Raw genomic sequence first — 57,671 nt, forward strand, 5'->3', positions numbered from 1 at the left:
TCTGTAAAAACAGATACGGATAAAACCGTTATATTTTTAAGTGAAATCTTTTTAAGATTTAATTAGAGTGGTACCGCGGAATCAAGCTTTTCGTCTCTTTTACGAGATGTGAAGGGCTTTTTTTATTTCAAGGTATTTTTTAACAACTGGCATAAGTAATGCTTTTTTACTTAAAATGTTATAGATAAACAACAAAGATTAAAGGAGAGATATTATGGGAAACTACGGCACTAAAACTGATGAGAAGTGGCAAAAAAAGTGGGAAGAATCTGAAATATATAAATTTGATGAAAAAAATCCCGGTAAAAAACTTTATACACTAGAAATGTTCTCTTATCCTTCTGGCAGCAGATTACATGCAGGTCACTGGTTTAACTATGGTCCTGTAGATTCTTGGGCTAGAATGAAAAGAATGCAGGGATACAATGTATTTCAACCAATGGGTTTCGATGCTTTTGGTCTTCCTGCTGAAAACTACGCTATAAAAACAGGAATTCATCCTAAAGACTCTACAATGAAAAACATAGCCACAATGGAAAAGCAATTAAAGGCAATGGGCGCTATGTTTAATTGGGAAAATGAAGTAATAACATGTCTTCCTGAATATTATAAATGGAATCAATGGTTATTCTTACAACTTTACAAACATGGATTGGCTTATAGAAGTAAAGCTCCAGTAAATTGGTGTCCTAGCTGCAATACTGTCCTTGCAAATGAACAGGTTGTTGAAGGTAGATGTGAAAGATGTGATACCGAGGTAGTTAAAAAGGACTTAACTCAATGGTTCTTAAAAATCACAAAGTATGCAGATGAGTTACTTGAAAAATTAGATGATCTTGATTGGCCTCAAAAGACAAAGGCTATGCAAAGACACTGGATTGGTAAATCCAAGGGTGCAGAGGTAACATTTAAAATAGCTAACTCAAATTTAGATTTCAAAGTGTTTACAACTAGAGTAGATACATTGTTTGGAGTTACATATGTTGTTCTAGCTCCTGAAAATAAATTAGTAGATCAAATTACAACTCCTGAATATAAGGAAGCCCTCGAAGAATATAAGAAACAAGCAAATGCCCAATCTGAAATTGAAAGACAGTCTTTAACTAGAGAAAAGACTGGTGTATTTACAGGTTCATATGCTGTAAATCCTATAAACGGAAGAAAGGTGCCTATCTGGGCTGCAGATTATGTATTGAATACATATGGAACTGGTGCTGTAATGGCAGTTCCAGCTCACGATGAAAGAGATTTTGCTTTTGCAACAAAATATAAACTTCCTATAGAAAGAGTTATAGAAGGTGGAGAAAAGCTTCCATATGTTGAACATGGTAAGATGATAAACAGTAATGAATTTAATGGATTATATACTGATGAGGGAAAAGAAGCCGTTGTAGCAAAACTTGAGAAGGATAATTTAGGTTCCTGGAAAATAAATTATAGATTAAGGGACTGGTTAATTTCAAGACAGAGATATTGGGGTACTCCTATTCCTATAATTTATTGTGATGACTGCGGAATTGTACCTGTACCAGAAGATCAGCTTCCTGTAGAGCTGCCATATAATGTTGAATTTTCACCTGATGGAAAATCACCACTTTCAAAATCAGAAGAATTTATGAATACTACTTGTCCTATATGTGGAAAACCAGCTAGAAGAGAAGCAGATACTTTAGATACTTTCGTATGTTCTTCATGGTATTACCTAAGATACGCAGACAATAAGAACAGTGAAAAACCTTTTGATACTGAAAAGATAAATAGAATACTTCCTGTAGATATGTATGTTGGCGGTCCAGAACACGCTTGTATGCATCTTTTATACGCTAGATTTATAACTAAAGCATTAAGAGACATGGGATATGTAAACTTCGATGAACCATTTTTATCCTTAAGGCATCAAGGATTAATACTAGGACCTGACGGACAAAAAATGAGTAAATCTAAGGGAAATACAATTTCACCAGATGATTATATACAAAAATTTGGTGCTGATGTATTTAGAATGTATTTGATGTTTGGTTTTGATTACAGTGAAGGTGGTGCCTGGAGCGATGATGGTGTAAATTCAATGTCCAGGTATATAGATAGGGTAGATAGATTATTAAAATCATGCAAAGATGAAATAAATAATCATGCAAATGATAACAATAATTTTGGTGATGCAGAAAAAGAATTGAATTACGTAAGAAACTTTTCAATTCATTCTATATCCCAAGATGCAGCAAAGTTCCAATTTAACACTTCCATAGCAAGGCTTATGGAATATACAAATGCACTTTCAAAGTATATATCTGAAGAAGTTAAAAATGCTAAATTCTTAAAAGATTGTGTTACAGACTTTTTGAAACTTTTAGCTCCATTTGCACCTCACTTTGCTGAAGAGCAGTGGGAACTTCAAGATATGCCATATTCAATATTCAATCAAAAATGGCCTGATTTTGATCCTAAAGCACTTGTTAAGGATGAAGTTGAAATTGCTATTCAGATTAATGGTAAGATAAAAACTAAAATCAATATATCTACTAAATTATCTGTAGATGAGATAAAGAAAGCTGCTGTAGAAAACGAAACTATTAAAAAAGATATCGAAAACAAAGAAGTTAAAAAGATAATTGTGGTTAAAGGAAGGCTTGTAAATATAGTAGCTAAATAAGAAATAAGGAGTTATAAAACTCCTTATTTCTTATTTATACATTTGTAATGTTTTTTCAGTATCCCTTAAAAGACTTGATAACTCAAACACTTCTCCTTCTTCTATTAATTTATTTATTTGAGTTTGATACCTTGTGGCTTCTGTAAACTTTCCCATGGAAGATAGAGTTAATATATTATTCATTATATTAGAAACCAAACTTGATTTTACTTCGAACAATTTTTGAGCGTCTTTAATCTCATCTTTAATTTCTAACATCTGTTCATCCAATTGAAATGCAGCATCTGCTGCTGTTTTTAATTTTAATTTTATGTCTTGTGGAATCTCGTGCTTATATTTATAATTTAATGAATGTTCTATAGTAGCCCAAAAATTCATAGCAAGAGTTCTTATTTGAAATTCTGCTAAAATATCCTTTTCTCCATCTGACATATTAACAGGGTATTTTATAATAACATGATGACTCCTGTATCCACTTTCTTTTACATTTGATATATAATTCTTTTCATACATTATCTGCATATCTTTTCTTTTTCTCATTATCTCAACGACTTTTTCAATGTCATCAACAAACTGGCACATAACTCTGACCCCAGCTATATCCTCCATCTCATATCCTACCCTATCAAATGGTATATCTAACTTATTAGCCTTATCTATTATGCTGGATATTTCTTTAACTCTTCCTGTAACAAATTCTATAGGTGAATATTCATTTCTCTTCCTATATTCTCTTCTTATACTCCTAAATTTAACTTTTAGTTCATCTACTGCTTGTTCATAAGGTATCAAAAAACCTTTCCATTCCTTTATAGCCATTATGACCTCCTGTTGCTCAATATTCCTATAATAACGTTAACACTTATATTATACTACTACTTTTAATTCATTATAAGCACATACAAAATATATTACTCTCTATTTCACCTATATATAAAAAATTACAACTTTACTATCTTTTTTGATATAATGTAGTTAAGTAAAAAAATAATGTAGGTGATATCGTAATGTCAAAAGATATATTTTCAGGTCTTGAATATCTGGGGTTTAATGACATAGGCAATGTCGACTTGTATAATAAAAAAAGTGAAAATGAAGAGGAATCTCCCAAGCAAGAATCAGAAGCTGATAATGAAAAGCTTCTATTATATGATAAAAAAGTTACCTGCCCTATTTGCGAAAATGTTTTTAAAGCAAAAGCAGTAAAAGCTTCAGCATACAGGATTATAAAAAGGGATTCGGATTTTTTCATAAGGTATTCACTTGTAAATCCATACTTTTATGATGTATGGGTATGCAATAAATGTGGTTATTCATCAATAAAAAGTGACTTTTATAAAATAAGAGGACATCAAATAGATGCTATAAATGAAAAAATCAGACCAAAGTGGCACAGCAGAACTTATCCAGATGTATATGACGTAAATATAGCTATAGAAAGGTACAAGTTATCTTTGTTAAGCTATTATGCAATAAGTGCAAAAGCCAGTCAAAAGGCTATGAATTGTCTGAAAATCGCATGGATGTATAGGCTTTTAAATGATAGTGACAATGAATTAAATTTCATAAAAAATGCTCTTGAAGGTTTTAATCAAGCTTATTCAAATGAAGATTTTCCTATATACGGTATGGATAGATATACATTTGTTTATCTTATAGGAGAACTTAATAGAAGACTTGGGAATACAGATGAAGCATTAAAATGGTTTGGTAATGTTATTACTGGCAGGGGAGTACCTCCTCGAATTAAAGATCTAGCTCGCGATCAAAAAGATCTTATAACAGAAATATTAAATCCCCGCGAAAAAGATGATATAGATAATTTTGAAGAAGAAAATAATTCTAAAAAGAAAGGGTTTCTTTCTAAATTCTTTAAATAATTAAAATCCTGACAATTAACACATCATATTATTCTAATTGTCAGGATTTTAATTTATAAAATTTTTACAGGATCAAATTTTAAAAAATCACTTGAAGTTAGTAAGTATTTTACATTGTTAAATTCACCATTTAATGCCCTGGATGTTGAAGTTCCATGTAAATGACCATATATAACCTTACTTACGTTGTACTCTTCAAAAACTTGCGTAAATCCGGATTCCGCAAGTTTTTCACTTACAGGTGGATAATGAATCATACAAATAAATTTATTGAAACCTTGTTTTGCTGCTGAATCTAATGACAGCCTCAGTCTTATTATTTCTCTATTGTATATCTTTTTATCGTGCTCAGAAAAGTTCTCACTTTCGGGAAGTATCCATCCCCTAGTTCCGCAGATTGCATAATCGTTATAAGTAAAGAAGTTATTTTGAATAAATTTCATATCGTCATATAAATTATTTAACTTAGTAATACTGCTCCACCAGTAATCATGATTTCCTTTAATCATAATCTTATTACCTGGCAAGCTGTGAATCCAATCTAAATCCTGCATTCCATTTTCTATTTTTATAGACCATGATATATCGCCTGCAATCATTACTGTATCTTCATCTTTAATCTTAGCCATCCAATTTTTTTTCAGCTTTTCATCATGTTTATGCCAGTTTTCTCCGAATACATCCATAGGCTTTTCACCATTTAAGTCTAAATGTAAATCTGATATAGCAAATAAAGCCACTAAATCACCTTCTATTTTATCTTTTTATCCATACTCATAATATAAGCTATTACCTTCGCAACTGCATCATATAATTCCATTGGAATAGCATTTCCCACATCAACATTTGTCAAAAGATTTGATAACTCTTCATCATATACTATAGGTACATTACTATTTTTTGCGTTTTCTATTATTTTATCTGCAACATATCCCATACCAGCTGCAGTAACCATTGGTGCTTCATATCCTTCTTCATATCTTAAAGCTGCAGCCTTCTTTCTTTTATCCACAGAAAACACTCCTATCCCATAAGTAATAGTTACCTAGTTAATTTCAATTATTAAATACACGTATCAAAGTGTAACTTAATTATAAATTGTTATTATATTATTGTAAACATTAAGCTCTTACATTTATCATACTTGCATGCTTATCTTCAAAAAAATCTCTACAATTTACTAAATTCATTTCTTCTTTTCTCTTATCTACAGATATATATGTATTGTAACCCATTTCCGTCAATTGATTAGTTATTATATCTTTTCCCTTATCTAAAAATTGAACCCAGTTGGAATCACACTTTATATCTACTTTCATATTTGATTTATTTACAGCTATATAAGCATCTACAACTCCAATATTTTCAGTATTTACCGAAGCTGCTATTTTTAAATCAGTAGAATCTAACTTTTTACCTTTTTTTCTATCATCCTTTACCATAAGCTTAAAGTTATACTCATAGTTATCTATATTTAAAGGTAAGTCCATATAATAGTATTGATTTGAAACAGTGTTGAAAACTTTAAAATCATTTATATTTTTATCTAAAACAGCAGTTAGGTTATTATAATTTTCTAAATTTGTATCATTACTTTTATCCATTACTGATTTTATTATATTTTTTACATGTTCTGTTTTTTCATTTATTTGCTGCTTTATTTCATCAACTAAAACATTCAAGCCCTTATGAATTTTAATATCTTTTTGGTTGCCTAAGGCTTCAGGTTTTTGAACATTTGTGAAATCATCATTTTGCTTTATATTAAAATCACTTTTCTTTTCAACTTTTACATCTGAATTATCTAAGTTCATATTCTTAGTAGAATTCAATGAATCATCTTTTACACTCTTATCACCTTTAGGGTTCAGGTTTTCTAGATTTTGTCCTTTCATATCTTTAGAAATATCAACTTGTTCGCCCTGACTTGAAACACTTTGATCTTGAACATCCTGACCGCCTTTTCCACTTAAAATAACATCTATGTTTTTACCTAAAAACATATTTCTTGAATCCTTAGGATTTACATTATTTGTTGAATTCACAGCATCATTTATACTTTGGGCATCATTGTATATTTTAAGTGAGCCATTAAAAATCTCGTTAAAACTTTTTATATTTACTTTAGATAAATCTATTTTATTTTCTATAAAAGTAAGTAAGCCATCTAAAGATAGACCTTTGAATTCACTAAAAAAACTTTTTAAAACATTCCTTATATCTTGAGCTCTTGCATCTTTATTCGGTATACCTTTACTTTTTATGTAGTTACTTATAAAATTATCTTCCTCACCAGGTTCTTTTAACTTCTCTGTAAAATCTGTAAGCGTCTTAACATACGATATATTATCTTTTGTAAGGGGTATATCATGTTTTACCATTTTATATAATACTGGGTAATCATCTTTAGTAACACTTATATCAGATTTTGATAATATAGAATCAAATGATTCTTTAAGGTTACTTTCGCCTAAGGTATCATTTGTATTACTGACTATCTTAAGTTTGATCTGCCCATCTTCATATCCTTCTACTTGAAACTTCACCAAACCCCCTGGCAATTTATCTAAATCATTTTCAAGTTTTGCAGAAAACTTCCACCCATCAATAAGTTTTAACAGCACTTCACCTTCTAATTTCTTAACATTTATAACCCTAGCCATAAAGTCCTGTCCTACTTCAAATGTCAACTTCTTAAAGAGTTTTCTAGTATTTACATCATAAGCACCACTTACATTCAAAATTCCAGGCATATTTTCACCTCCAATATTATAAGAATTGCATTTATAACTCTATATATTATCGTACATCTTTAAATGTTAAGCATATACTTTTAAAAAAATAGAGGACAAAATCAGAGGACAGAGGACAAAGAACAATTGACAAAGAAGGTAAGTTTTCTTCCTTACGTCAGAAAACTAATTTATTTTTTAAGTTTGTTTTGCTAATGCAAAACATCACTTAAGCAAGCATCTAAAATCTATGATTTTTAAATAATTGCTTACTTAGGAGATTACTTCTGAGAAATAAAAGAACATATCTAGATTTGATTTACACAAATCTAGATATGTTCTCATAGTTACACAATGTTTCGCTTCAGCGAAACGAGCTATCAAAAATTTAATTAAAGATTTTTCGAAGCGCAGCGGAGAAAAATCCTCCTTCTCTGTCCCTATGTCCTCTGTCCTCTGATTTTGTCCTCTGTCCTATGTCCTCTGTTTTTATAACCTAATTGCTTTTGAGCAATTCCTTTTTTCCTTCATCATGCAATATAGGAGATACGCTCTTATAAACTGCCATTGTAAGTACTAATAGTATTACTCCTTTTATCATATTAAATGGAGCTATTGCCCATACTATAACACCGTTCAAGTCCGTTACATTAGGATTTACCTTATTTGCCATTCCAATTACTGCACTCATAGGAAAATTCAACACCTTCTCATATAGAGGTAAAAATAAAATATAATTAAGTACGCTTGCTGCAGCAGTCATAAATAAAGCACCTATTATTAATCCATATACAGCTGTCTTTTTACTTTTTTTCTTCTCATATATATACCCCGCTGTAAATACAAAAACCGATCCGACCAAAAAATTTGCAAGTTCCCCAATAAAAGCTGTTTTGCCATCAAATACACCATGCAGTATATTTTTAACTAATTCTATAGCTATTCCAGCTGTAGGTCCAAGTGCAAACGAACCAATTAAAGCAGGTAAGTCACTTATATCCATCTGTAAGAATGATGGAAAAAGCGGTATAGAAACCTCTATAAACATTAATACAAATCCAATTACACTTAATAAAGATATTTTTACAAGCCTGTTTAAATTATCCTTTCTCATTTTACACCCTCCAATAAATAATTTAATTTTTAAAGTAACTAAAAAGCTAACAATCATTAGAAGGTTATAGTATAAATAAAGCCCTGACTTTAAACTAAGCCAGGGCAAATAAACATATACTCTTACCTTCTTCCATCCAGACTTTACTGTCGGCTTTGGGATTTCACCAAATCATACCTTTGTTAAGGCTCGCGGGCTTTACCGCCGGTGGGGACTTTCACCCCGCCCTGAAGATCAAAAACTATTAACTTTTACAATTTTATTATAGTGCAATCTTATTTAAAATTCAATACACATAATCATCCAAATAATAATAATTTATTGGTTTTTCATACTAAGTGATATTCTATTTCTTTTAGTATCAACTTCCAATATACTTACTTTAACTACGTCGCCAACTTTAACTACATCAAGTGGATGTTTTACAAATTTATCTGACAGCTGACTTATATGAACTAATCCATCTTGATGAACACCTATATCTACAAATGCACCAAAGTCTGCAACATTTCTCACCGTACCCATAAGCGACATACCAGGCTTCAATTGATTTATGTCAATAATTCCATTCTTTAATATTGGCTTTGGCATTTCATCTCTAGGATCTCTTCCAGGTTTTTTTATCTCTTTTATTATGTCCTGAAGAGTAGGTATACCTGTATCGAGCTCTTTTGATAAGTATTCAAATCCTTTATCCTTAACCCTATCATCTATATCTTCCAAGTTGTTATTTTTTAAATCATCTATACTATAATTTAATATATTCAATAACTTATTGGTTACTTTATAGGATTCTGGGTGCACTGCAGTATTATCAAGCGGCTCTTCACTTTCCATAACCCTTAAAAAACCTGCACATTGTTCAAATGCCTTTTGTCCTAATCTCTTTACTTTTAAAAGTTCTTTTCTACTTTTAAATTTTCCATTTTCCTCTCTATAAGCTGCTATATTCTTTGCTATAGATGTATTTATGCCTGAAACATAAGATAATAATGCTGGCGTTGCTATATTTAAGTCAATTCCTACACTATTGACACAATCCTCAACAACACCCTTAAGTGATTCATCTAACTTTTTCTGAGATACATCATGCTGGTATTGTCCAACCCCTATGGATTTAGGATCTATTTTAACAAGCTCAGATAAGGGATCTTGCAGCCTCCTAGCTATTGATATTGCACCCCTTAAAGATACATTTATATCAGGATATTCAGCTGTTGCAAGTTCTGATGCCGAGTATACAGATGCTCCAGCCTCAGATACTATAACATAATATAAATCTTTGCCTTTTTCTTGTTTAACTTGCTCAATGAGTTTCATAATAACTTCTTCTGATTCTCTACTTGCCGTACCATTTCCAAGAGAAATAACGTCCACATCATATTTATATATGAGTTTCTTTAAAGTTTTTATAGAACCTTCAATATCATTTTGTGGTGCAGTTGCATATACGGCAGCAGTATCTAAAAGCTTACCTGTATCATCAAGTACAGCTATCTTACACCCTGTTCTAAATCCAGGATCATATCCAAGTACATTTTTATTTCTAATAGGAGGCTGCATTAAAAGAGCTTTTAAATTTGCATTAAATATATTTATAGCTCCTTCTTCACCTTTACCTGTAAGTTCTGATCTTATTTCCCTTTCTATAGATGGGTATATAAGCCTCTTTAGTGAATCTTTTATACTTTCCTCTATATAATAATCTGTAATACTATTATTCTTCATGCACTTTGATTTTAAATAATCCACTATGCTTTCTAAATTGCATGTTATTTTCACAGATAAAACCTTTTCTTTTTCTCCTCTGTTTATAGCTAAAATTCTGTGCGGCGGAATACTTTTTACTGCTTCCTTATAATCATAATAAATTTCATAAGTTGTAGATTCCTTACTTTCACCTTTAGTTTCAACTACTCCATTTTGATTTACATATCTTCTTATCCACTTTCTGTATTCAGCATTATCAGATATCTTCTCACTTATTATATCCATAGAACCATGAAGAGCATCTTCTACAGAACTTACTCCTTTTTCTTCATTTATAAATTTATAAGCATATTCTTTTATATCCTCTTTAAAATCTCCACTCCATACTGCGTGAGCTAAAGGCTTTAATCCTTTTTCTTCTGCAATAGCTGCTCTTGTTCTCTTTTTAGGTTTATATGGTCTATATATATCTTCAACTTCCGTTAAAGTATCACATTTTATTATATTCTTTTTTAAATCTTCGGTTAACTTTCCCTGTTCATCTATTAACCTTATAATATCTTCTTTTCTACTTTCTAAGTTTCTTAAATAAGTAAGTCTTTCAAATAAGTTTCTTAATACTACATCACTTATTGAACCCGTCATTTCCTTTCTATATCTTGCAATAAACGGAACTGTATTTCCATCATCTAAAAGTTGTACTATATTACTTATGTATTTTTTATTGAGTTTAAATTCTTCTGATAACCTATCAATTATGTTGTTCATTTTTACCTCCTAAAATTTCTTTACAAAGTTATATAAACTTTTCAAATCTAATATATATTAAAGTATAATCCAATAAATTATAAAAAGGAAACTTTAGATATGAAAAAGAATATAACTTTATTTTTTACGATTTTATCCAGCTTATTACTTAATTTAAGTTTTGGGTTTTACTTTTCAATAAGTTCATTTGATCCTAATTTAGTAAAACAAAATATAGACTATCTATCAAGTGACAAATTCAAAGGAAGACTAAGTGGAACTCTTGAAAATGATGAGGCTGCCCTTTATATAAGAAATCATTTTGAAAAGTATAACTTAAGTCCTTATAATGGCAGTTACTTTCAATCATTTAATACTGTATATCCGCACAGATTAGATGAGAAACCTTATTTAAGGATTACAGATAAAAATGGATTTATAGTTAAAGATTATAAATATGCAGTAGATTTCAAGGAAGATCTAGTGAATTTTAAAGAAAACAAAGTATCCTTCAATAAGAAAAGTGCCTACAGTATATTAAATTCTTATTTACATGTATATAAAGACAATAATTACTTTCTATTTTATGTGCCAAATGATAATAAGCTAATATTTAGGAGCTCTTTTATTAACAGTAATCCAATTAGCATGTATGTAATGGTCACACAAAACACATTAAAAGAAATAAGAAGTTATATAGATAATAACTTTAATGTAAACTGCTACATTCCCCTTGAATCAAAGCAAACTTCCTTAAATAATGTAATTGGCATCATAGAGGGTAAAAATAAAGATAAACCACCAATTATATTATCAGCTCATTTTGATCATGTTGGAACTGATTTAGCTGGTAATGTATATAATGGTGCACTTGACAATGCTTCTGGTATTTCATTTATATTGGAAATGAGTAGATATATTAATTCCCTAGGGAAACCTGATAGAGATATAATATTTGTTGGCTTTAATGCGGAAGAGTTTGGGTGCCTTGGCTCAAAGGCATTCGTTGAAAAGTACTTTAACAATATAAAAGGCAGCAAAGTATTCAACTTTGACATGATAGGCGGCTCATATTCCAATCCAATATACATAATGGGTGCTAAAAGTGATTCTGCTAAAACTAGCTTTATACATGAAGTTTCATCTATATGCTCAAATAATAAGATAAATTTTGATTATTTATTTGAAGACGCTAGTGACCATGAGTTCTTTAGAAAAAAGAATATAGATGCTGTAACCTTAAGTGATTGTGATACTTCAAAAATTCATACTATTTACGATAAGTCAAGTTTTATAGATAAAAATTCAATTAATAGATGTTTTAACATAATAAATAATGAAGTAGTACACTATGCATTTTCAGATAATCTTTTCATTTTATATTATAAACAAATATTTTATATTTCTATAGTAAGTACTTTCTTATTTTCCAAAATTCTAATTAAAGTAAATTAAATATAGAGCTTAAATTAAGCTCTATATTTAATAAATACTGTGTATTTTATTTTGCATCTTGTTTTAAATATGCATTTATAAAATCATCAATTTCTCCATCCATAACTGCATTTATATTACTTGTTTCCATACCTGTTCTATGATCTTTTACCAAAGTATATGGATGAAATACATAGGATCTTATCTGACTGCCCCATCCCATGTCTTTGAGTTCTCCAGCTAAGTCTTCTATCTTCTCTTTATGAAGCCTTTCCTTTAATTCTACTAGCTTTGCCTTAAGCATTCTAAGTGCCTGTTCTTTATTATGATGCTGGCTTCTTTCATTTTGACACTGTACTATTATTCCCGTAGGTAAGTGAGTTATTCTAATTGCCGACTCTGTTTTGTTAACATGCTGTCCGCCTGCACCACTTGACCTGTAAGTATCTACTTTTATATCCTCAGGTCTTATAGATATATCCTGATTACTTGTAAGCTCCGGAAGTACTTCTACCGATGCAAAAGAAGTTTGTCTTTTCCCATTTGCATTAAATGGTGATATTCTGACCAATCTGTGTATTCCCTTTTCAGATTTTAAATATCCATATGCAAATTCTCCAATTGCTCTTAAAGTAACACTTTTAATTCCAGCATCTTCTGCCGGTAAACTATCTATAATTTCTATCTTAAATCCCTTTTTCTCCAGCCATCTTGTGTACATTCTAAGCAGCATTTCAGTCCAATCTTGTGCATCCGTTCCACCTACACCAACATGTAAATTCATAATTGCATTATTCTTGTCGTATTTACCCGAAAGAAGAATTTCAACCTGGAATTGTTCAATTTCAGACTTTATATCATTAACTTCTTTTAATATTTCCTTTTCAGCTGATATATCTTCTTCTTCCAAAGCCATTTCTGTTAAAATTTTTGCATCTTGTATCCTATCGTTTAAGGATTTATATCTTTCAATTCTTCCTTCCAAAGACTTTTCTTCAGAAGACACTTTTTGAGCTTTATTTGCATCTTGCCAAAAGTTTGGTTCCTGCATTCTTTCTTGAAGCTCTTCTATCCTAACTTTAAGTGATTCTATGTCAAAGTGAATCCCTTATTTCATTCATATTTTGGTTCATACCTGTTAGTGTGTTTAAAATTTCTTCTAATTGTATTACCATATATAACACACTCCTTACTCAAACCTTCCACAGCAATTTTTATATTTCTTTCCACTTCCACATGGACAAGGATCATTTCTACCTACTGTCTTCTTCTTCCTTATGGGCTGTTTTTTTACAGCAGCATCTCCATTTTGGTTAGTGTAAGTTTCCTTAACTACTCTTTCTCTTTCAGGTACTTTTTGCATTTGAACATGTAATAGATACTTTATAGTATCAAGCTTTATATTGTATATCATTTCATCAAACATTTGGCTGCCTTCAAACTGATAAGCTTGTGTTGGATCCTGCTGTTTATATGCTGTAAGACCTATTGATCTCTTTAGATGTTCCATATCATCTATGTGATCCATCCATCTTGTATCAACAACTCTTAAAAGGATAACCCTCTCTATTTCCCTCATTTGTTCAGGTGTAAACTCTTCTTCTTTTTGTTCATATATCTTTTGACCAATTTCTATATACTTTTCTTTTATTTCTTCATTTGATAAATTCATAATCTCTTCTGCTGAAACACTGTCTTTTTCAACAAATACTTCTTCCATATACTTTACTAAATCTTTTATTTCATCTTCAAATTCATCTTCTACTTCAGATATATGTGAATCAACTATATCAGAAACCAAATCTTTAAGCATTTCTTTCATTTGATCTTTTAATTCTATACCCTCTAAAACTTCTGATCTCTGTTTATATATTATTTCTCTTTGCTTATTTATTACATCATCATATTGTACTACTGTTTTTCTTATATCAAAGTTATTTCCTTCAACCTTCTTTTGTGCATTTTCTATTGCACCGCTTACCATTTTACTTTCTATAGCTTCATCATCACCAAGACCTAATTTTTCAACTATGTCTTTAAGCTTATCAGAACCAAATATTCTCATAAGATCATCTTCAAGTGAAACGTAAAATCTTGATGTACCAGGATCACCTTGACGACCTGAACGTCCTCTTAACTGATTATCAATTCTTCTTGATTCATGTCTTTCAGTACCTATAATTTTTAGGCCTCCAACAGCCACAACATCTTCACCAAGTTTAATATCAGTACCACGTCCTGCCATATTTGTGGCAATAGTAACCATACCAAATTCACCAGCATGGGATATTATCTCTGCTTCTTTTTCATGGAATTTAGCATTTAATACCTGATGGTTAATTCCCTTTCCCTTTAGCATATCAGAAAGCAGCTCAGATTTTTCTATACTTACAGTACCAACTAGTATTGGCTGACCTTTCTTATGAGTTTCAACTATATCCTGAACTATAGCATTAAACTTACCTTTTGCTGTTTTATATACTACATCTGGAAGATCTTTTCTTATTACAGGTTCATGAGTAGGAATTACAATTACATCTAATCCGTATATTTCTCTAAACTCATTTTCTTCTGTTAAGGCAGTACCTGTCATACCTGAAAGTTTATTAAACATTCTAAAGTAATTTTGATACGTAATAGTTGCAAGAGTCTTGGATTCTTTTTCTACTTTAACCCCCTCTTTTGCTTCTATAGCTTGATGAAGACCATCACTATATCTTCTACCTTCCATCATTCTTCCAGTGAATTCGTCTACTATTAGAACTTCACCGTTTTTTACCATGTAGTCTTTATCTCTCTTCATTATATAATTAGCTTTTAATGCCTGAACTACATGGTGCTGCAATTCCATATTTTGAGCATCAGCATAGTTATCAAGTTTAAAAAATTTCTCTGCCTTTTCAACACCAACATCTGTAAGCATTACAGCATTAGCTTTTTCATCTACTGTAAAATCATCCTCTTTAGTCAGTGTTTTTGTAAAATAATCTGCCACTTTATAAAATTCTGTAGACTTTTCGCCTTCACCAGAAATTATAAGAGGTGTTCTAGCTTCATCTATAAGTATTGAGTCAACCTCATCCACGATAGCAAAATTAAGTCCTCTTTGAACTCTCTCCTCTTTATATATAACCATGTTATCTCTAAGGTAATCAAATCCAAATTCACTATTAGTTCCATAAGTTATATCGCAATTATATGCTGCTTGCCTTTGACTTTGATCTAAATCATGAAGTATAACCCCTACTTTTAATCCCAATGCTTCATATATAGGTGCCATTGTATCTCTATCTCTTTTAGCAAGATAGTCATTTACTGTAACTATGTGAACTCCTTTTCCTGTAAGAGCATTTAAATATGCTGGAAGTGTTGCAACTAATGTTTTTCCTTCACCAGTTTTCATTTCTGATATTCTTCCTTGATGAAGTACTATTCCACCCATAAGCTGCTCTTTAAATGGTTTTAACTTAACAGTTCTCGAAGCTACCTCTCTAACTACTGCAAAAGCTTCACTTAAGATTGAATTTAATGTTTCACCTTTTGATAATCTTTCTTTAAACTCATCTGTTTTAGATCTAAGTTGTTCATCAGTTAAAGCTTGCATTTTAGAATCTAAAGAATCTATTTTATTTACAATAGGTACTATCCTCTTTACTTCTTTTTCACTATATGTACCAAATATCTTTTGAAAAATGTTCATCCTTTTCATCCTCACCAAATTAAATTTTTAATAAGTATATACTTTATAGATTATATCATCTAATTATTGTGTATTCAACTTGAGCTAACATAACCTAAATTATGCATCAGAATAAAAAGAGAGGAGCTTTAGCTTCTCTCTTTACTTTAAAATTCAGGTTCAATTAAGCCGTAGTTTCCATCTTTTCTTTTATAAACTACATTAACCTCTTCATCTTCTGCACTTTCAAATACGAAAAAGTTGTGACCTAAAAGTTCCATTTGCAATACAGCTTCCTCTGCTGACATTGGCTTTATTGCAAATTTTTTAGTTCTGACTATCTTTGGTTCTTCATTTGCATCTTTATCTACATCAGGTATGGATTGAAATCTTAAAGAATTTCCATGATTTCTTCTCTGAAGTTTAGTTTTTTGTTTTCTTATCTGCCCTTCTAACTTATCCACAACTAAGTCTATAGATGCATACATATCACTATTTTTTTCTTCTCCCCTTAATATTACACCATTAAAAGGAATTGTGACTTCTACTATCTGCGAATTTTTCTGTACACTTAATGTAACATTAGCTTTTACTTCAGGGTTGAAATATTTATCTAACTTCGATAATTTCTTTTCCACTACATTCCTCAATGCATTAGTTACCTCAATATTTTTACCAGTTACAAATATTCTCATATTTCCAGCCCCTTTCAAAATTTTATATGTCAGTATTTTTTAATTATTTAGTTTTTTTATTTTTATTAATTATATTTTAATACTGTTAACTGCAAATTACAAGGAAATTTATATTAATTAACAGATATTCTACAAATTATATTTAAATAGAGCCTTTTATGTAACATAGCTCAATTATTGTTGAGTTGGCTTCATCGTAGGGAACAATATAACGTCTCTTATTGAAGATGCATTAGTTAAAAACATAACTAATCTATCTATTCCCATACCAAGTCCGCCTGTTGGAGGCATACCAATTTCAAGCGCATTTAGGAAATCTTCATCCATCATATACGCCTCATCATCACCTAATTCTCTCTCTTTTAACTGCTGTTCAAATCTTTCTCTTTGTACTATAGGATCATTTAGTTCGGAGTATGCATTACATATTTCCCTACCAAATACAAATCCTTCAAACCTCTCAGTATACTTATCATTTCCCCTTTTCTTTTTAGTTAAAGGTGAAATTTCAACAGGATAATCCATTACAAATGTAGGTTGAATAAATTTATCTTCACAGAATTCTTCAAACATAGCATTTAATATATCGCCTTTTGAACAATCTTTTAACTCTTTTTTTAACTCAAGATGCTTTTCCTTTGCAATTTGTCTAGCTTCTTCATCATCTTTAACCTGATCAAAATCGACATTTCCAAATTCCTTAACCGAATCAACCATTGTAATTCTCTTCCATGGCGGTTTAAAATCTATTTCTGTATCTTCATAAACAACTTTAGTTGTTCCAAGAACCTTTTCACAGACATATGCAACCATATTTTCCGTAATCTCCATCATATCATTGTAATCTGCAAAAGCTTCATAAAGTTCAATAGATGTATACTCTGGATTATGTCTTATATCCATTCCTTCATTTCTAAAACATTTTCCAATTTCATATACCCTTTCAAAACCACCTACTATAAGTCTTTTTAAATATAATTCAGTAGCTATTCTAAGATACATATCCATATCAAGTGAATTATGGTGAGTAATAAAAGGTTTTGCTGCAGCTCCACCAGCTATAGGTGAAAGTATCGGAGTTTCTACTTCTATATAATCTTTTTGATCTAGGAATTCCCTTATTGATTTTATAATTGCTGTTCTCTTCATAAATGTATCTCTAACATCTTGATTTGTTATTAAATCAACATATCTTTGTCTATATCTTAAATCTGGATCCTTAAGTCCGTGCCACTTTTCTGGCAGTGGTTTAAGAGACTTAGCTATGAGTTCAAAATCCGTTATATGAATTGAAATTTCTCCTGTTTTGGTCTTAAATACTCTTCCTGTTACTGATAAAATATCACCTATATCAAAGCTCTTATACTCTTTTAGCCTTGCTTCTCCTACATCATCTATTCTTATGTAAAGTTGAACTTTACCATATCTATCGTGTAAATCTGAAAATCCAGCTTTACCATGAACTCTCTTAGACATAAGTCTGCCTGCAGCTGTTACAGTTTTTCCCTCTAAGTTGTCATAATTATCTTTAATTTGTTTAGATGTATGTGTTCTCTCAACTTTATATACATTAAATGGATCTTTTCCTTCCTTTTGAAGATTGAAAAACTTCTCTCTTCTCTCGTTTATCAATGCATTAAAATTTTTCTCTAACTTATTTAAGTTCTTTTCTTCTTTTGACATGCTTTAAAACCTCCATTTATCTTCTTATGTCAAGTATTTTATACTTACTAACTCCATCTGGAACTTGTACTTCAACTATATCTCCCACTTTTTTGCCCATAAGACCTTTGCCAACTGGTGATTCATTTGATATTTTATTATTCATAGGATCAGCTTCAGCAGAACCAACCATTGTGTATTCAACTTCCTCATCAAATTCGTAATCCTTAATCTTAACTTTTGAACCTAATGTTACAACATCTAGTGGGACTTCACTTTCATCTATTACATTAGCATGTTTTAACATCTTTTCAAGCTGAATTATTTTTCCTTCTACAAATGCTTGTTCATTTTTGGCTTCATCATATTCAGAGTTTTCACTTAAATCCCCAAAAGAAAGGGCAGATTTAATCTTTTCAGTTATTTCTTTCCTCTTAGTTGTCTTTAAATATTCTAATTCCCCTTCAAGTTTTTTTACACCTTCATAAGTCATCATATATTCCTTTGCCTGATTCATATCCATTCTCCCCTTTAAATAATTAATATAAGTACTAACTTATAAATAGCTTATTAAATATACTTAATTAAACATACCTAAACGATTATATTTAAGTAATTATAAAACAGCTCTATTCTAATGTCAATCTTTGAAATTTTACTAAATAATTTTACAAAAGTCACTTAATTGTAAAATTGTGACTTTAAGGTCTAATCTTATTATTAATCTATTCTCTTGTAATATCAAAAATTACATTAATTTTGTTTATCAGCTTGGAGTGAATTTTTATATTCCATTAATATCTTAATTACAGTTGAACTACTTTTTTCTGAGTTAATTTTATCCTTAATTTTCTTGCTATCTTTAAAACCTTTTAAATACCACGCAATATGTTTTCTCATTTCCCTTACAGCTTTAGCTTCACCATTATATTTTATAGCATTTTCATAGTGTTTTATACAAACATCTATTTTTTCATTAAAGTCTGGATAAACAATTTCCCTATTATTTAATCCATCTCTTATTTCCCTAAATATCCATGGATTTCCCATAGCGCCCCGTCCTATCATTATAGCATCGCAATTAGTTGCTTCAAACAAATGTTTTGCACTTTTAGCATCTATTACATCCCCATTACCTATAACAGGTACTGATACTGCTTTTTTAACCTTACTTATTATATCTAAGTCAGCTTTTCCATCATACATTTGTTCCCTAGTCCTGCCGTGAACTGCTATAGCATCTACACCTGCCTGTTCGAGCATTTTTGCAAATTCAACAGCATTAATATTATTTGAATCAAATCCTTTCCTGATCTTTGCAGTTACAGGTTTACTTGATGCTTTCTTCATTTCCTTAACTATTTTAACTGCTAGTTCAGGATTTTTCATAAGTGCAGATCCTTCTCCATTTTTAACAATTTTAGGTGCAGGACATCCCATGTTTATATCCAAAATACATACATCTGGATTATCATTAAATAACTCACAGCATTTAGCCATTACAAATGGATCACTTCCAAATAACTGTACAGCAATTGGAGATTCTTGTGGTGAAACTTTCAACATGTCATATGTATTTTTATTTTTTTCAGTTAGCGCTTTTGCACTTATCATTTCGGAATAAACTAATCCTGCACCCATTTTCTTACACAGCTCTCTAAAAGGTATATCCGTAACTCCTGCCATAGGTGCTAAAAAAATATTGTTTTTAAATTCTAAGTTTTTTATTTTCATCACATTCCCTGTTCTCTATTTTTTTCATATATTATTCTTAGTCCTTTAAGAGTTAAAATTGGATCTATTAAATCAATACTTCTAGATTCCTCATTGATTAGTTTAGCGAGGCCGCCTGTTGCAACTACAAGTGGATGCTTTTCTCCTAATTCCATCATCTCTTTTTTCATTCTACAAACTATGTAATCTACTTGACCAATATATCCGTATACAATCCCAGCTTGCATACTTGATATAGTATTTTTACATATAACTTTATCAGGTTTTACTAATTCTATTCTGGGCAATTTAGCAGCTCTTTCAAACAATGCATCTGAAGCTATCTGTATTCCAGGACAAATAGTTCCTCCAAGATAATTTCCTTTTTCAGTAAGAGAGCAAAAAGTAGTAGCCGTTCCAAAATCTATTATTATAGAAGGTTTTTTATAAATCTCATGAACTGCAACAGCATTAACTATTCTATCAGCTCCAACTTCCTTTGGATTATCATATTTTATATTTATTCCAGTTTTAACTCCAGGGCCTACTACTATAGGCTTAACCTCAAAGTATTTTATTATCATATGTTCAAGTGAATACATAATATTGGGAACAACCGATGATATTATGACTCCTTCTACATCAGAAATATGAAGTTTGTTATGTGAAAATAATTGTATAACTTGAATGCCATATTCATCTGCAGTCCTTTTTGAATCAGTAGATAATCTCCAATCAGCAATAAGTTTTTTATCCTTGTAAACTCCCAAAACAATATTCGTATTACCTACATCTAAAACTAAAATCACCAAATACACCACCTTTTATACATAAAACATAAAATTTTTATTATATACATAATTAAAGAGCAGCCCTTAAAGCTGCCCCACAGTTGCTCAATACATTATTGTAGTTTATCAGTTTAATTTTATCAGCTGATTTTTATTTGTCAAGTTAGCTTATAAATTCTTTTTATTATTAGTTTTTTCCATAAACCTGTCGCTATTAACTATGTATCTTGAATGTTTTCCTTCTCCTACCTTATCTTTTTCATCCCAAACTTCAACTTTAAAGGTCAATTCCTTATTATCTACTTTAGTTAAAATAGCTTCACATCTTACTTTCATTCCAATTGGGGTAGACTTTAAATGTTTTACATTAAGTTCTATACCAACTGTAGTGTAACCACATGGAAGATGTAGATCAACACAACTTCTCGAAGTTTCCTCCATAAGAGCTATCATAGCCGGTGTCGCAAATACATCTAAAACACCTGAGCCCATTTTGCTAGCAAGATCATTTTCTGTAACTTTCATCTCTTTAGCAGATGTCATTCCTTCTTTTAAATTAAATTCCATTGTATCATCTCACTTCATTTAAATTTTTTTACAATTGTAAAAATATATAATAATTATATCATTAATATGTAACTTTTAATATGTTTTTATAATATAAACCTTTAACCATTTAAGCTGCCTACTTAGCCAAAAACTTGACTTTGACAAAGATATTGCAAATGAAAATTAGCCTGAGAAAACCCAGGCTAATTAAGCTCATCATATGTAAACTTTTAATTATTTATGCATTGGCATCAGCATTAACAAATACTTCTTCAAATTCATTAGCTTCAAGCTTTTCCTTTTCAAGAAGAGCTTTTGCAACAGCATGAAGCTTAGATACATTTTCAGTAAGAAGTTTTTCTGCTTTCTTATATCCATCGTCTATAAGTTTCTTTATTTCTCTATCTATTTCAAATGCAACTTCCTCACTGAAATTTCTTCCTTTTCCTAAATCTCTACCTAAAAATACTTCATCATGTCCAGATCCAAAGGCTATAGGTCCAAGATCACTCATACCATAATCCATAACCATTTTTTTAGCTATAGTAGTTGCTCTTTCAATATCGTTCTTTGCTCCCGTACTTATATCTCCTATAATAACTTTTTCTGCAACTCTTCCTCCAAGCAGTCCTACTATTTCATCTTCTAATTTAGTCTTTGACATATATGAACTATCTTTTTCAGGAAGATGCATAGTATATCCTCCTGCCATTCCTCTTGGAATTATACTTATCTGATGAACAGGATCTGCAGTAGGAAGAAGCCTCATAACTACAGCATGCCCTGCTTCATGATATGCTGTAATCCTTCTATCCTCTTCATCTATAACCCTACTCTTCTTTTCTGGTCCTGCTATAACCCTAGTTACAGCTTCTTCAAGTTCATCCATACCTATTTTCTGTTTCTCTTTTCTAACAGCTAGCAGTGCTGATTCATTCATTAAATTCTCGAGGTCAGCTCCTGTAAACCCTGGTGTTCTCTTAGCTAATACATCTAATTTTACTTCTTCAGCCAGCGGCTTGTTTTTTGAATGTACTTTTAAAATCTCTTCTCTACCTCTAACATCTGGAGCTCCTACTAGTATCTGCCTATCGAATCTTCCAGGTCTTAATAATGCTGGATCCAATATATCTGGTCTATTTGTTGCAGCTATCATTATAATACCTTCATTTGCACCAAATCCATCCATCTCTACTAAGAGTTGATTTAACGTTTGCTCTCTTTCATCATGTCCGCCGCCAAGTCCAGCACCTCTTTGTCTTCCAACTGCATCTATTTCATCTATAAATACTATACATGGTGAATTTTTCTTTGCTTGATCAAATAAATCTCTTACCCTGGATGCACCTACACCTACAAACATTTCAACAAAATCTGAACCTGATATACTGAAGAATGGTACACCAGCCTCACCTGCTATAGCCTTTGCTAACAAAGTTTTACCTGTTCCTGGTGGGCCAACAAGTAAAACTCCTTTAGGAATTCTAGCACCCATTTCAATATACTTCTTTGGCTGTTTCAAGAAATCAACTATTTCTGCGAGTTCAGCTTTTTCTTCGTCGGCTCCAGCAACATCAGCAAATGTCACCTTTTTCTTGTTCTCTGGTGCTGCCATCTTAGCCCGACTCTTTCCGAAATTCATTACACTCCTGTTTCCACCACCGCCTTGTGATTGCTGCATGAACATAAACCAAAAGGCTACAAGTATAAGTATTAAAAGCACCGTTGGTAAGTACTGCACCCACATAGGTATAGTTGCAGGCTTATCATATACTTCCTTAACATCTCCATTCTTAGGATGTTCCCCTATAAATTGGAACAATCTTTCTGAAGGAACTACTGTCTCGTATTGTGTACCATCTTTTAATGTACCTACTACAGTCATTTTATCTTCTTTCACCTGAAAACTTTTTACATTATTTCCTAACCAATCTTTTTGAAATTGATCGAAATTTATGGTTGTTGCATTTTCATTAGTTCTTACAAGCATCGTAGCTGCAAGAATTACTAATACAAATACTATAACCCAGGCCGTTGCGCTTGAAATTTTTTTCATTACAGGCCCCCCTCTCTTTCTAGTTTTATACTGTAAAAATTGTATCATAATGAATATTTCTTTACAATGAATTAATAATAATTATTTGTAAACTTCCTCTTTTAGCACTCCTATATAAGGTAAGTTCCTATACTTTTCTGAGTAATCCAGCCCATATCCAACTAAGAAATAATCTGGTACTCTAAATCCAATATACTTTACATCAAGTATTTTTTTTCTCCTATCAGGTTTGTTCAAAAGGCAAGCTATTTGTATGCTTGCTGGTTTTCTACCTTTTAGGTAATCAATTAAATATGATAAAGTAACTCCTGAATCTATTATATCTTCTACAATCAAAACATCCTTTCCTTCTATTTCAAAATCTAAATCCTTCAAAATTCTAACTACTCCTGAAGTTTTACTAGCGCTGCCATAACTAGAAACTGCCATAAAATCCATAGTACATGGAATATCAATTTCTTTTAACAAATCTGCCATAAATGGAACAGATCCTTTTAATATTCCAACGAGAATTAAATCTTTTCCCCTATAATCCTCACTTATTTTTTTACCTAATTCTCTTTCTTTTTCTCTTAATTGTTTTTCTGTAAATAATACTTCTTTTATATCATCCTTCATTTGATACATTCTTTTGTTCTCTCCCTTTAATCTTTATTTGTAAAATATTTTTTGTATTTTCAGTTACTTTAAATACCTCGCTTATTCTATAACCAACAATCCATGAAATCTCATTGTTAAAGCATATTATAGGAATTTTTTCTCTTTGATCTTTTATTACCTTTTCATCAATGAAAAAATCCTTTAATTTTTTACTTCCATTCATACCTAGAGGAATAAATCTATCTCCATTTTTTTTATGTCTTAATACAATTTCACCTCTTATTTTATCATAATTAAAGTATTTAATTAGTTCGCTGCTATTTAGATTTTCAATATCTTCATTTTTTACTAAGTTTAATTCTACAATTAGATTTTCTTCTTTTAACTCATTAACTCCCATGCTAAGTTTATATTCTCTATTGACCTTTTTATCAGTATCATTTCTTACTTTATATATGTAAATATCACCATAGTTGTTTATAATTTTTATATTGCCTGGTAAATTTAAAGTTTTTCCCGTAGAAGTACTTTGAATACTTAGTATCTGATAGATATGTGATTTATCAAGGTTATATAAATTACCACACAAATTATAAATTGCAAGGCGTATGATCCTAGTTACAATAGCCTTGTGTTCAACAAATGCCCCTTTAGATATTATAACCTTTTCTTCATTTATATCACAATATTTTTTAAATTTTTCTTTAGAAGTAAGATCTAAATAATCGTTATCTACCTTTATGGTATCAGATAATCTATTTAAGGTTTTTATTATATCCTCATTAAAATTCTTTTGTATATATGGTATTAATTCTAACCTTATCTTATTTCTAGAATAAATGGTTTCTAAATTTGTCTTGTCTATTCTAGGATTTAAATCATTCAAAATACAATAGTTCTCTATTTGGCTTCTAGTTATATTTATAAGTGGTCTTACAAATATCTTATCTCTAACAGGCCTTATTCCAACTAATCCATCAAGACCTGTTCCTCTCATTATTCTCATAAGTATAGTTTCAGCTTGATCATTTGCATTATGTGCAATTGCTATCTTCTGAGCATTTAGCTCTTTTTTTAATTCATAGAAAAAGTCATATCTAGCCTTCCTTCCTGCACTTTCACATGATATATTTTTATCTTTAGATAACTTATTTACATCAACTTTTCTGGATCTAAATTCTATATTTAATTTATTACAAAATCCTTTTACATATTCCTCATCCATGTCAGCTTCTCTTCCACGCAGACAGTGATTCAAATGTGCTGCATAGATAGTTATACCTAACTTTTCTCTTAATTTATACAAACAATGTAAAAGACATATAGAATCTGGTCCGCCAGAAACAGCAGCTATTACCTTATCCCCTTTATCAAACATTGAGTACTTAACTATATTATCAAAAACTTTATCTATCAATTTTAACACTCCTGATTGTTTTTATAGTCTGTAGTATATTATATCATAAATATATTTATGATAACCTATACTTTTACTGCAATTTGCAAGTTAAAAAAATGCGATGCAATATTTTTGAGAGAACAGAAAAAACAGAGGACAGAGGACAGAGGACAGAGGACAATTGACAGAGAAGGTTGATTTTTTGCTAACGCAAAAGAATCTTTAAATTTATATAAGTTAGTAATGTTTTGCAATTAGCAAAACAAACCTAAAAAACAAATTAGTTTTTCTCTGATTCATTTGTGATAATGTCTTAGTATACCATTTGAGATTATGTCCCAAATAAATTAAAAATGTATTAAAATACACCTCATAACAATAAGCAAGCGCACAGGGCAAGTACGAACGTATAACATTAATCTAAAAAATAAACTATAAAACCTAATACATGTATTTTCTAAAAAACACATGTATTAGGCTTATTAAGTTAACCCCAAATGTTTTAAAAACATTTGAGGTTATAATCAATCTAGATACTAATTATTATTGACATTAATATCTTTAATATCGAGGGACATTTTCAAAAATAGTTAACACAATGTTTCACTTTAGTGAAACGAGTTATCAAAAATTTGATTAAAGATTTTTCTTAAGCGAAGCGGAGAAAAATCCTCCTTCACTGTCCTCTGTCCTCTAGGTTCCTGTACTCTGGTTCCCGTACTCTCAGAAAAATATTCAAATCAATATAAATTGTACACTTTTTCTACAATAACTGTCATATCATCTTTTACCTTTCCATTACTTAGTTCTTTAGCTTTATCCATGATCTCCTCACTTAATTCTTTTGGTTCAGTACATTTATTGTCTTTTAAAAAATCTACAAACCAATCTACATTTCCGACTGACTCATTTTCGTGATCTAAAATTCCATCACTCACCATTATAATAAAATCTCCATTTTTAATCTTCTCTTTACTCATATCAATATCAGGCTTGTCCAGAACTCCTATAGGTAAAGTTTTTGAATCAACTACAGTAATATCTTGACCTTTCTTTATAAAGCTTGCAGCTGCTCCTATCTTCATAAAGTCTACCTTTCCTCTATATAAATCTATACTGCTTAAATCTATAGTTGAAAATTTCTCATCTTCGGAAAACTTAATACTCATTATAGAATTTACGGTATTTATAGCTGTAATCTTATCAAATCCTTGTTTTAAAAACTTTTGTATTATATTTACTACAGCTCCACTTTCCTGGCCAGCTTCAGGCCCTGAACCCATTCCATCACTTATCATGCTCACATACGTACCATCTGCTGAATTCCCAAATGTATAGCTGTCCCCACTAAGTTCTTCTCCATCTTTACACATCCTGCGTACATAAGTTGATACATAAAACTTAGGCATTTCTTCAAAAGTAACGTCACAAGTTTTTAAGGATTTATTTATATTACATCCATCTCCATTTATGAACATAATTTTATCTGTTGCTTGATTTACTAAAGGTAATACTTTCTTTGCACATAATTGCTTTCCTCCACAAGCATCCATAGATATTTTGATTACCAGTCTATCATTCTTATCATTATAACAAAATATGTCTACATACTTTATCTTGTTCTTGTTTAATATCCTCCTTAAGTCATTTTCAACTTCTGGATTGAACCTTATATTCATTTCAAACTCTTTTACTATTTCAGATACTGAGCCTGCCATATTATCTATTTGCCCGCCGAGTAATTCCCTACACTCACTTAATCTGCTTCTCCACATCTCACTTATTATATAATTATTAGCTATATTTTCAGTTTCTTTTAAAAGGATAGATCTCCTGGTACATTTTCTCTCCAATTCATATGGCATATCTTTCTTATTATCTTGAAAATTTTGTATTAGTTCACCCAAAGCATTGTAGGTATAAAAATTTTCTCTGCTCCAGCACATCGATTTCATACTGCAATCACTGCAAACCCTACTTGCAAGGTTTTCAATCATAGCACTGCTTTTATCCTTCATAATGAGTTTGTCGTTATCCACAAGTTTTTCAAGCACTTCTGCTACATTATGCAGTATATCTGAAAAACTTTCTAACTTAACCATTAAAATACCCTTAATTCTTTCAGCATAACTCTCTTTAAAATACTCCTGTTTTTTCTCCCATTCTAACTCCACTTCTATCTTCTTCAAAACACTCATAGGTATAGCTAAAAAGATACAGCAGCTTATGACAACTTCAATTATTTTAAATTCAACTGCTATATTTGAATACATCTTAAGTACGGAGAATGCGACCAAATATGAAATACCGCTCATCCATTTTCCAGTTTCTCTAAAAACACCTGAAATAAGCCCACCTAATCCATACACTCCAACGTAAATTATCATGTTACTTGACGTTACGCCTATTATGGTACCCATTGCAACACCTACTGCTGATCCAGCTGAACTTCCTTTTACATATCCGAGTATAAGTACAAAAGTTAATGCTACAACATTTCTTACAGCAATACCTTTTATAACAACTCCCCATGTACCTGCAACAATTAAAGACATAACTACGGACATGCTTATTATCTCTTCACTTGTATATAAATGTCTTGTCCTAAGTTGTTTAAAACACCCTATAGAATAATTGATAATAAAACATATTGGAAATACACAACAAATTTCAAAAAATGAAGTTAAAAGTGACATACTTAATATTATTCTATCTACAAACACTTTATAGAGTACGAACTCTACAAATATACTGGAAAATAATATTAATAATTTAGTCCTTTGATGCATATTATTTAATATATATTTAAAGCTCATAAGTATAAGTACAGATATTAAATACATAGGTAAATCCTTTACATTATTAATTGTAGATATGTATCCTAATAATGTACCAATTCCAGCTGATAATGATACTTTTTTATCTTCTGATATTATAATTGCTATTAAAAAAGCTAACCCAAACGGTGCCATGAGGTTTACCATAACTACTCTGCTTGCTAAAAGTGCTGATAGAAATACTATTGACGTTTTTACAAGTGGAAACTTAATAAGCTTTTGTTTTTGTTTTTCTTTTGCTTTCTTTTTTCTTTGGTATGGAAAAATCTCTACTCCATATTGCATGGCTAAACACCTACCTATAAAATTATTACCTCTATTATAGCAAAGCTTTCTGGAAATAAATGTCATAACATGAAATTCACCCTATTTTTTTTAGGACATATAATTCTATGTTTTTTATAATTGTCTAGTTTAGATACATACAAGCAGAAATTTGTTTTTTATGAGATTAATTACACAAGGAATATCATATTTGTGTTTTTTATAATACTAAAAAGGTCTATAGTGATTAACTATAGACCTTACTTAACAGCGTAAATAGAATTTTAACCTGCAGCACTTCGGGTATGAACCGAATGTTCCAGCCAACTAAACTATTTAGCCGCATAATATTCTTTTTTTGGTTGCGGGAGCAGGACTTGAACCTGCGACCTTCGGGTTATGAGCCCGACGAGCTACCAACTGCTCCATCCCGCGATATTAATATTGGTGCTGAGGACCGGAATCGAACCGGTACGGGTTTTAAAGCCCGCAGGATTTTAAGTCCTGTGCGTCTGCCAGTTCCGCCACTCCAGCACAATATTGGTAGCGGAAATAGGACTTGAACCTACGACACTTCGGGTATGAACCGAATGCTCTAGCCAGCTGAGCTATTCCGCCGCATAATATTCTTTTTTGGTTGCGGGAGCAGGACTTGAACCTGCGACCTTCGGGTTATGAGCCCGACGAGCTACCAACTGCTCCATCCCGCGATATTAATATTGGTGCTGAAGACCGGAATCGAACCGGTACGGGTTTTAAAGCCCGCAGGATTTTAAGTCCTGTGCGTCTGCCAGTTCCGCCACTCCAGCAACTCATGTGTTATCAACTGACGACATATATTATTATAATTCATGAAAATACTATTGTCAACTACTTTTTTTATAAATATTTTTAACAATATTATAGAGGGTTAAAGTTTAACCCTCCGAATTAACTGAATTAGTAATTAGAAGTTTTTTTATATCCTCTTGCCCTTGAATCCTGATGTTTTTTAAGGTCTTGAAATCTCTCTTCGCTATCCTTTAGAAATTTAGACATTCTATCTTCAAAATCTCCTTGATAGCTTTTAGTCTTTTCTTTTTGCCAATCAATTTCAATTGGCCTTAAACTTTTCTTTTCTGACAAAGCCTGCTTTATTGATAAACTTATCTTACCCTTTTCATCAATTGAAATTACCTTAACCCTTACTTTGTCTTTTTCTTTCAAATAATCTCTTATGTCTTTTACATAAGCATCTGAAACCTCGGATATATGGACTAAACCAGTTTTCCCTTCAATTTCAACAAAAGCTCCAAAATTTGTGATATTAACCACTACGCCTTCTAGTATGGATCCTGCCTTTAAGGTCATATTAAAAAGATTCCTCCTTAAAATAAAATAATATTATATATAGAAATTAAATTTGTAACCTTATGTTAGTTTTTTGCATTTATTACAGGGGTCTCTCCTTGTTTAATAAGACCTAATCTCTCTCTAGCTAATTTTTCAACGTAATCATCTGTCTTAGACATTTTAACCTCATCCTGTAATTTTTCATTTTCATCTTTTATTTTTTGTTCTTGTAATTGTTTATCTGCAATTTGCTTTTTTATTTTGTACATAGTAACTTGCTGACTTGCAAATATATAGCATATGTAAGCAAATATAAAAGCATACAAGAGTTTTTTGGGTTTAAATTTTTTTTTCATATCACTCACCATTAATTTTCAGATAGCCAACCAAAACATCATACTTATATTCTAATTTGCTTTTATGTTTTGTTCAAGTCATTTTTTATAATTTTTCTTAATTTTTATCTTAATATTATAAGTTAGTAGTGAAAAAGGGTAAATTATGATATTCATTAATACTCTAAAACCCTTAGCTGTAAATTTTATTAATTTTGTCCCAACCTTTATAAAAGCTGCGCTAAACAGTTTAATATATATACATATACCAATAGCTATCAGCATATATACATAAGCACCTATGTATATGTAATCAGTAACAATTAAAAATATAAAAACTATTATGGCCGCTAATATCCAAAAAAGTAAGTCCTCCAAAAATGATATAAATTTGTTTATAATACCATAGCCCCTTATTATCTTATATATATCAAACAGTACCCCTGTCATAATTCCTGCAGTAATGCTAAAAACAAAGCATTCAAACTGTTTAGTTATAGAAATTATCATCTATATCCCTTACTTGAATAGCTTCGATATTATGCTTTCTTTGCTCTTTTTAGCTTCTTTACTCATATATATACAGGAATTTATCATGCCTATTATTATAACATCACCATTTTGAACATCTAACTTATTCATTTTAAGGTTACTTCCTTTAATGCTTAGCGTACCCAAATTAGTATTTAAAATTATTTGCTCTTCATTAAAACTAACAACTTCTAAAACACCACTTAATGTCAGTTTTTTTCTATTTTCAATATTCATAATGCTCTTTTTTTCGTCTGCTATTTTAGTCTCCTTTTTCTCCATAATATCCCTCCACTCATAACCAATATATGCACCTGCTGTAAGGAATATTACTAATTGAAACAGCTTAAAATAAAATTAAAGAAACAAATTATGCTTAGCTTATAATTTCATACATACTCGAAACATTTTCTTTTGTTACATGCTCTGCTACTTTTAATATTCTAGCCTTCAATGATTTGCTGGCATATTGTATTTCTATAATATCACCTTCAGATATCTCAGTACTTGGTTTAGCAACTTTACCATTGATGCTGACTCTTCCACATTCACACACTTCTTTTGCTATAGTCCTTCTTTTTATTATTCTAGATACCTTAAGATACTTGTCCAGTCTCATTAACTTACCTCCTCATTTAAAACAAAAAACCCAGATTTACACCTAGGTTTTCTAAAATAACAATTTGAATATTATTTGTTTACTTTATCTTTGAACTCTTTACCAGCCTTAAATACAGGAACTGTAGATTCTGGTATCTGTATTTCTTCCTTAGTCCTTGGATTTCTACCTACTCTTGCAGCCCTTTTTCTTGTTTCAAATGTTCCAAATCCAACTAACTGAACCTTTTCACCTTTTTCAAGTGTTTCTTCAACACTTTCTATTAAAGCCTTTAAAACTACTTCTGCATCCTTTTTTGTCACCTTTGATTTTTCTGATATACTTGCAATTAATTCTGATTTATTCACCTTTTTTACCTCCTTAATATTGAATATACTATGTTTGACATACTAGCATATTCTTCACCGATTTAAAAAATCCTTCTTTTTCAAAGTATTTTTGCATAAAAAGCTAAAATATTATTTATTCTTAGACTTTTCCCAAAGCTGATCCATTTGCTCTAGTGTCATATTTTTCATGTCAATGTTTCTAGATCTAGCACTTGTTTCTATATATGCAAATCGATTAATAAATTTCTCTATAGTATAATTTAATGCAAATTCAGGGTCTATGTCAAGGAATCTGGCAACATTTACCGAAGCAAATATTAAATCACCTATTTCTTCTAATATTTTTGCCCTTTTTTCCCCCTTATATGCATCCTTTACCTCATAATATTCCTCTATTACTTTATCAAGTGCATCTTCAACTTTATCCCAATCAAAGCCAACCTTAGCTGCCTTTTTCTGAACCTTTTCTGCTCTCATTAAAGCTGGAAGATTTTTAGGTACATGCTTCAATTCATCTGTATAACTTTTAAGTCCTTGTTCCTTTCTTTTAATTTTATCCCAATTATCAACAACTTGATCAGATGTATTGACACTAATACTTCCAAAAACATGAGGATGTCTATTTATCATTTTCATACATACAACTTTTAATACATCATTAATATTAAAAAATCCTTCTTCACTTCCAATTTGAGCATGAAAAATTATCTGAAACAAGACGTCTCCAAGTTCTTCAACAAGCTCATCATAATCTTTATCGTCTATAGCTTCTAAAACTTCATAACTTTCTTCTATCAAATATCTCTTTAGACTTTCATGGGTTTGTTCTCTATCCCATGGGCATCCATTTTCTGACCTCAATACTTTTGTTATATTCAGCAAATCATAAAAATCTTTGACTTCGCTGACTCTTTTAGGAATGTATAGAGAAGTTAAGTAATCTATATCCTCCTGTCTATCCAATTCATAAAGTGGAATTTTTCTTATGCTTTCCTCACCTTTTACTCCTGCTGCTCTTATAAAATATATTTCTGTATCATCACCATAATACTCCATTAACGCAAGCTTAACTTCTGATGCTATAAGATTATCATATACTTGTGTTATTATAGTACCAACTCTTTTATCCAATACCTGTTTTCTTATATCAAATGCATCCATGACTTTGAGTCCTTCTATAGGGTCTATCTTTAAACTTTCAACTACTGCATCTATAAAGCTTACTGCTGGGAGTATATCTATATCAATAGACTTTTTATTACATAAATCAATTAACATATTGACAGATTTTTCAGCTATTAATGGATGTCCCGGCACTGCATAAACTACATCCTTAAAATTATCTTCTTTCTCTATTAGATCTTCTGCTATAGACTTATACACATCTTCAAATTTTTCCTCTTTTTCATATATATTGTCGTAAGTTTCAAATTTTATACCATATTCTTTTAAATACTTTACAGTAGGATGCTTACTTGTTCTTAGGTATACTCTTTTTGAGTTCTTTAAAGTATCTAACATACCTATTGTAATTGCTTCTTTTGATCCCGGTCCTAGTCCAACCACCCTTATCATATATATTCCTCTCCTTTTAATAAATCAAGTAAAATCTATACATATGCTTTAAGCCTTGTATTTATTATGTCTTACGATTTTATTTTTTATATAATCATATTTAAATATTCCCATTGCAATTATGAGTACTAAATATATAAATATACCCGATAGTATAGCCAAAAGGCATGCTAATCTGCTGCTCATGGTATAATTATAGACATTCATATAAATAATTACAACAGCTATTATCATTAAAATTGAAGCAAATAGGGGCTTTATAAAATGATCATTCCACTTTATAGAAATATTTAAGCTAGTCTTTAAAAGCCTCATATTAAGCATAGAAGCTATTATATAACCTCCTATACTTCCAAGTACAGCTCCATATATATTTATTTCAGGTACTGCAACCAAAAACATAGTAATTACACTTTTAACTACACAACCAACAGCTAAGTTTAAAACAGGGGCAGCATACCTTCCAGTTCCCTGAAGTACAGCAGTTGATGTTTGAGCTAATACTATAAATGGAATTGAAATAGATGAGTATTGCAAAATTTTAAAGCCGTCAGATTGCCCGGGAAAAATTAAATTTAAAATAGGGTAGGCTAGATTATATAATCCTAAAAACGACGGTATTGCTATAACCATTGAAAGTTTAATTGCTATATCAACTTTATTTACAACTTCAGATCTCCTGTTTAGTATGTAAGCTTCCGCTATTATAGGGATTAACGACGAACACAGTGCTGCTGAGAGAGTTAAAGGTACATTTATCAAAATAAAAGCTTTACCAGTAAGCTGTCCATATAATATGGTAGCTTGTTTGTATGTAAATCCTGCTTGCAAAAGCTTTTGAGGCACAAGTACTGAGTCTATAACGCTCATTATACTGCTTACAGCTGCTCCAAGTGATACAGGTATAGCTATATATAATAACTTGCTTAAAACCTCAACATCATCTTTAATTTTCCCAACATGGAACTCCCTTCTCACATGTGCATACTTTATTATAAGGTATGTACCGCCAAATATTCCCCCAGCTGCTGCTCCTAAAGCTGCACCTCCAGCTGAATATTCTATTCCCTTTGGAAGAAGTAAGTAGGCAAGTCCAACACCTACAACTACCCTTCCAATTTGCTCTATTACTTGTGATACAGCAGTACAGGTCATGTTTTGCAGCCCCTGAAAGAATCCCCTAAAAGCACTCATTATAGAAATAAATATAGGTGCAACTGCTATTGATACCAATGAGTAATAAGACTTATTGTCCCACTTTAAAAAACTTATAATTGTTTTAGAAAAAGCAAGTAATAATCCAGTAAACCCAGCCCCCAATATAAACATCAGTATAATAGCTTTTCTAAGGACTATGATGGCACCTTCATCATCACCTACTGCCTTCCTTTCAGAAACCATCTTAGAGACTGAAACTGGTATTCCTGAAGCTGCTGCAATAAAAAACATATAAAGTGGAAATGACATTTGATAGTATCCAACACCTTCATCTCCTATTAACATTTGCAGCGGCCATCTAAATAATAAACCAAGTAGCTTGGCTATAATTCCTGCTAACCCTAAAATAAAAGTGCCTTCTATAAGGGACTGTTTTTTCATAAAATTACCTCCAATTATTTAGCTTCAACCATATTTACAGTACAAAAACTTTAAATATTAAAAGATACTTAAACTTATCTATTTTAATAATTATTTTAACTTTGGAGGTATTATTACTATATGTACTTGAATATTTTTCTTAACTATGGCAAAACTCATTAATAACATTTAAAGTCCTGTACTTTAAAGTACAGGACTCCTTACTACTCCATCTGTTTTCCTAAGAATGATGCAGCAGTTTCAGCTAACTTGATTTGTACATCACCAAACTTTGCATCTTCTTCCTTACTTGCTATTATCACAGCTCCAATAACATCACCTTCTGTTATTATAGGTGCAATAACCTGAGCTGTATATTTTCCCTCTGCTTCTTCATCATCATACAGGGCTATTGTCTTTTCTTGATCTAAATTTACACTTTTTCTTTCTTCTATTGTTTTTTCAATATCACTGCTTATTTTCTTTTCTAAATATTCTTTTTTAGTACCCCCACTTAGTGATATAATACTATCTTTATCACATATCATAACTATATCTCCTATAACTTGCTGCAGTGATTCTGTATATCCTTTTGAAAAATCACTTAATTCACCAATTGGGGAATACTTCTTTAAAATAACTCCTCCTTCTCTATCTGTAAAAATTTCAAGTGGATCCCCTTCTCTTATTCTAAGAGTTCTCCTTATTTCTTTTGGTATTACAACCCTTCCTAAATCGTCTATACGTCTAACAATGCCTGTTGCTTTCATTACTCGTATACCTCCTTTAAGTAAACATAATTATAATAAACTCTTAATGTTAATATTATTTTTCTAAATATGAAATTTTATACACAATTGCTATTTAAATTAATAAAATAATCCACAATGTGTTTACCATTGTGGATTATTTATATTATGCTAAATTCTTTTCGTATTTAGTTATCTTTGCTGCCTTCTGCCATTCGCCTAATTTTTGTTTAAATGTATTTTGCTTTTGCTCGTCTTCAAGTTCTTTTCTTATTTGTTCTTTTACAGTACTAAGTGACTTAGCAGGATATTCTTGTTTTTCTACACACTTTATTATGTGATATCCATATTGTGTTTTAACAGGATCTGATACTTGACCACTCTTTAACTTTATTGCAGCAGCCATAAAATCAGGATCCATTCCTGAATCAACGTAATTTACAAATCCTAAGTCTCCACCCTTATCTTTAGATCCTGGATCCTGCGACACTTCTTTTGCAACTTTCGCAAAATCTTCACCTTTATCAAGTCTAGCTTTTACTTTTTTAGCGTCATCTTCTGTTTTAACTAAAATATGTTCAAGATGTGTTTTATCAGGTTTTTCAGTATACTTATATTGGTTAGCTTTATAATAATCTTCTACTTTTTTATCATCAATTTTAATATTCTTAGTTACACTATTGCTTAAATTTTTATATATTTCTTGAGTCCTTATTTGATCATAAAATAAGTTACTTAAAGTCTGTTCTGACATATTTTGCTGCTTTAAAACTTCCTGAAACTTAGCTTCATCTCCACCAAATTGCTGCTTTTTCAAAGTGTCCATTTGTGTTTTAACTTCCGATTTTAACTTTGAATCACTTGGCATAAGATTCATTTCCTTTGCCTTCTGTTCCATAACTTTTTTAGTTATCATTAAATCAAGTGCTTGTGCTCTTTGAGTTTTAAGAGCACTTTGAGCTTCATCATTTTTAGCATAATTCTCTCCATACTGCTGCTTTACTTGCTCTATAACCTGAAGCATAGCCGGACTTTTATCTAAATCACCTCTGGTAATCTTTTCATCATTTACTTTTGCAACAACACTTTTATTTATAGCCTCAGGAGTCTTTGCTATCATACTGCATCCAACGGTTGAAAATGAAAATATGGATATAGCGGCTATACTTATTAACTTCTTTATATTCATAACAGTTTATTCCTCCACTCTAATTTAATCTTTTAAAAACATAAACTAATTTTAACATAAAACTTATTTTACTACAAAATTATTTTTGCTCATGAATATTGAGCATGTATTCAACAATCTCTCTAACTTTTAAAATTAAATCTGACCTTTTTATATTCTTAATCTTGTAACCAATTCCAGGGTTACCAAGCATTTTTATGCTTATGCTTTTGGAATAAGTTTTTAGCAGTCCATTTATCACATTATTATCTATTCTACTTTGACTTTCAAATAAGAATAGTACTTCACCACCTTTTTCTTTGATTTCCTTTATGCCCAAATTTTTACCCATACTTCTTATGTAAGATATGTTTATAAGGTTATTTATCGAAGCAGGAATTCTCGAAAATCTATCTTCCAATTCCTGCTCAATATCTTTCATATCATCATAGGAATTAATCGCCGCAATTTTCTTATAAACTTCTATCTTCTGCATTTCATCTTTTATATAATCAGATGGTATATATGCATCAACCTTTAATTCAACAGTAGTTTCCACAGGTTCCTTATCTATTTCACCTTTTACGACTTTTATAGTATCTTCAAGCATTCTACAGTACAAGTCGTACCCAATAGCAGCCATATGACCATGCTGTGAAGCACCCATCATATTACCTGCCCCCCTTATTTCAAGATCTTTTAGTGCAATTTTAAAACCTGAACCAAGTTCTGTAAAATCTTTTATAGCTTTAAGTCTCTTTTCAGCTATCTCTGTAAGCACCTTATCTTTTCTGTAAGTGAGGTAGCAATAAGCCATTCTATTTGTTCTGCCAACTCTACCTCTAAGTTGATATAACTGCGATAGTCCCATCTTATCAGCATCATATATTATCATCGTATTTACATTTTGAATATCCATTCCGGTTTCTATTATAGTTGTAGTTACAAGTATGTTATACTCATTTTTCATAAATTGAGATATAATATTTTCTAATTCTCTTTCTTGCATCTGCCCGTGTGCTATTGCTATCTTAGCTTCCGGAACTAATTTGGCTACATACGAAGCAACTTTCTTTATATTTTCAACCCTATTATAAACAAAATATACCTGTCCGTCTCTTCCCAGTTCTCTCAAAATTGCATCTCTTATCAATTGATCATTGTATTCAACAACATACGTTTGAATAGGATATCGTTCCTCTGGAGGAGTCTCTATAATACTTATATCCCTAACACCAACTAATGACATGTGTAAAGTTCTTGGTATAGGTGTTGCACTTAAAGTTAAAACGTCAACATTTTTTCTTAACTTCTTTATCTTTTCCTTATGTGTTACACCAAATCGCTGTTCTTCATCAACTATCAAAAGTCCTAAATCCTTAAATTCAACGTCTTTTTGAAGTATTCTGTGAGTTCCTATTATTATATCTACTCCACCTTCTTTTAATGTCTTGATGCTATTTCTTTGCTGAGATGGAGTTTTAAATCTGCTTATCATATCTATCCTTATAGGAAAATCAGAAAATCTTTTAATAAAATTATTATAATGCTGCTGTGCAAGTATAGTAGTTGGGACTAAAAATGCTACTTGCTTTCCCTCCATAACCGCCTTAAAAGCTGCCCTCACAGCAACTTCGGTTTTACCGTATCCTACATCACCACATAAGAGCCTATCCATTGGTTTATCAGATTCCATATCTCCCTTTATTTCACTAATTGCTGTAAGTTGATCTGGTGTTTCATCATATGGAAACTCATCTTCAAATTGTTTTTGCCATACAGTATCCTTTGAGAATTTATATCCCTTTACAGTTGATCTAACAGCATAGAGTTTAACTAAGTCTTCCGCTATTTCTTCTATAGATTTCTTAACCTTTCTCTTTGCCTTAGCCCATTCAGATCCTCCAAGTTTATTTATCTTAGGAGCTTTTCCTTCTGATCCTATATACTTTTGTACTAAATCCAATTGTTCTACAGGTACATATAACTTATCTTCTGAATCATACATAAGCTCTAGATAATCTTTCTTATGCCCCTGCAGCTCTAATTGCTGTATTCCCTTATATACTCCTATACCATGGTTTACATGAACTACGTAATCACCAGGTTTAAGTTCTGTAAAACTCTTTATTTTACTTACACCTTTTTTAATAGGTTTGCTGCGAGTTTTTCTCTTAGCTTCCCCAAATACTTCTTTATCTGATATAACTGACAATTTCAACTCAGGATACTCAAATCCATTTAACTGACTTCCAAAAGTTATTACAACTTCACCCGGCTCAATATCATGTATTACATCTTTATATGTACTATTTATATCATTTTCTCTTAAACTATCAACAAGTCTTTCTCCCCTTGGTCTTGTACCTGCAAATATAACAATTTTATAATTTTTATCCTTTTTTTCTTTTATGTCCTTTATCAGTAAACTCATTTTGCCGTGATAATTATTTAATGTTATTTGAGATATATTTAGTATTGTTTCAGGCTTTAACACTTTTCTAGACTTGGATATTGAATCCAAAGTTATAATCTGTTTTTTTTCTAATACCTCAAGTATATAATTTTTATCTAACAAAAGCTTACTTTGTTTTGACAAAACATTACCTTGCTCTAAAAAGTGCTTATAATTTTCTTCAAATTCATAATATACACTTTCTAACTTTCCTACACACCTTTGTACATCATCTATTATAATAAAATAATTTTTAATGTAATCAAAAAATGACGAAGTACTATCATAGAAATATGGAAGGAAACTATCAATATTTTCAAAACTCCAATTTTCCTTTAGCAATTCCAAATTTCTATTCATGACATTACTTATATTTTCTAAAGCTGATTTTTTGTTATTAGACTTTAGCTTTTTAACTGCAAACTTCAAGTCGCTTTCTATTCCAGTATATCCTTTCTTTATGAGATCTTCATTTAATATCATTTCCTTTGCTGGAAATACCTCTATGTTGTAAACTTTCTCAATACTTCTTTGAGATTCCAAGTTTATATTCCTTATAGAATCTACTTCATCTCCAAATAACTCCATCCTATAAGCTTCAGCAGAAGTAGGACAATAAATATCCATTATTCCGCCTCTTATAGAAAATTGCCCTTTACCATCAACTAGTTCAACTCTTTCATATCCACATTGTATAAGTTTTTGGCTGAGTTTTTCAAGGTCAATTGTATCCCCAACTTTAATATTGAATGTGTAATTCTTATAGAGTTCAACTGGAATATATGCTGAAGCTAAAGCTTCTATACAAGTTACTATTATTTTCTTATCATCTTCAAGTATATGTTTAATTATCTTTAGTCTTTCCCATCTCAAGTCTCCAGATATAGCATCTATATTATAAAATACTACTTCTTTTGTAGGTAAGTAACATACATTAGGCACATAAGTTGACAAATCTTCATATAATTTTCTAGCTTCAACATTACTATGTGTAAGTATTAAAATAGGCTTGTCTATCTCATCATACACTCCATCTATTATATAACTTCTACCAGATTCTGAAGTACCATATATACTTATTGGGAAATTACCTTTTTCTAAACTATCTATTAAAATTTTAAAATTTCTACTATTAATTAAAGGCTTTAAAAGTCCTTGTAGTCTCATTGTAACCAACCACCCTATAAAATTATCAAAACTTAAACAAATTTACATTGTAATTCCATTAAACTTGTTCATAGCTTCGTCTGCGCCTGATTTAATTAAGCATTCTACTGCATCTACTGCTAGATCAAATACCTTTTCTAATCTTTCTCTATCATCTTTTGAAAACCTTCCCAAGACATGAGAAACCAAGTCTTGTTTAGGCTGTCCTATTCCTATTCTAATTCTAGGAAATACTTCAGTATTTAAATTGTATATTATATTTTTTATTCCATTATGTCCACCTGCACTCCCATGATTTCTTATTCTCATTCTTCCTATATCTAAATCTATATCGTCATATACTATAATTATATTTTGGCTGCTAATTTTGTAAAAGTTAACTGCTTCTATAACACTTTCACCACTTAAATTCATATAGGTACTTGGCTTTAACAAAATAACCTTTTCGTTACCAACCCTACCTTCACCATACATCCCTTTAAATTTTTCCCTATTAATTGATATATTATACCTCTTACTTATTAAATCTATAACATCAAATCCAACATTATGCCTCGTATGTGAATATTGACTGCCTATGTTACCTAATCCAACTATTAAAAACATTTTTTCACTCCTCAATCTATGACACTATAAAATTTATAAATCAAACTTAATTTATGCAGCATAATGTGTTGGTAGCTACTTAAAAATAATTATACTTTAAGAACTATCAACACATATATAAAAATTGATTTTATTATTTATCTTTATTATTTACCTCTAAGAGGACAATATTTATTTGCACTGCTTTTTTATTTCTCAATATTTTGCAGCTAATTGAATCTCCTACTTTATGTTTATCTAATATATCAGCTATATCTTCAAATCTAGAAACTTTCTTATTATCAAGTTCCATTATTATGTCTGTAGGTTTAATTCCAGCAGCCATGGCTCCACTTCCTGGAATTACTTCTTTTACATAGACACCCTTAATACTATTTTTCTCTGATACCACACTTTGACCATATATTCCAAGAGAAGGCCTTGGTATTTTTCCATAATCCATTAAAGATTTGATTATATCCTTAACTTCATTTATAGATATAGCAAATCCCATACCTTCAACATTTTGATCCGATCCCATTTTTAAACTATTTATTCCTATTACTTCTCCCTTTTCATTACAAAGTGGTCCGCCGCTGTTTCCAGGATTTATTGCTGCATCCGTTTGGATAACTTTATATATTGATCCTCCATATTGTATCTTTCTATTCAATGCGCTTACTATACCCGCAGTCACAGAACCTGCAAATTCCTGCCCCAGCGGATTTCCAATTGCAATAGCTAAATCTCCAACCTTAATTTTAGAAGAGTCTCCAAATTTAGCAGTTGGTAAACTTTTAGCGTCTATTTTTACAACAGCCAAATCAGATCTAGGATCCGTTCCAATTATACTTGCATTTAAAACTTTTCCACTTGGCAATTTAACTGTAACTTTAGGTTTTCCTTCAATAACATGATAATTAGTAACTATATAACCATTAGAATCAAATATTATTCCAGAGCCGCTGCTGCAAATGTCGCCGCTCTTGGGTTCTGAAAATCCATTTTCACTGCTATTTATGCCCACAACAGTAGGACCAACTATTTCTGAAACCTTAGTTATAGGATTTTCAAGTTTACTTGATGTATATTTAGCCTGACTGTCTTCACCCTTAGATCCAGTTAAAGATTGATTCATAGGGACATACATTTTACTGTAATACTTCTTAACTATATATGCTCCTGAAATTCCTCCTGAAACTGCAGCAATTAATACAGCAACTATACTATAAAGAACAATCTTCATTCTGAACTTTCTTCTATTATTAGTAAACTTTATACTGCCATTATTAGCATCTGCACTTTCCAATTTTGTATCCTTAACCTTTTTTAATTTATTACCATTCATCAGACTGTACCTCATAAAATATTATATTTACATTCATTATAATATATAATGATAATAAAATACTTTTAAATACATATGAACAAAGTGTAATTATTCTTTAAATCCTTCTTAAAGTAAATGTAAACATCACTCCTTGAGGCTCCTTATTGTCAACCCATATATCTTCTCCAAGTTGAGTCAATATACATCTCACTATTGGGAGTCCTAATCCTGTACTTATTTTTGATGTTCTTGACTTATCAACCTTGTAAAATCTATCCCATATATGCTTCAAATCATCTTCTGATATATTAGGTCCATCATCATATACAGATATAAACGCTTTTTCTCCTTTTGTTTTGCTAATAATTTTTATATTAGAACCATTTCCTATGTATTTTATAGCATTATCTATAAGATTTGTTACCACTTGATTTATTCTATCACGATCTGCTGCAACAAATAGACTTTCATCTTCCATAAGAACATCTACATTTAACTTTTTTTCTTTGATTTTAGGTTCAAACTTTATTACACATAACCTAATTACTTCATTTATATCAATTTCTTCTATCCTAAGTCTAAATTGGCCTGATTCTATAGCTGATAAGTCAAGCAAATCATTTACTAATCTAGTCAATCTTTGAATTTCTTCATATGTAATGGATAAATAATAGTTTTGCTTATTAGTTGGTATGACTCCATCTAACATGCCCCCTATAAATCCCTTTATTGATGTTATAGGTGACCTTATCTCGTGTGACACATTTGATATGAATTCTCTTCGATTTTTTTCAACTTCTTCTAGTGAGTCTGCCATTGAATTAAATGATTTTGCAAGTTCTCCTATTTCATCTTTAGACTTTACATTTACCCTCTTATCAACATCACCCTTTGCTATTTTATATGCTACATGATTAATTTGTTCCAATGGTCTTATTATTATTCTCTGGGAAAAGTAATAAATTACAATACATGAAATTACAATAGCAAATATAACAGAAATCCAAATTATATGATACACCTTTTTAAGTGGGTCTTTTAGTTCATTTATTGAAGTGTGCATCATTATTGCACCCTTGAAAACTCCTTCATCTGAAAAGACAGGTATTTCATATGTATGAACTGGAACCTTAAATATACTTACATATACTCCTTTTTTTTCAATTGGCTGACCTTCTCTTAAACTTTCTAAGTCACCTGTAAGCATTTGAGTTCCTATAAGATCTTTATGTGCATTATTTGAAACTGCATATACATAGCCATAACTATCAACTAGCCATATATCTGCTGATAGATAGCTGCCTATGTTCTTTAAGGTTTCATTCATTTTATCTGTTAAAATATTTCCCTGCAAATACTGAATTGCTGCTTCACTTATAAATTGGGATTCTGTCGAAAGTTGACCTTTCCTCTGATCAAAATAATATTCTTCAAACCAGTACGACAAAAAAGAAGCTGTCATTATAAAAGTTATTGATATTATTACTGTAAATGTTGCAAGAAGCTTAGAAAATAAGCCCTTTCTCATTTTACTTCACCTCAAATTTATAACCAACTCCCCAAACTGTTTCTATTTGCCAATTAGATCCTCCTTGAAGCTTTTCTCTAAGCCTTTTTACATGAACATCAACGGTTCTTGAATCTCCTGGATAATCATATCCCCAAACTTCACATAAAAGCTGTTCTCTAGTAAACACCCTGTTTTTATTATTAGCTAAGTAATACAATAATTCGAATTCCTTTGGCGGCATTTTAATTTCTTTCCCATCATATATAACTGTATATGAATTTATATCTATCATTAATTTTTCAAAATTCAATACTTCTCTATTTTCATTATCCATATTGTATCTTCTTAAAACTGCCTTTATTCTTGCAAGCATTTCCTTTGGTTCAAAAGGTTTAACCATATAATCATCTGCTCCAAGTTCTAATCCCAGTACTTTATCAAAAGTTTCACCTTTAGCAGTAAGCATGATTACAGGTGTTTCATAATCTTTTCTAATCCACTTAAGAACATCTATACCATCAACATGTGGAAGCATTATGTCCAAAAGTACTAAATCCGGCTTATATTCTAAAAATACACTTTGTGCTTCTTTGCCATCATGTGAAACTTTAGTATCATAACCTGCACTCTCAACATACATTTTTATAACTTCACATATATTTTCGTCATCGTCAACTATGAGTATCTTCCCTATAGATCCTTCCATTTAAATTTACTCCCCTCCATTTAAATCATTAGAATATATTAACATATACATCTATAACTTATCACATATTATATATATTCTAAATAGTGAAATAAAAATTTGCATTTATTCCACTAAAATTCATTGTATATCCTAAATATAAAATATGAGCATGCAGATGACTTTCTGCATGCTTTTAGTCTTATTCTTCAAATAATTTACTTACTGAAACATCTTCGTATATTCTCTTTATAGCTTCTGCAAATATAGGAGCTACTGATAATATTTTAAACTTATCAAGCTTCTTTTCTTCCGGTAAACTTATTGTGTTGAGCATAACTAATTCTTTTAGTTTGGATTCCCTTATTCTCTCAATAGCTGGGCCGGACAAAACAGCATGTGTACAGCATGCATATACTTCTTTTGCACCCATATTAATTAATGCATTAGCACCGTTTGTTATAGTGCCTGCAGTATCTATCATATCATCTACTAGTATAACAGTTTTATTCTTTACATCTCCAATAATATTCATTACCTCAGATACATTGGCCTTAGGTCTTCTTTTATCTATTATAGCAATTGGTGCCTGCAGCTTATCTGCAAACTTTCTAGCTCTTGTTACACTCCCTAGATCAGGTGAAACAACAACTACATCATCCCTATCTGCAAATCCATTTTGTTTAAAGTATTTTGCTAAAATAGGTGCTCCAAGTAAATGATCCAATGGTATATTAAAGTATCCTTGAATTTGGGATGCATGTAGATCCATTGTAAGTACCCTATCAGCCCCAGCTGTAGTTAAAATATCTGCAACTAATTTTGCTGTAATTGGATCCCTTGCCTTAGCCTTCCTGTCTTGTCTTGCATAACCGTAATATGGAATTACAGCTGTTATTCTTCCTGCTGATGCCCTTTTGAAAGCATCTATCATAATTAAAAGTTCCATTAGGTTGTCATTTACAGGATAATCTGTTGATTGAATCACAAATACATCTGTACCTCTTACTGTCTCTCCGATATCAACTGATATCTCTCCATCACTGAAAGTTGAAACCTTTGCTTCTCCAACTTGTAGTCCTAGTGTGTCAGCTATTTCCCTAGCTAAATCAAGATTAGAGTTACCTGCAAAAATTTTAATGTTTTTACCATGGGTTATCATTGTTAATCCTCCTAAAACTTATTTCTTTAGTCCTTTTTTTTCTACCCAACCTTCTATGTTCCTTTGTTTGGCTCTTGCAATTGCTAAAGCTCCTTCTGGAACTTCTTTTGTTATTGTTGAACCTGCAGCTATATATGTATTTGATTTAACAGTAACTGGAGAAACTAAGTTAGTATTACAACCTATAAAAGCATGATCTCCAATTATAGTTTTATATTTTGCTTTTCCATCATAATTTACAACAACAGTTCCGCATCCAAAGTTACATCCACTGCCAACTTCTGCATCTCCAATATAAGTTAAGTGAGATACTTTTGTATTGTCACCTATTGTTGATTTTTTAATTTCAACAAAGTCACCAATTCTAGCTGACTTTCCTATAACAGTTTGCGGTCTTATATAAGCATACGGTCCGACTGTTGTATTATTTCCTACTTCACTATCTAAAATAACAGAACTTTGTATTGTTACATTTTCATTTATGACACTATTGTCAATTCTTGAATTAGGATATAGTATACATCCTTCTTTTATTATAGTTGCTCCCTGAAGTACATTACCTGGATATATTATAGTATCATTTCCTATTTGAACATCCATATCTATATATGTATTAGCAGGATCAATTAATGTAACGCCATTTTCCATATGTTTTTCATTTATCCTATTTCTCATAACCTTTTCAGCTTGTGAAAGTTGAACCCTAGAGTTGACTCCCATCGTCTCTTCAAATGGTATTGAGAAACCGCCTATTCTTTCACCGCTTGATTTTAAAATTTCAATTACATCTGTTAGATAATATTCTCCTTGAGCATTACTATTATTTAATTTATCAATACTTAAAAGCAAACTTTCTATATCAAAGCAATACATTCCAGAATTTATCTCTTTAACTTTAAGTTCTTCTTCATTACAATCTTTGTGTTCTACAATTTTGCTTACTTGTTCACTTTCTTCTCTTATTATTCTGCCATAGCCATCTGGATTATCTACAATAGATGTAACTACAGTTGCCTTATAATTACCTTTTTCGTGAAAATTAAAAAGCTTACTTATAGTTTCACATGTAATTAGTGGTGCATCTCCAGTAAATATTGCAACTGTTCCCTTTTTACCACTTAAAAATTCCTTAGCGCACATAACTGCATGGCCTGTACCTAGCTGCTTTTGTTGAAATGAATAACTTACATCTTTTTTTGAGGTAGCTTCTTTTACTTTTTCTGCTCCCTTACCAATTACAACATCTATATTTTCAACTTCAGACTTTTTAATAGCATCTATGACTACATTTACCATTTCTTTCCCACATACTTTATGTAATACCTTTGGGATGGAAGATTTCATCCTTTTTCCCTCTCCTGCTGCCAATATTATAGCACATTTATACATTATAACACCTCTTTGTATACTTTTTATAAATAGTATAAAAAAACATCCCTTAATATTATATTTTATATATAACATATTTTCAACCTTATGATGTAACTTTATATCAACTTAGAGGGATAATAAAAAGGAGTGATATCACTCCTTTTTATTATCCCTCTGACTTTTCGTCAGAAACATTTTCTTCACTTTTTACTTTTTCATATTCTTCTAAAATTGACTTCTGAATTTTTTCTCTTGTTTGAGTATTAATTGGGTGTGCAATGTCCTTAAATTCTCCATCAGGAGTCTTTCTACTTGGCATTGCTATAAAAAGCCCATTTTGACCCTCTATAACCTTTATATCGTGAACTACAAATTCGTTATCAAAGGTTACCGAAACTATAGCCTTCATTTTACCTTCGGCTGCTATTTTTCTAACTCTAACATCTGTAATTTGCATATAAACCACCTCCAAGATGCTTATGTATATATTATTCTCTATAACATATGATTATCCTCCTTATTTTTAAAAAAATCAATAAGTTTTTTGAAAATTTATTATTTAAAGAATCTAGAAGGATATAACAGAGATTCACCCTTTTCATTGACACCTTTAAAATCAACTATAGATACATAATCATGTATTAGTTTCCTAGGTGTCTCCATGTTATCTATTAAAACACCTATTCCCAAAAGTTTGCTTTCAAATTCCTTTAGTAGATCAATTATGCCCATCGCAGTTCCTCCAGCTTTCATAAAATCATCTATAAATATACAGTTGCTATTCTTATTTAATGATTTCTTGGATAAGGACATATTCTGTATTCTACCACTAGAACCAGATACATAATTTATGCTCAATGTAGATCCTTCTGTAATTTTCGTTTCACGTCTAGCAAGTACTAATTGAACGCCCAGCATTTTAGCTACTTCATATGCAAGTGGTATACCTTTAGTTTCAACAGTTATCACATAATCTACATCTTTAGTTATAAAGGCTGAAGCAAGTATCTTACCTGCTGTGTGAATTATCTGCGGATCAAATACTATGTCAGTTACATATAAAAAGTTCCCTGGTATTATTCTATCCCTACTTTTCAAAATAATACATAATTCTTCAGCAAATTTCCTACTTTCTTCCTTGGACATACCACAGACATATTTAATGCCTCCTGCTGCACCGGATATAGTGTTAATTTTGCCCATATCAAGTTTATTTAAAGTATCTTTAATAACTACTAAGTCTTCACTTATTGTTGACTTAGCTGCATTAAACATATTAGTAAACTTGTTTAAGTTTATAATTTTGTTAGGATTTTCCATTAAAGTTTTAGTTATTGCAGCTACCCTCTGGTTTCTAGTAAATTTCTCCATTATACCACCTATCTATATAAAAATTTTTTTTACGAATAATATCAAATAAATTTAATCTATTATTCATATTTTATTCTAAAACATAAATAATATCAATACACTTAAAAAGAAACAGAGGACAATTGACAGAGAAGGAGGATTTTTCTTAGCTTCGCTTACGAAAAATCTTTAATAAAAAAAAGCGGCTACAGCCGCGTTATTTCGCTTCGCTCAACTTTTTTTGGGCGCAGCCCTTAACTATGCTGCTTTATTACTACTTTTCTTATTATTACATTTTTATATAACTATACTTTTTATGCGGCAGCATATTAATGTTTTTCACTTTAAAACTCATATGTTATTTCATAAACACCATCATATTTTTTTGACCTCATTATAACCCCGCATTTTTCACAACTAAACGTAGATGGTTCAATTATATTCTCATCATCTATTTCATCAAATATTTCAGCCACATCTTTTGGTATATATTCTTCTACTTCACAATTCTCATATTTAAGTTCCTAAAAATAAATAAAATAGTAAAAAGAAAAAGCAAGACAGGCTATATAAGTGAAAAAATAATTTATACTTCTGAGGATTGCAGTAACTGTGATCATAAGATCAAATGCATAAAAGGAGATAACTGCAAAACACCATTAGAAGAAAGAGTTAAAAATCTTGAGACTTCAAAGCTATTCAACATGCTTAGCAAAGAGAATCTTGAAAGAATTGTAAGCAAATCAGGCTGCGAGTTGAGAATGAATCGAAGTATTCAAGCCGAAGGCTCTTTTGCAGAGATAAAACAGGATATGAGATTTCACAGATATCTAAGTAAAGGTAAAAAGAATGTTTTGGCAGAAAGTGTTCTGTTAGCAATGGCACATAATATAAATAAGCTGCATAATAAAATTCAGTCAGATAGAACTGAAACACATCTTTCTCCATTTAAAAAAAGTGCATAATTTTAAAATTTTAAAAACTCTGCAAATCAAAAAAACCTAATATCAAGAGTTTTGAGGTGCACCATTTTTTAAATATTGAACTCATTTGTCCTTAAAGTATCATAAAAGTTTCCGTAAAATACCTAAAAACGCTGCCACGTTAGCAAATTTTTTTATGCTAATGCGACAGCCCCTTTTTTTTATAGACAATAAAATTCCAGTAAAAATTCTATTTTTACTGGAATTTAAGTGCTAAACCTCTGAGTTAGCAATGTTTCGCTTAAGCGAAACGAGCTATCAAAAATTTAATTAAAGATTTTTCGTAAGCTAATCTTACGAAAAATCCTCCTTAATTGTCCTCTGTCCTCTGTTTTTAGTATTGTACTATTTCATTCACTCATTGTATTATTTGATATATATAAATAAAAATTTATTAATAATGTTTTTTTGAGTAGTTTTTGTATATAATTAATAAATAGAGTATTTAAAAGGAGCTGATTTAGGTGTCGTTTGATTTTATTAAAGACAAAGACAAGACAATACATTTTATAGGAATTGGTGGTATAAGTATGAGCGGTTTAGCTCAAATTCTGTTAACAAGGGGTTTCAATGTCTCCGGATCAGATATGAAAGCCTCACCTGTAACAGATAAATTAGCCTCAATTGGTGCAAAAATATATATCGGTCAATCGGAGAATAATATAACAAATGATATTGATTTAGTAATATACACAGCAGCTATATCTAAAGATAATCCCGAGTACGTTAAGGCTTTATCTTTAAATATCCCAATTATGAGCAGAGCTGAACTCCTAGGTCGTATAATGAAAGGTCATAAATACAATGTTGCAGTATCTGGAACTCATGGTAAAACTACTACAACCTCTATTATATCTCATATATGCTTAGCTGCTAACCTAGACCCTACTATATTAGTAGGGGGACAATTAGATGCTATAAATGGTAATGTACGTTCAAGTAACAGTCAATATTTTATAACTGAGGCATGTGAATACAAAGGTTCTTTTTTAAAGTTTTTCCCATACATTGGTGTAATATTGAATATCGATGCAGACCATCTTGATTATTATAAAGATATAGATGATATACAAAATGCTTTTATAAAGTTTGCTAAGCTTATTCCTAAGGATGGCTATTTGGTATGCTATGCTGAAGATAAACGAATGGATAAAGTTATCTCAGAATCCAATTGTAATGTAATAACTTACGGCATAGATAAAGGAAATGTTACATGTAAGAATGTACATTTTAATGAAAAAGCTTGTGCTTCATTTGACGTATGCAAAGATGGAAATGAGCTAATGCACGTTCAGTTAAATATTCCGGGCAAACACAATATATTAAATGCACTAGCAAGTATTTGTGCTTCGCTTTGCCTTAATGTATCCAGCGAGAATATAGTCAAAGGTATTGCAAACTTTAAAGGTATACACAGAAGATTTGAACTCAAAGGTGTTAAATCCGGTGTTACTGTAATAGATGATTATGCACATCATCCAACAGAAATAAAAGCTACATTAAGTGCAGCAAATAATTATCCACACAAAAGAATTTTTTGTGTTTTTCAACCTCATACCTACTCTAGAACACTAAATTTATTTGATGAATTTACTAAAGCCTTTGATAATATTGACGAACTTATACTTGCAGATATATATGCTGCAAGAGAAAAAGATACTGGAGTCGTTAGTTCAAATTCCCTAGGAGATAAAATAAGAGAACGAAACGTTAAGTGCTCTAACTTTCACAGCTTTGAAGACATTGTTTCATATTTAAATGAAAACTTAGAAAACGGCGATTTACTTCTTACAATAGGTGCTGGAGATGTATTTAAAGTAGGAGAAATGTATTTAAAGTAAACTTAATTTAAAAATATTTATACGTGTAAAATCCTCCAGTATGGTAATAATATTAGTAGTTACCTTATTGGAGGTGTTTTTATGAGAAACTTTTTAATATCTGCTGGTGTAGATATCATATTCATCTTTGCATCTTACTTTTTATTTCGAGCAGTAATTAGAGGTCCTCTGCGCCATAAAATGTATGAAAGATTTTTTAGCTCTTTTGCTAAATTCGTAATTTATATTTTTTTATTATCTGCAATCATAACTTCTATCGCAGCGTATATCCTCTACAGAACTCGATATATTACTTATGTAAATATAATAGCACCTGCACTTGTATCAATACTAGTAGGTTTCTTTATGTCCTTGGTTCCAACTAAAGGCATAAGTGATGAAAAAGATAAAGCTTAGTTTAAATAAATTATTAAAAGAAACTGTCTTAAATGATAATCTGCATTTTAAGACAGTTTTTAATCCAATTGATACCACTTTTTTAATTTTTGTATTGATTTTTTCGTAAATATAATATATAATATTCATGTACTCATCGGGGTGTGGCGCAGATGGGAGCGCGCGTGGTTTGGGACCATGAGGTCGCAGGTTCAAGCCCTGTCACCCCGACCAATAAGTTACGTATAAAAGGAGTAAACAAAAGTTTACTCCTTTTATATTCAATTATGCTTGACATATATAGGTATAATTGCTAAATTATAATTATACTAAATTTATATCATAGTTTAAACGGGGTGTGGCGCAGATGGGAGCGCGCTTGCTTCGGGAGCAAGAGGCCGCAGGTTCAAGCCCTGTCACCCCGACCATAGTGGTAAATGAATATACCACTTTTTTTATACTTTAAATTCAACTGCTAACGTTCTTTAAATTATGTTAACTTTTTATAATAACTGCAGAATTATATAACTTCAGGATAAAAAATTACTAATTATCCATAATAAACTCATGAACAGTATAAAACTTTTCTAAAATGGTTCTACTTTTAAAAATTTATAAGGATGTGTTTTATCATGAAAGAAAATTATGAAGACTTGTTTAAAAGTTTAGCTGAATCTTATGTTAATGGTAACTTTGAAGATTGTGTAAAACAAATTTTAAGTAAGCCAAACATTAACAAAGAATATCTTAGTAATGTTATATCTTCCTTATGCGGCATTAAAGTTGATTTTACCAAAGACTTTATACATGATTTAAAAAACGCCATATCTAATTATAATCCAAACCATAAAGTAGTTGAAAAAATACGATACTGCAGTGCAGACTGCAAAGGTACCAATAATGGTAGTACACTTTGTCAAAGTTCGTGTCCATTTGATGCAATATTCATAGACAAAGATAATAATAATGCCTATATTGATGGATATAGATGTACAGATTGTGGTTTCTGTGTCGAAGCATGTCCTAGCGGAAGTATTCTTGACAAAGTTGAGTTCATTCCTCTTATTGATATTTTAAAAAGTAATAGTCCGGTCATTGCTGCAGTAGCTCCTGCAATTTCAGGTCAATTTGCCAATGCAAATATTAATCAATTGAGATCCGCTTTCAAAAAGTTAGGATTTACTGATATGATAGAAGTTGCTTTCTTTGCTGATATGCTAACTTTAAAAGAGGCTGCTGAATTTGACATTCATGTAAATAATGAAAAGGACTTAATGATAACTTCATGCTGCTGTCCTATGTGGGTTGGAATGGTAAAAAGAGTTTATAAAGACTTAATTAAATATGTATCTCCATCAATTTCACCTATGATTGCAGCTGGAAGAGTTTTAAAAAAACTAAATCCTGATTGTAAAGTTGTTTTCGTAGGACCATGTGTTGCAAAAAAAGCAGAAGCAAAAGATAAAGATCTAGCAGATGCCATAGACTTTGTACTTACATTTTCTGAATTAGAAGACATATTTAATGTATTTAACATAAAACCTCAAGATTTAAAAGAGGATATATCTTCAGAATATGCATCAAAAGGCGGAAGATTATATGCCCGTACTGGAGGAGTATCAATAGCAATAGGTGAAGCTATAGAACGATTATTTCCTGAAAAATACAAACTGCTTAAAACAACACATGCTAATGGAATAAAGAAATGTAAAGAAATGTTATCAAAAGTTCAAAAAGGAGATATACATGCTAACTTCATGGAAGGAATGGGATGCATCGGCGGCTGCGTTGGCGGACCAAAGGCAATAATTCCGCGGGAAATTGGGAAAGAAAAAGTAGATGAGTTTGCAGAAAAATCATCTATAAAGGTACCCATTGACAGTAACTGCATGATAGAAATATTAAATAAAATAGGTATAAAATCTGTAGATGATTTTAAAGAAGACAATGCTCAAACAGAAATTTTTGAAAGGGAATTTTAAATAAATTTAAACTTAAAACCTTTAGTTTAATTGGATGGAGGGAATAATTTTATGTTTGAAAATATAAAAGCTGCCATTTTTGATATGGATGGAACTTTAATAGACTCTATGTGGGTCTGGGATAAAATCGATGAAGATTTTTTAAAGAAAAGAAGTATACACATACCCCAAGGTTTTAAAAAAGGACTTGATAAACTAGATGCTGGGCAAGCTGCAAAATACTTTAAAGATACTTTTAATTTAAAAGAAGGTATAAGGGAAATTGAAAAAGAATGGTTTGATACTGCCCTTTATGAATATTCTAATAATGTCAAATTAAAACCTGGAGTAAGGGAATTTTTATTGTTATTAAAATCTAAAGGTATTAAAATAGCTTTAGCTACAAGTAATTATCCTATACTAGTTGAAACCTCATTAAAAAAAAATAACATATACGACTTTTTTAATGTCATAGTGACTGCAAATGATGTTAAGAAAAATAAAAGTTTTCCTGATATATATCTACTTGCAGCAAAAAGATTAAATATAGCTCCAAATCACTGTATAGTATTCGAAGACATATTACCTGCAATCCAAGGTGCAAAAGCTGGCGGCATGACTGTTATTGGTATTCACGATAACTATTCTGAATACGAAAGAGAATCTATCATAGAAAAATCAGACAAGTACGTATACAATTACGATGAGTTAACCAGTTCTTTTGCTTAATATTTATTTTGTCAATGTAACTTTTCACAACTTCTGCATATATATAATATATGTATAAATTGTGGGAGGGATTTTGTGATATTCGCAATTTTATTTTTAATCGTTATATCAATTAGTTTTTACTTTTATACTACTTTAAATAATAAACTATACGATCAAAGGAAGCAAATACTCGTACTGAAACACGAAAATAGTAATTTAAAGCATAAGCTTAAGAAATCTCCCTCTCAAAATATAAAATCTATATCTATAGAATATGTAACACCTAAATACAATAGGGGGATTATAATAAATTATTGTAGTGTATACTTGTCTCCAGTAGATGATTCAATGAATATAATAACTTCACTTAGACAAGATACACACGTGTTAATTCAAGACAGTGCTATTATAAGAAATACCAGGTGGCTTAGAGTATACTTTGATAATAAAACAGGAATAAATAATAAGGGTTGGATAATTGAAAACAATGTAAAAGCAGATTATATATAAAAAATGTTATTTATAAGCGGCTAATTATCTAATAAACAAGGGGGACATTTTGATGACATGCAAGTTTTATCTGCGCAGAGGCATGGGTAGAAAATCTGAAAATGGTTATCCATGGATTTACTTAAACGAAATTGAAAGTTATGATGGAGAATATAAAAACGGCGACATAGTTGAGGTCTACAACTTTAAGGATAAGTTTATAGGTAAAGGCTGTGTAAATAATCTTTCAAAAATTTTTATAAGAATACTGACTCATGATATAAATCAGCACATAGATGAAGGCTTTTTTAGGAAAAGGCTGCATGATGCCTGGGAATATAGAAAAAAGGTACTCATAGATACTTCATGCTGCAGACTTCTATTTGGAGAATCTGACTTTATTCCAGGACTTATAATAGATAAGTATGGAAACTATTATGTTATTCAGTTTTTATCCCTAGGGATTGATAAATATAAAGACACTATAGTAAAAATACTAGTTAATGACTTTAATGCAAGTGGAATCTATGAAAGAGATGACATAAAGGTTAGAGAACTTGAGGGTCTTGATCTAACTAAAGGATTTTTAACTCAACCTTTTGATACCAATATACAGATTAGTGAAAATGGTGTCAAATACATAATAGATATTGAGAATGATCAAAAAACCGGATTTTTTTTGGATCAAAAAGAAAATAGACAGGCAATACACAAAGTATGTAAAAACGCAGAAGTACTAGATTGTTTTACTCACACTGGATCTTTTGCTCTAAATGCAGGTATTGCAGGAGCTAAAAGTGTACTTGGAGTTGACATATCCCGCCAATCAATAGAATGTGCTAAAAGAAATGCAGAACTCAATGGTCTATCAGACATCGTTAAATTTGAATGTCATAATGCTTTTGACATACTGCATACTTGGGCAAAACAAGGTAAAAAATATGATGTTGTAATTCTTGATCCCCCAGCTTTTACAAAATCTAAATCCACAATTTCAAATGCAATAAGAGGATATAAAGAAATTAATTTAAGGGGAATGGAAATGATTAGACCTGGAGGATTTTTAGTCACATGCTCATGTTCACATTCTATGAGTGCAGATTTACTTAAAAACGTAATATTAGCTGCCGCAAAAGACAATAAAAGATTCTTAAGACAAGTAGAATTTAGAACTCAATCTGCTGATCATCCTATTTTATGTTACTTTAATGAATCATATTATTTAAAGTTCTACATTTTTCAGATTATGTAACCTTTAACAAAGACAGAGGGAAAAAAACAGAGGACATAGGACATAGGACAATTGACAGAGAAGGTTGATTTTTCTCCGCTGCACTGCAAAAAATCTTTAATAAAAAGCGGCCACAGCCGCGTTATTTCGCTTCGCTCAATTTCTTTTGGGCGCAGCCCTTAACTAGGCTGCTTTATTATTACTTTTTTTATCATTAAATTTTTATATAACTATAACCTTTTATGCGATAGCATATTAATATCGTATACTTTAAAATTCATATATTATCCCATGAATACCTTCATATCTTTTTGGTCTCATTATAGCTCCTCATTTTTCACAACTAAACGTAGGTGGTTCAATTATATTTTCACCATCTATTTCATCAAACATTTCAATCACATCTCTTGGTATATATTCTTCTACTCCACAATTCTCACATTTAAATTTCTAAGAAAAAATAAAAGAACATATCTAGATTTGATTTACACAAATCTAGGTACATTCTCATGGTTACACAATGTTTCGCTTTAGCGAAACGAGTTATCAAAAATTTAATTAAAGATTTTTCGAAGCACAGCGGAGAAAAATCAACCTTCACTGTCCTATGTCCTATGTCCTCTAAAAAATGCTTTGCATTTTTAACATATCTTCTTATATTCTTCATCCTTAAACACACCTATAATACCATTTTTATATTCAGGAACTAAATCTATTATATCCTTTTTACAACAATAATTTAAATCATCTTCTAAGTGAAGCTGTTTTAACTTTTTATAGTGATTTGCATGTTTTATAAAATCTTTAATTTTGTCATTTTGTTTGTATATATATAAGGCTGTTTTAGCTATATCCGCAAGTTCAACATCTTCTTTTAATTTCAATATACAATTCAATATATACCCACTGCATGCAAAATCATCTATAGAAAACTGTCCATAAGTACCTGAGTTTACTATAACCACGTCATTATTCAATTCTATAACCTTTTTTGATACTGCGCTGGCATTTATCATTGCACCTATTAAAATATTTTTAGCTAAAACACTTCTCTTAATTGCTCTAGTTCCATTTGTTGTTGTCATCACAAGTTTTTTACCTTTTATAAGCTTGTCCTTATATTCTAATGGAGAATTTGAAAAATCAAAGCCACCTATTTTAACAGCATTTCTTTCTCCGCCAAGTACACAGCTGCTTCTATCTTTATTAGCTATTTTAAGTGCTTCTTCTACTGTCAAAGTTGGTATAACTTGAGTACATCCATTGTTGATTGCTGTAATTATTACAGACGTAGCCCTAAGTATATCAATGACTACTACTGTTTTATCCTTAACTTTTTCATTTTTTATATCATCAGCAGATATTATTATATCTAGTTTCATAAGGTCTTCACATCCCTTCATTCTTAGAAAATATGCCTTGATAAATATTTCTCTTTTCTAATTCCCTATCAATTGAATTTAAAACTTCCCACTTTTTAAGGCTCCACTTTGGACCTATAAGTAAGTTTCTCGGTGCATCTCCGGTAAGTCTATGAATAACTACATTAGAAGGAGTTATTGATATTGCCGAGCAAATTATATCCACGTACTCCTCTTGAGACAAAAACTTTAGTTCATTACTTTCATATAATTTCTCCATAGGAGTATTTTTTATTAAATGAAGAAGATGAAATTTAACTCCTTGTATATCCTTACTTGTGACGTATCTCACTGTATTCATCATATCTTCTTT

Annotated in this window: 50 protein-coding genes, 7 tRNA genes, 1 riboswitch and 1 other annotated feature (2 of these 59 running past the window's edge); of the genes, 12 read left to right on the forward strand and 45 right to left on the reverse strand. The window is 30.8% G+C overall.

Going from position 1 to position 57,671, the window contains the following annotated elements; genetic code table 11:
• Positions 1–101: a binding site (T-box leader), on the forward strand; it begins 102 nt to the left of the window's first position.
• Between the two features lie 113 nt (positions 102–214).
• The gene (gene leuS / locus EBB51_RS12750) at positions 215–2,653 is read left to right on the forward strand and encodes a leucine--tRNA ligase (RefSeq protein WP_123054797.1); all 2,439 of its coding nucleotides are present in this window, start codon (positions 215–217) and stop codon (positions 2,651–2,653) included.
• A gap of 30 nt (positions 2,654–2,683) precedes the next feature.
• On the opposite strand, the gene EBB51_RS12755 is transcribed toward leuS, so the two are convergent.
• On the reverse strand, positions 2,684–3,472 hold the full coding sequence (locus EBB51_RS12755) for a GTP pyrophosphokinase family protein (protein ID WP_123054798.1): 789 nt from the start codon (positions 3,470–3,472) through the stop codon (positions 2,684–2,686).
• A 188-nt stretch (positions 3,473–3,660) separates the two neighbouring features.
• On the opposite strand from EBB51_RS12755, the gene EBB51_RS12760 reads away from it, so the two are divergent.
• Complete coding sequence (locus EBB51_RS12760; protein WP_123054799.1) at positions 3,661–4,533, forward strand: DUF2225 domain-containing protein; 873 nt, start codon at positions 3,661–3,663, stop codon at positions 4,531–4,533.
• Positions 4,534–4,586: 53 nt separating this feature from the next.
• Here the strand turns inward: EBB51_RS12760 and EBB51_RS12765 are convergent, their stop codons facing one another.
• The 5 genes from EBB51_RS12765 to EBB51_RS12785 all read right to left on the reverse strand — a co-directional run bounded on the left by EBB51_RS12765 (position 4,587) and on the right by EBB51_RS12785 (position 10,857).
• The gene (locus EBB51_RS12765; protein WP_123054800.1) at positions 4,587–5,273 is read right to left on the reverse strand and encodes a metallophosphoesterase; all 687 of its coding nucleotides are present in this window, start codon (positions 5,271–5,273) and stop codon (positions 4,587–4,589) included.
• A gap of 11 nt (positions 5,274–5,284) precedes the next feature.
• On the reverse strand, positions 5,285–5,545 hold the full coding sequence (locus EBB51_RS12770) for an EscU/YscU/HrcU family type III secretion system export apparatus switch protein (protein ID WP_123054801.1): 261 nt from the start codon (positions 5,543–5,545) through the stop codon (positions 5,285–5,287).
• 109 nt (positions 5,546–5,654) lie between these two features.
• Positions 5,655–7,286 (reverse strand): hypothetical protein, encoded by a 1,632-nt coding sequence (locus EBB51_RS12775; RefSeq protein WP_123054802.1) that lies wholly within the window; start codon positions 7,284–7,286, stop codon positions 5,655–5,657.
• A 475-nt stretch (positions 7,287–7,761) separates the two neighbouring features.
• Entirely contained in the window at positions 7,762–8,379 is a 618-nt protein-coding gene (locus EBB51_RS12780) for an ECF transporter S component (protein ID WP_123054803.1), read from the reverse strand.
• 120 nt (positions 8,380–8,499) lie between these two features.
• A riboswitch (FMN riboswitch) is annotated at positions 8,500–8,618 on the reverse strand.
• A gap of 79 nt (positions 8,619–8,697) precedes the next feature.
• Positions 8,698–10,857 carry a Tex family protein gene (locus EBB51_RS12785; RefSeq protein WP_123054804.1) on the reverse strand — a complete coding sequence of 720 codons (2,160 nt, stop codon included), beginning with the start codon at positions 10,855–10,857 and terminating at the stop codon, positions 8,698–8,700.
• Positions 10,858–10,956: 99 nt separating this feature from the next.
• Between EBB51_RS12785 and EBB51_RS12790 the strand changes: the two genes are divergently transcribed.
• A complete protein-coding gene (locus EBB51_RS12790) occupies positions 10,957–12,291 on the forward strand; it encodes a M28 family metallopeptidase (protein WP_123054805.1) in 1,335 nt (444 codons plus the stop codon).
• 46 nt (positions 12,292–12,337) lie between these two features.
• Here EBB51_RS12790 and prfB read toward each other — a convergent pair.
• From prfB to EBB51_RS14000, 37 genes are all read right to left on the reverse strand, one after another.
• Positions 12,338–13,445 (reverse strand): peptide chain release factor 2 gene (gene prfB / locus EBB51_RS12795; RefSeq protein ID WP_123054806.1). Its coding sequence is split into 2 segments (ribosomal slippage): positions 12,338–13,378 and positions 13,380–13,445, totalling 1,107 coding nucleotides; the frame shifts between segments, so codons are not numbered across the junction.
• 14 nt (positions 13,446–13,459) lie between these two features.
• The gene (gene secA / locus EBB51_RS12800; protein WP_123054807.1) at positions 13,460–15,970 is read right to left on the reverse strand and encodes a preprotein translocase subunit SecA; all 2,511 of its coding nucleotides are present in this window, start codon (positions 15,968–15,970) and stop codon (positions 13,460–13,462) included.
• Positions 15,971–16,116: 146 nt separating this feature from the next.
• Positions 16,117–16,644: a ribosome-associated translation inhibitor RaiA gene (gene raiA / locus EBB51_RS12805; protein ID WP_123054808.1), complete on the reverse strand. Its 528-nt coding sequence runs from the start codon at positions 16,642–16,644 to the stop codon at positions 16,117–16,119.
• Positions 16,645–16,818: 174 nt separating this feature from the next.
• Positions 16,819–18,327, reverse strand: a complete 1,509-nt coding sequence (lysS, locus tag EBB51_RS12810) for a lysine--tRNA ligase (protein ID WP_123054809.1) — start codon at positions 18,325–18,327, stop codon at positions 16,819–16,821.
• 16 nt (positions 18,328–18,343) lie between these two features.
• The gene (gene greA / locus EBB51_RS12815) at positions 18,344–18,823 is read right to left on the reverse strand and encodes a transcription elongation factor GreA (RefSeq protein ID WP_123054810.1); all 480 of its coding nucleotides are present in this window, start codon (positions 18,821–18,823) and stop codon (positions 18,344–18,346) included.
• Positions 18,824–19,059: 236 nt separating this feature from the next.
• Positions 19,060–20,040 (reverse strand): tRNA dihydrouridine synthase DusB, encoded by a 981-nt coding sequence (dusB, locus tag EBB51_RS12820; RefSeq protein WP_123054811.1) that lies wholly within the window; start codon positions 20,038–20,040, stop codon positions 19,060–19,062.
• The gene (locus tag EBB51_RS12825) at positions 20,040–20,828 is read right to left on the reverse strand and encodes a type III pantothenate kinase (protein WP_123054812.1); all 789 of its coding nucleotides are present in this window, start codon (positions 20,826–20,828) and stop codon (positions 20,040–20,042) included. The genes dusB and EBB51_RS12825 overlap by 1 nt, the downstream gene beginning before the upstream one ends.
• 150 nt (positions 20,829–20,978) lie before the next feature.
• Positions 20,979–21,377 (reverse strand): thioesterase family protein, encoded by a 399-nt coding sequence (locus EBB51_RS12830; protein WP_123054813.1) that lies wholly within the window; start codon positions 21,375–21,377, stop codon positions 20,979–20,981.
• 220 nt (positions 21,378–21,597) lie between these two features.
• Entirely contained in the window at positions 21,598–23,415 is a 1,818-nt protein-coding gene (ftsH, locus tag EBB51_RS12835) for an ATP-dependent zinc metalloprotease FtsH (RefSeq protein ID WP_123054814.1), read from the reverse strand.
• Positions 23,416–23,496: 81 nt separating this feature from the next.
• Complete coding sequence (gene hpt, locus EBB51_RS12840; RefSeq protein WP_123054815.1) at positions 23,497–24,042, reverse strand: hypoxanthine phosphoribosyltransferase; 546 nt, start codon at positions 24,040–24,042, stop codon at positions 23,497–23,499.
• Positions 24,023–25,432: a tRNA lysidine(34) synthetase TilS gene (gene tilS, locus EBB51_RS12845; RefSeq protein WP_123054816.1), complete on the reverse strand. Its 1,410-nt coding sequence runs from the start codon at positions 25,430–25,432 to the stop codon at positions 24,023–24,025. Before tilS ends, hpt begins: the two co-directional genes overlap by 20 nt.
• A 722-nt stretch (positions 25,433–26,154) precedes the next feature.
• Positions 26,155–28,536, reverse strand: coding sequence for a stage II sporulation protein E (spoIIE, locus tag EBB51_RS12850; RefSeq protein WP_123055072.1), 2,382 nt, complete (start codon positions 28,534–28,536; stop codon positions 26,155–26,157).
• Positions 28,537–28,874: 338 nt separating this feature from the next.
• Positions 28,875–28,950: transfer RNA gene (locus EBB51_RS12860), tRNA-Met, on the reverse strand.
• Between the two features lie 10 nt (positions 28,951–28,960).
• A tRNA-Leu gene (locus EBB51_RS12865) sits at positions 28,961–29,049 on the reverse strand.
• Positions 29,050–29,056: 7 nt separating this feature from the next.
• Positions 29,057–29,133, reverse strand: a tRNA-Met gene (locus EBB51_RS12870).
• Positions 29,134–29,149: 16 nt separating this feature from the next.
• Positions 29,150–29,225, reverse strand: a tRNA-Met gene (locus tag EBB51_RS12875).
• Positions 29,226–29,235: 10 nt separating this feature from the next.
• Positions 29,236–29,324: transfer RNA gene (locus EBB51_RS12880), tRNA-Leu, on the reverse strand.
• Positions 29,325–29,454: 130 nt separating this feature from the next.
• Entirely contained in the window at positions 29,455–29,865 is a 411-nt protein-coding gene (locus EBB51_RS12885; protein ID WP_123054817.1) for a S1 domain-containing RNA-binding protein, read from the reverse strand.
• Positions 29,866–29,930: 65 nt separating this feature from the next.
• A complete protein-coding gene (locus EBB51_RS12890; protein ID WP_123054818.1) occupies positions 29,931–30,203 on the reverse strand; it encodes a septum formation initiator family protein in 273 nt (90 codons plus the stop codon).
• A gap of 78 nt (positions 30,204–30,281) precedes the next feature.
• Positions 30,282–30,692 (reverse strand): spore cortex biosynthesis protein YabQ, encoded by a 411-nt coding sequence (yabQ, locus tag EBB51_RS12895; protein ID WP_123054819.1) that lies wholly within the window; start codon positions 30,690–30,692, stop codon positions 30,282–30,284.
• A gap of 9 nt (positions 30,693–30,701) precedes the next feature.
• Complete coding sequence (gene yabP / locus EBB51_RS12900) at positions 30,702–30,995, reverse strand: sporulation protein YabP (RefSeq protein WP_123054820.1); 294 nt, start codon at positions 30,993–30,995, stop codon at positions 30,702–30,704.
• 94 nt (positions 30,996–31,089) lie between these two features.
• Positions 31,090–31,332, reverse strand: coding sequence for an RNA-binding S4 domain-containing protein (locus tag EBB51_RS12905; RefSeq protein ID WP_123054821.1), 243 nt, complete (start codon positions 31,330–31,332; stop codon positions 31,090–31,092).
• A 71-nt stretch (positions 31,333–31,403) separates the two neighbouring features.
• On the reverse strand, positions 31,404–31,697 hold the full coding sequence (locus EBB51_RS12910; protein WP_190285370.1) for an HU family DNA-binding protein: 294 nt from the start codon (positions 31,695–31,697) through the stop codon (positions 31,404–31,406).
• Between the two features lie 93 nt (positions 31,698–31,790).
• Positions 31,791–33,236, reverse strand: a complete 1,446-nt coding sequence (gene mazG, locus EBB51_RS12915) for a nucleoside triphosphate pyrophosphohydrolase (RefSeq protein WP_123054823.1) — start codon at positions 33,234–33,236, stop codon at positions 31,791–31,793.
• A 48-nt stretch (positions 33,237–33,284) separates the two neighbouring features.
• Entirely contained in the window at positions 33,285–34,835 is a 1,551-nt protein-coding gene (locus tag EBB51_RS12920) for a polysaccharide biosynthesis protein (RefSeq protein ID WP_123054824.1), read from the reverse strand.
• 203 nt (positions 34,836–35,038) lie between these two features.
• Positions 35,039–35,584, reverse strand: a complete 546-nt coding sequence (gene spoVT, locus EBB51_RS12925) for a stage V sporulation protein T (protein WP_123054825.1) — start codon at positions 35,582–35,584, stop codon at positions 35,039–35,041.
• 145 nt (positions 35,585–35,729) lie between these two features.
• Positions 35,730–36,752 carry a peptidylprolyl isomerase gene (locus EBB51_RS12930; RefSeq protein WP_123054826.1) on the reverse strand — a complete coding sequence of 341 codons (1,023 nt, stop codon included), beginning with the start codon at positions 36,750–36,752 and terminating at the stop codon, positions 35,730–35,732.
• 79 nt (positions 36,753–36,831) lie between these two features.
• A complete protein-coding gene (gene mfd / locus EBB51_RS12935) occupies positions 36,832–40,353 on the reverse strand; it encodes a transcription-repair coupling factor (protein ID WP_123054827.1) in 3,522 nt (1,173 codons plus the stop codon).
• 42 nt (positions 40,354–40,395) lie between these two features.
• Positions 40,396–40,959, reverse strand: a complete 564-nt coding sequence (pth, locus tag EBB51_RS12940; protein ID WP_123054828.1) for an aminoacyl-tRNA hydrolase — start codon at positions 40,957–40,959, stop codon at positions 40,396–40,398.
• A gap of 133 nt (positions 40,960–41,092) precedes the next feature.
• A complete protein-coding gene (locus tag EBB51_RS12945) occupies positions 41,093–42,286 on the reverse strand; it encodes a trypsin-like peptidase domain-containing protein (protein WP_123054829.1) in 1,194 nt (397 codons plus the stop codon).
• 97 nt (positions 42,287–42,383) lie between these two features.
• Positions 42,384–43,796, reverse strand: a complete 1,413-nt coding sequence (locus EBB51_RS12950) for a HAMP domain-containing sensor histidine kinase (RefSeq protein WP_123054830.1) — start codon at positions 43,794–43,796, stop codon at positions 42,384–42,386.
• Between the two features lies 1 nt (position 43,797).
• The gene (locus EBB51_RS12955; RefSeq protein ID WP_123054831.1) at positions 43,798–44,484 is read right to left on the reverse strand and encodes a response regulator transcription factor; all 687 of its coding nucleotides are present in this window, start codon (positions 44,482–44,484) and stop codon (positions 43,798–43,800) included.
• 181 nt (positions 44,485–44,665) lie between these two features.
• Positions 44,666–45,625 (reverse strand): ribose-phosphate diphosphokinase, encoded by a 960-nt coding sequence (locus tag EBB51_RS12960; protein ID WP_123054832.1) that lies wholly within the window; start codon positions 45,623–45,625, stop codon positions 44,666–44,668.
• Positions 45,626–45,643: 18 nt separating this feature from the next.
• A complete protein-coding gene (glmU, locus tag EBB51_RS12965; protein WP_123055073.1) occupies positions 45,644–47,014 on the reverse strand; it encodes a bifunctional UDP-N-acetylglucosamine diphosphorylase/glucosamine-1-phosphate N-acetyltransferase GlmU in 1,371 nt (456 codons plus the stop codon).
• A gap of 148 nt (positions 47,015–47,162) precedes the next feature.
• Entirely contained in the window at positions 47,163–47,453 is a 291-nt protein-coding gene (gene spoVG, locus EBB51_RS12970; protein ID WP_123054833.1) for a septation regulator SpoVG, read from the reverse strand.
• Between the two features lie 98 nt (positions 47,454–47,551).
• Positions 47,552–48,367: a pur operon repressor gene (purR, locus tag EBB51_RS12975; RefSeq protein WP_123054834.1), complete on the reverse strand. Its 816-nt coding sequence runs from the start codon at positions 48,365–48,367 to the stop codon at positions 47,552–47,554.
• A gap of 323 nt (positions 48,368–48,690) precedes the next feature.
• Positions 48,691–48,822 carry a hypothetical protein gene (locus EBB51_RS14000; protein WP_279221804.1) on the reverse strand — a complete coding sequence of 44 codons (132 nt, stop codon included), beginning with the start codon at positions 48,820–48,822 and terminating at the stop codon, positions 48,691–48,693.
• Between the two features lie 63 nt (positions 48,823–48,885).
• On the opposite strand from EBB51_RS14000, the gene EBB51_RS12980 reads away from it, so the two are divergent.
• From EBB51_RS12980 to EBB51_RS13020, 9 genes are all read left to right on the forward strand, one after another.
• A complete protein-coding gene (locus tag EBB51_RS12980) occupies positions 48,886–49,311 on the forward strand; it encodes a transposase (RefSeq protein ID WP_347560960.1) in 426 nt (141 codons plus the stop codon).
• Positions 49,312–49,793: 482 nt separating this feature from the next.
• The gene (gene murC, locus EBB51_RS12985) at positions 49,794–51,170 is read left to right on the forward strand and encodes a UDP-N-acetylmuramate--L-alanine ligase (RefSeq protein WP_123054835.1); all 1,377 of its coding nucleotides are present in this window, start codon (positions 49,794–49,796) and stop codon (positions 51,168–51,170) included.
• 81 nt (positions 51,171–51,251) lie between these two features.
• Positions 51,252–51,566, forward strand: a complete 315-nt coding sequence (locus EBB51_RS12990) for a hypothetical protein (RefSeq protein WP_123054836.1) — start codon at positions 51,252–51,254, stop codon at positions 51,564–51,566.
• Positions 51,567–51,703: 137 nt separating this feature from the next.
• Positions 51,704–51,779: transfer RNA gene (locus tag EBB51_RS12995), tRNA-Pro, on the forward strand.
• A gap of 118 nt (positions 51,780–51,897) precedes the next feature.
• Positions 51,898–51,973: transfer RNA gene (locus EBB51_RS13000), tRNA-Pro, on the forward strand.
• Positions 51,974–52,177: 204 nt separating this feature from the next.
• Complete coding sequence (locus EBB51_RS13005) at positions 52,178–53,527, forward strand: [Fe-Fe] hydrogenase large subunit C-terminal domain-containing protein (protein ID WP_123054837.1); 1,350 nt, start codon at positions 52,178–52,180, stop codon at positions 53,525–53,527.
• Positions 53,528–53,578: 51 nt separating this feature from the next.
• Positions 53,579–54,235: an HAD family phosphatase gene (locus EBB51_RS13010; protein ID WP_123054838.1), complete on the forward strand. Its 657-nt coding sequence runs from the start codon at positions 53,579–53,581 to the stop codon at positions 54,233–54,235.
• A gap of 75 nt (positions 54,236–54,310) precedes the next feature.
• A complete protein-coding gene (locus tag EBB51_RS13015; protein WP_123054839.1) occupies positions 54,311–54,727 on the forward strand; it encodes a hypothetical protein in 417 nt (138 codons plus the stop codon).
• A 52-nt stretch (positions 54,728–54,779) separates the two neighbouring features.
• Complete coding sequence (locus EBB51_RS13020) at positions 54,780–55,958, forward strand: class I SAM-dependent rRNA methyltransferase (RefSeq protein ID WP_123054840.1); 1,179 nt, start codon at positions 54,780–54,782, stop codon at positions 55,956–55,958.
• Between the two features lie 620 nt (positions 55,959–56,578).
• Here EBB51_RS13020 and EBB51_RS13030 read toward each other — a convergent pair.
• Both EBB51_RS13030 and EBB51_RS13035 read right to left on the reverse strand, forming a co-directional pair.
• Positions 56,579–57,319, reverse strand: coding sequence for a 2-phosphosulfolactate phosphatase family protein (locus EBB51_RS13030; protein ID WP_123054842.1), 741 nt, complete (start codon positions 57,317–57,319; stop codon positions 56,579–56,581).
• 7 nt (positions 57,320–57,326) lie between these two features.
• Positions 57,327–57,671, reverse strand: the final stretch of a protein-coding gene (locus EBB51_RS13035) for a TIGR01212 family radical SAM protein (RefSeq protein ID WP_123054843.1). 588 nt of this gene lie beyond the right edge of the window; only the last 345 of its 933 coding nucleotides appear in the window; its start codon lies off the right edge, out of view — the gene reads right to left on this strand; it ends in the stop codon at positions 57,327–57,329.

The sequence above is a fragment of the Clostridium sp. JN-1 genome, from assembly GCF_003718715.1.
GTDB lineage: Bacteria > Bacillota > Clostridia > Clostridiales > Clostridiaceae > Clostridium_AV.

Coding starts and splice junctions, on each gene's coding strand:
- hpt (WP_123054815.1), bottom strand. CDS start 24,042: ATGTATCAAATGAAGGATGATATAAAAGAAGTATTATTTACAGAAAAA.
- raiA (WP_123054808.1), bottom strand. CDS start 16,644: ATGAGAATATTTGTAACTGGTAAAAATATTGAGGTAACTAATGCATTG.
- spoVG (WP_123054833.1), bottom strand. CDS start 47,453: ATGCAAATTACAGATGTTAGAGTTAGAAAAATAGCAGCCGAAGGTAAA.
- dusB (WP_123054811.1), bottom strand. CDS start 20,040: ATGAAAATAAAAAACTTAGAATTTAAAAACAATATTTTTTTAGCACCT.
- EBB51_RS12780 (WP_123054803.1), bottom strand. CDS start 8,379: ATGAGAAAGGATAATTTAAACAGGCTTGTAAAAATATCTTTATTAAGT.
- mazG (WP_123054823.1), bottom strand. CDS start 33,236: ATGATAAGGGTGGTTGGACTAGGACCGGGATCAAAAGAAGCAATTACA.
- EBB51_RS12945 (WP_123054829.1), bottom strand. CDS start 42,286: ATGAATGGTAATAAATTAAAAAAGGTTAAGGATACAAAATTGGAAAGT.
- EBB51_RS13020 (WP_123054840.1), top strand. CDS start 54,780: ATGACATGCAAGTTTTATCTGCGCAGAGGCATGGGTAGAAAATCTGAA.
- EBB51_RS12930 (WP_123054826.1), bottom strand. CDS start 36,752: ATGAATATAAAGAAGTTAATAAGTATAGCCGCTATATCCATATTTTCA.
- purR (WP_123054834.1), bottom strand. CDS start 48,367: ATGGAGAAATTTACTAGAAACCAGAGGGTAGCTGCAATAACTAAAACT.
- pth (WP_123054828.1), bottom strand. CDS start 40,959: ATGTTTTTAATAGTTGGATTAGGTAACATAGGCAGTCAATATTCACAT.
- EBB51_RS12920 (WP_123054824.1), bottom strand. CDS start 34,835: ATGAAAAAACAGTCCCTTATAGAAGGCACTTTTATTTTAGGGTTAGCA.
- ftsH (WP_123054814.1), bottom strand. CDS start 23,415: ATGAAAAAAATTTCAAGCGCAACGGCCTGGGTTATAGTATTTGTATTA.
- EBB51_RS12755 (WP_123054798.1), bottom strand. CDS start 3,472: ATGGCTATAAAGGAATGGAAAGGTTTTTTGATACCTTATGAACAAGCA.
- EBB51_RS13030 (WP_123054842.1), bottom strand. CDS start 57,319: ATGAAACTAGATATAATAATATCTGCTGATGATATAAAAAATGAAAAA.
- EBB51_RS12890 (WP_123054818.1), bottom strand. CDS start 30,203: ATGAAAAAAAAATTTAAACCCAAAAAACTCTTGTATGCTTTTATATTT.
- lysS (WP_123054809.1), bottom strand. CDS start 18,327: ATGTCAAAAGAAGAAAAGAACTTAAATAAGTTAGAGAAAAATTTTAAT.
- EBB51_RS12830 (WP_123054813.1), bottom strand. CDS start 21,377: ATGGAATTTAATTTAAAAGAAGGAATGACATCTGCTAAAGAGATGAAA.
- secA (WP_123054807.1), bottom strand. CDS start 15,970: ATGAACATTTTTCAAAAGATATTTGGTACATATAGTGAAAAAGAAGTA.
- yabQ (WP_123054819.1), bottom strand. CDS start 30,692: ATGATAATTTCTATAACTAAACAGTTTGAATGCTTTGTTTTTAGCATT.
- EBB51_RS12775 (WP_123054802.1), bottom strand. CDS start 7,286: ATGCCTGGAATTTTGAATGTAAGTGGTGCTTATGATGTAAATACTAGA.
- EBB51_RS12955 (WP_123054831.1), bottom strand. CDS start 44,484: ATGGAAGGATCTATAGGGAAGATACTCATAGTTGACGATGACGAAAAT.
- EBB51_RS12990 (WP_123054836.1), top strand. CDS start 51,252: ATGAGAAACTTTTTAATATCTGCTGGTGTAGATATCATATTCATCTTT.
- EBB51_RS13005 (WP_123054837.1), top strand. CDS start 52,178: ATGAAAGAAAATTATGAAGACTTGTTTAAAAGTTTAGCTGAATCTTAT.
- EBB51_RS12885 (WP_123054817.1), bottom strand. CDS start 29,865: ATGACCTTAAAGGCAGGATCCATACTAGAAGGCGTAGTGGTTAATATC.
- EBB51_RS12960 (WP_123054832.1), bottom strand. CDS start 45,625: ATGATAACCCATGGTAAAAACATTAAAATTTTTGCAGGTAACTCTAAT.
- EBB51_RS12790 (WP_123054805.1), top strand. CDS start 10,957: ATGAAAAAGAATATAACTTTATTTTTTACGATTTTATCCAGCTTATTA.
- spoVT (WP_123054825.1), bottom strand. CDS start 35,584: ATGAAAGCAACAGGCATTGTTAGACGTATAGACGATTTAGGAAGGGTT.
- EBB51_RS12950 (WP_123054830.1), bottom strand. CDS start 43,796: ATGAGAAAGGGCTTATTTTCTAAGCTTCTTGCAACATTTACAGTAATA.
- spoIIE (WP_123055072.1), bottom strand. CDS start 28,536: ATGCAATATGGAGTAGAGATTTTTCCATACCAAAGAAAAAAGAAAGCA.
- EBB51_RS13010 (WP_123054838.1), top strand. CDS start 53,579: ATGTTTGAAAATATAAAAGCTGCCATTTTTGATATGGATGGAACTTTA.
- EBB51_RS12760 (WP_123054799.1), top strand. CDS start 3,661: ATGTCAAAAGATATATTTTCAGGTCTTGAATATCTGGGGTTTAATGAC.
- glmU (WP_123055073.1), bottom strand. CDS start 47,014: ATGTATAAATGTGCTATAATATTGGCAGCAGGAGAGGGAAAAAGGATG.
- yabP (WP_123054820.1), bottom strand. CDS start 30,995: ATGGAGAAAAAGGAGACTAAAATAGCAGACGAAAAAAAGAGCATTATG.
- greA (WP_123054810.1), bottom strand. CDS start 18,823: ATGAATCAGGCAAAGGAATATATGATGACTTATGAAGGTGTAAAAAAA.
- leuS (WP_123054797.1), top strand. CDS start 215: ATGGGAAACTACGGCACTAAAACTGATGAGAAGTGGCAAAAAAAGTGG.
- EBB51_RS12785 (WP_123054804.1), bottom strand. CDS start 10,857: ATGAACAACATAATTGATAGGTTATCAGAAGAATTTAAACTCAATAAA.
- mfd (WP_123054827.1), bottom strand. CDS start 40,353: ATGAGACTACAAGGACTTTTAAAGCCTTTAATTAATAGTAGAAATTTT.
- EBB51_RS12905 (WP_123054821.1), bottom strand. CDS start 31,332: ATGAGACTGGACAAGTATCTTAAGGTATCTAGAATAATAAAAAGAAGG.